The sequence below is a fragment of the Halomonas sp. 25-S5 genome (assembly GCF_029889845.1).
Taxonomy (GTDB): domain Bacteria; phylum Pseudomonadota; class Gammaproteobacteria; order Pseudomonadales; family Halomonadaceae; genus Halomonas.
In genome coordinates this window covers 1-56,174 of the sequence record NZ_JARANV010000012.1, presented here as the reverse complement: position 1 = coordinate 56,174, position 56,174 = coordinate 1, and the positions used below count along the sequence as shown (strand labels likewise).

The 56,174-nt window shown below is 66.7% G+C and carries 51 protein-coding genes and 5 pseudogenes (1 of these 56 running past the window's edge); 35 read left to right on the top strand and 21 right to left on the bottom strand.

What is annotated here, in order from left to right:
• From glcD to OP498_RS10230, 12 genes and pseudogenes are all read left to right on the top strand, one after another.
• Positions 1–591 carry the 3' end of a glycolate oxidase subunit GlcD gene (gene glcD, locus OP498_RS10285; RefSeq protein ID WP_280548024.1) on the top strand. It extends 909 nt beyond the left edge of the window, so the window shows 591 of its 1,500 coding nt (coding positions 910–1,500); its start codon lies beyond the left edge, outside the window; the stop codon is at positions 589–591.
• 9 nt (positions 592–600) lie between these two features.
• A complete protein-coding gene (gene glcE / locus OP498_RS10280; RefSeq protein ID WP_280548025.1) occupies positions 601–1,734 on the top strand; it encodes a glycolate oxidase subunit GlcE in 1,134 nt (377 codons plus the stop codon).
• A 1-nt stretch (position 1,735) separates the two neighbouring features.
• Positions 1,736–2,968 carry a glycolate oxidase subunit GlcF gene (gene glcF / locus OP498_RS10275; protein ID WP_280548026.1) on the top strand — a complete coding sequence of 411 codons (1,233 nt, stop codon included), beginning with the start codon at positions 1,736–1,738 and terminating at the stop codon, positions 2,966–2,968.
• A gap of 277 nt (positions 2,969–3,245) precedes the next feature.
• Complete coding sequence (locus tag OP498_RS10270) at positions 3,246–3,647, top strand: heme-binding protein (RefSeq protein WP_280548027.1); 402 nt, start codon at positions 3,246–3,248, stop codon at positions 3,645–3,647.
• Between the two features lie 70 nt (positions 3,648–3,717).
• Positions 3,718–3,810, top strand: a pseudogene (locus tag OP498_RS10265) (EamA family transporter); the annotation flags it as partial.
• A gap of 168 nt (positions 3,811–3,978) precedes the next feature.
• Positions 3,979–5,565 carry a bifunctional GNAT family N-acetyltransferase/carbon-nitrogen hydrolase family protein gene (locus OP498_RS10260; RefSeq protein WP_280548029.1) on the top strand — a complete coding sequence of 529 codons (1,587 nt, stop codon included), beginning with the start codon at positions 3,979–3,981 and terminating at the stop codon, positions 5,563–5,565.
• Between the two features lie 3 nt (positions 5,566–5,568).
• The gene (locus OP498_RS10255) at positions 5,569–6,375 is read left to right on the top strand and encodes a M90 family metallopeptidase (RefSeq protein ID WP_280548030.1); all 807 of its coding nucleotides are present in this window, start codon (positions 5,569–5,571) and stop codon (positions 6,373–6,375) included.
• A gap of 50 nt (positions 6,376–6,425) precedes the next feature.
• Complete coding sequence (locus OP498_RS10250; protein ID WP_280548031.1) at positions 6,426–8,459, top strand: bifunctional DedA family/phosphatase PAP2 family protein; 2,034 nt, start codon at positions 6,426–6,428, stop codon at positions 8,457–8,459.
• Between the two features lie 196 nt (positions 8,460–8,655).
• Positions 8,656–9,417, top strand: coding sequence for a glycosyltransferase family 2 protein (locus tag OP498_RS10245; RefSeq protein ID WP_280548032.1), 762 nt, complete (start codon positions 8,656–8,658; stop codon positions 9,415–9,417).
• Positions 9,414–9,695, top strand: coding sequence for a lipid-A-disaccharide synthase N-terminal domain-containing protein (locus OP498_RS10240; RefSeq protein WP_280548033.1), 282 nt, complete (start codon positions 9,414–9,416; stop codon positions 9,693–9,695). The genes OP498_RS10245 and OP498_RS10240 overlap by 4 nt, the downstream gene beginning before the upstream one ends.
• Positions 9,692–11,446, top strand: coding sequence for a glycosyltransferase family 39 protein (locus OP498_RS10235; RefSeq protein WP_280548035.1), 1,755 nt, complete (start codon positions 9,692–9,694; stop codon positions 11,444–11,446). The genes OP498_RS10240 and OP498_RS10235 overlap by 4 nt, the downstream gene beginning before the upstream one ends.
• An 8-nt stretch (positions 11,447–11,454) precedes the next feature.
• Entirely contained in the window at positions 11,455–13,047 is a 1,593-nt protein-coding gene (locus OP498_RS10230; RefSeq protein WP_280548036.1) for a glycosyltransferase family 39 protein, read from the top strand.
• A gap of 86 nt (positions 13,048–13,133) precedes the next feature.
• Here OP498_RS10230 and OP498_RS10225 read toward each other — a convergent pair whose 3' ends face one another.
• Entirely contained in the window at positions 13,134–14,009 is an 876-nt protein-coding gene (locus OP498_RS10225; protein WP_280548037.1) for a LysR substrate-binding domain-containing protein, read from the bottom strand.
• A 115-nt stretch (positions 14,010–14,124) separates the two neighbouring features.
• Here OP498_RS10225 and OP498_RS10220 point away from each other — a divergent pair, with 115 nt between their 5' ends.
• Together OP498_RS10220 and OP498_RS10215 are read left to right on the top strand one after the other, a co-directional pair.
• Positions 14,125–15,318: a TauD/TfdA family dioxygenase gene (locus OP498_RS10220; RefSeq protein WP_280548038.1), complete on the top strand. Its 1,194-nt coding sequence runs from the start codon at positions 14,125–14,127 to the stop codon at positions 15,316–15,318.
• Positions 15,319–15,401: 83 nt separating this feature from the next.
• Positions 15,402–16,082 carry a TVP38/TMEM64 family protein gene (locus OP498_RS10215; RefSeq protein WP_280548039.1) on the top strand — a complete coding sequence of 227 codons (681 nt, stop codon included), beginning with the start codon at positions 15,402–15,404 and terminating at the stop codon, positions 16,080–16,082.
• Between the two features lie 6 nt (positions 16,083–16,088).
• Here the strand turns inward: OP498_RS10215 and OP498_RS10210 are convergent, their stop codons facing one another.
• Positions 16,089–17,417: a glycosyltransferase gene (locus OP498_RS10210; protein ID WP_280548040.1), complete on the bottom strand. Its 1,329-nt coding sequence runs from the start codon at positions 17,415–17,417 to the stop codon at positions 16,089–16,091.
• The gene (locus OP498_RS10205) at positions 17,414–18,364 is read right to left on the bottom strand and encodes a LysR family transcriptional regulator (protein ID WP_280548041.1); all 951 of its coding nucleotides are present in this window, start codon (positions 18,362–18,364) and stop codon (positions 17,414–17,416) included. Before OP498_RS10205 ends, OP498_RS10210 begins: the two co-directional genes overlap by 4 nt.
• A 108-nt stretch (positions 18,365–18,472) precedes the next feature.
• Here OP498_RS10205 and OP498_RS10200 point away from each other — a divergent pair, with 108 nt between their 5' ends.
• Positions 18,473–19,546 carry a tartrate dehydrogenase gene (locus OP498_RS10200; RefSeq protein WP_280548042.1) on the top strand — a complete coding sequence of 358 codons (1,074 nt, stop codon included), beginning with the start codon at positions 18,473–18,475 and terminating at the stop codon, positions 19,544–19,546.
• 94 nt (positions 19,547–19,640) lie between these two features.
• Here the strand turns inward: OP498_RS10200 and wrbA are convergent, their stop codons facing one another.
• Both wrbA and OP498_RS10190 read right to left on the bottom strand, forming a co-directional pair.
• Positions 19,641–20,237, bottom strand: a complete 597-nt coding sequence (wrbA, locus tag OP498_RS10195) for an NAD(P)H:quinone oxidoreductase (RefSeq protein WP_280548043.1) — start codon at positions 20,235–20,237, stop codon at positions 19,641–19,643.
• Between the two features lie 109 nt (positions 20,238–20,346).
• Complete coding sequence (locus OP498_RS10190) at positions 20,347–20,595, bottom strand: hypothetical protein (protein ID WP_280548044.1); 249 nt, start codon at positions 20,593–20,595, stop codon at positions 20,347–20,349.
• Between OP498_RS10190 and OP498_RS10185 the strand changes: the two genes are divergently transcribed.
• The 6 genes from OP498_RS10185 to OP498_RS10160 all read left to right on the top strand — a co-directional run bounded on the left by OP498_RS10185 (position 20,582) and on the right by OP498_RS10160 (position 25,767).
• Complete coding sequence (locus OP498_RS10185; protein ID WP_280548045.1) at positions 20,582–21,409, top strand: DUF1338 domain-containing protein; 828 nt, start codon at positions 20,582–20,584, stop codon at positions 21,407–21,409. The genes OP498_RS10190 and OP498_RS10185 overlap by 14 nt on opposite strands.
• A complete protein-coding gene (locus tag OP498_RS10180) occupies positions 21,399–22,385 on the top strand; it encodes a succinylglutamate desuccinylase (protein WP_280548046.1) in 987 nt (328 codons plus the stop codon). Before OP498_RS10185 ends, OP498_RS10180 begins: the two co-directional genes overlap by 11 nt.
• Before the next feature lie 236 nt (positions 22,386–22,621).
• On the top strand, positions 22,622–23,392 hold the full coding sequence (locus OP498_RS10175) for an ATP-binding cassette domain-containing protein (RefSeq protein ID WP_280548047.1): 771 nt from the start codon (positions 22,622–22,624) through the stop codon (positions 23,390–23,392).
• Positions 23,393–23,416: 24 nt separating this feature from the next.
• Positions 23,417–24,121, top strand: coding sequence for an ABC transporter permease (locus OP498_RS10170; protein ID WP_280548048.1), 705 nt, complete (start codon positions 23,417–23,419; stop codon positions 24,119–24,121).
• Positions 24,121–24,852, top strand: coding sequence for an ABC transporter permease (locus OP498_RS10165; RefSeq protein WP_280548049.1), 732 nt, complete (start codon positions 24,121–24,123; stop codon positions 24,850–24,852). Before OP498_RS10170 ends, OP498_RS10165 begins: the two co-directional genes overlap by 1 nt.
• Positions 24,853–24,999: 147 nt before the next feature.
• Entirely contained in the window at positions 25,000–25,767 is a 768-nt protein-coding gene (locus OP498_RS10160) for a transporter substrate-binding domain-containing protein (protein ID WP_280548050.1), read from the top strand.
• Positions 25,768–25,861: 94 nt separating this feature from the next.
• On the opposite strand, the gene OP498_RS10155 is transcribed toward OP498_RS10160, so the two are convergent.
• From OP498_RS10155 to OP498_RS10145, 3 genes and pseudogenes are all read right to left on the bottom strand, one after another.
• Positions 25,862–26,602, bottom strand: a complete 741-nt coding sequence (locus OP498_RS10155; protein ID WP_280548051.1) for a gamma-glutamyl-gamma-aminobutyrate hydrolase family protein — start codon at positions 26,600–26,602, stop codon at positions 25,862–25,864.
• A gap of 88 nt (positions 26,603–26,690) precedes the next feature.
• The gene (locus OP498_RS10150) at positions 26,691–27,173 is read right to left on the bottom strand and encodes a cation:proton antiporter (protein WP_280548052.1); all 483 of its coding nucleotides are present in this window, start codon (positions 27,171–27,173) and stop codon (positions 26,691–26,693) included.
• Positions 27,174–27,207: 34 nt separating this feature from the next.
• Positions 27,208–27,495: pseudogene (locus tag OP498_RS10145) on the bottom strand (transposase); the annotation flags it as partial.
• Between the two features lie 23 nt (positions 27,496–27,518).
• Between OP498_RS10145 and OP498_RS10140 the strand changes: the two are divergent.
• Positions 27,519–27,644 carry a RimK/LysX family protein gene (locus OP498_RS10140; protein ID WP_348533112.1) on the top strand — a complete coding sequence of 42 codons (126 nt, stop codon included), beginning with the start codon at positions 27,519–27,521 and terminating at the stop codon, positions 27,642–27,644.
• 3 nt (positions 27,645–27,647) lie between these two features.
• On the opposite strand, the gene OP498_RS10135 is transcribed toward OP498_RS10140, so the two are convergent.
• The 4 genes and pseudogenes from OP498_RS10135 to OP498_RS10120 form a co-directional block, all read right to left on the bottom strand.
• On the bottom strand, positions 27,648–28,088 hold the full coding sequence (locus tag OP498_RS10135; protein WP_280548053.1) for a CBS domain-containing protein: 441 nt from the start codon (positions 28,086–28,088) through the stop codon (positions 27,648–27,650).
• Positions 28,089–28,209: 121 nt separating this feature from the next.
• Complete coding sequence (locus OP498_RS10130; RefSeq protein WP_280548054.1) at positions 28,210–29,415, bottom strand: cation:proton antiporter; 1,206 nt, start codon at positions 29,413–29,415, stop codon at positions 28,210–28,212.
• A gap of 52 nt (positions 29,416–29,467) precedes the next feature.
• Positions 29,468–30,311: pseudogene (locus OP498_RS10125) on the bottom strand (IS5 family transposase).
• A 7-nt stretch (positions 30,312–30,318) separates the two neighbouring features.
• Positions 30,319–30,750, bottom strand: coding sequence for a cation:proton antiporter (locus tag OP498_RS10120; RefSeq protein ID WP_280548055.1), 432 nt, complete (start codon positions 30,748–30,750; stop codon positions 30,319–30,321).
• A 245-nt stretch (positions 30,751–30,995) separates the two neighbouring features.
• On the opposite strand from OP498_RS10120, the gene OP498_RS10115 reads away from it, so the two are divergent.
• Complete coding sequence (locus tag OP498_RS10115) at positions 30,996–32,396, top strand: ethylbenzene dehydrogenase-related protein (protein ID WP_280548056.1); 1,401 nt, start codon at positions 30,996–30,998, stop codon at positions 32,394–32,396.
• Entirely contained in the window at positions 32,393–32,944 is a 552-nt protein-coding gene (locus OP498_RS10110; RefSeq protein ID WP_280548057.1) for a hypothetical protein, read from the top strand. The genes OP498_RS10115 and OP498_RS10110 overlap by 4 nt, the downstream gene beginning before the upstream one ends.
• Positions 32,945–33,042: 98 nt before the next feature.
• Here OP498_RS10110 and OP498_RS10105 read toward each other — a convergent pair whose 3' ends face one another.
• The 6 genes from OP498_RS10105 to lhgO all read right to left on the bottom strand — a co-directional run bounded on the left by OP498_RS10105 (position 33,043) and on the right by lhgO (position 39,699).
• Complete coding sequence (locus OP498_RS10105) at positions 33,043–34,170, bottom strand: 5-(carboxyamino)imidazole ribonucleotide synthase (protein ID WP_280548058.1); 1,128 nt, start codon at positions 34,168–34,170, stop codon at positions 33,043–33,045.
• A gap of 11 nt (positions 34,171–34,181) precedes the next feature.
• The gene (gene purE, locus OP498_RS10100; RefSeq protein WP_280548059.1) at positions 34,182–34,706 is read right to left on the bottom strand and encodes a 5-(carboxyamino)imidazole ribonucleotide mutase; all 525 of its coding nucleotides are present in this window, start codon (positions 34,704–34,706) and stop codon (positions 34,182–34,184) included.
• Positions 34,707–34,793: 87 nt separating this feature from the next.
• Positions 34,794–36,809, bottom strand: a complete 2,016-nt coding sequence (locus tag OP498_RS10095) for a TRAP transporter fused permease subunit (RefSeq protein WP_280548060.1) — start codon at positions 36,807–36,809, stop codon at positions 34,794–34,796.
• Positions 36,810–36,831: 22 nt separating this feature from the next.
• Positions 36,832–37,374, bottom strand: a complete 543-nt coding sequence (locus tag OP498_RS10090; protein WP_280548061.1) for a DUF1850 domain-containing protein — start codon at positions 37,372–37,374, stop codon at positions 36,832–36,834.
• Between the two features lie 6 nt (positions 37,375–37,380).
• On the bottom strand, positions 37,381–38,340 hold the full coding sequence (locus OP498_RS10085) for a TAXI family TRAP transporter solute-binding subunit (protein WP_280548062.1): 960 nt from the start codon (positions 38,338–38,340) through the stop codon (positions 37,381–37,383).
• 162 nt (positions 38,341–38,502) lie between these two features.
• The gene (gene lhgO, locus OP498_RS10080; RefSeq protein ID WP_280553422.1) at positions 38,503–39,699 is read right to left on the bottom strand and encodes an L-2-hydroxyglutarate oxidase; all 1,197 of its coding nucleotides are present in this window, start codon (positions 39,697–39,699) and stop codon (positions 38,503–38,505) included.
• 219 nt (positions 39,700–39,918) lie between these two features.
• Between lhgO and OP498_RS10075 the strand changes: the two genes are divergently transcribed.
• From OP498_RS10075 to OP498_RS10060, 4 genes are all read left to right on the top strand, one after another.
• The gene (locus OP498_RS10075; RefSeq protein WP_280548064.1) at positions 39,919–40,197 is read left to right on the top strand and encodes an XRE family transcriptional regulator; all 279 of its coding nucleotides are present in this window, start codon (positions 39,919–39,921) and stop codon (positions 40,195–40,197) included.
• A 262-nt stretch (positions 40,198–40,459) separates the two neighbouring features.
• Positions 40,460–41,236, top strand: coding sequence for a sulfate reduction electron transfer complex DsrMKJOP subunit DsrO (dsrO, locus tag OP498_RS10070; RefSeq protein WP_280548065.1), 777 nt, complete (start codon positions 40,460–40,462; stop codon positions 41,234–41,236).
• Positions 41,220–42,413 (top strand): NrfD/PsrC family molybdoenzyme membrane anchor subunit, encoded by a 1,194-nt coding sequence (nrfD, locus tag OP498_RS10065; protein WP_280548067.1) that lies wholly within the window; start codon positions 41,220–41,222, stop codon positions 42,411–42,413. The genes dsrO and nrfD overlap by 17 nt, the downstream gene beginning before the upstream one ends.
• A complete protein-coding gene (locus OP498_RS10060; protein ID WP_280548068.1) occupies positions 42,406–45,507 on the top strand; it encodes a molybdopterin dinucleotide binding domain-containing protein in 3,102 nt (1,033 codons plus the stop codon). The genes nrfD and OP498_RS10060 overlap by 8 nt, the downstream gene beginning before the upstream one ends.
• A gap of 30 nt (positions 45,508–45,537) precedes the next feature.
• Here the strand turns inward: OP498_RS10060 and egtD are convergent, their stop codons facing one another.
• On the bottom strand, positions 45,538–46,500 hold the full coding sequence (egtD, locus tag OP498_RS10055) for an L-histidine N(alpha)-methyltransferase (RefSeq protein ID WP_280548069.1): 963 nt from the start codon (positions 46,498–46,500) through the stop codon (positions 45,538–45,540).
• A gap of 309 nt (positions 46,501–46,809) precedes the next feature.
• Between egtD and selD the strand changes: the two genes are divergently transcribed.
• From selD to rhtB, 5 genes and pseudogenes are all read left to right on the top strand, one after another.
• Positions 46,810–49,128, top strand: a complete 2,319-nt coding sequence (gene selD, locus OP498_RS10050) for a selenide, water dikinase SelD (protein WP_280550178.1) — start codon at positions 46,810–46,812, stop codon at positions 49,126–49,128.
• A 261-nt stretch (positions 49,129–49,389) separates the two neighbouring features.
• A pseudogene (locus tag OP498_RS10045) lies at positions 49,390–50,226 on the top strand (transposase family protein); the annotation flags it as partial.
• Positions 50,222–50,451, top strand: a pseudogene (locus tag OP498_RS10040) (transposase); the annotation flags it as partial. The pseudogenes OP498_RS10045 and OP498_RS10040, both read left to right, overlap by 5 nt.
• A complete protein-coding gene (locus tag OP498_RS10035; protein ID WP_280550176.1) occupies positions 50,448–51,665 on the top strand; it encodes a TniQ family protein in 1,218 nt (405 codons plus the stop codon). The pseudogene OP498_RS10040 and the gene OP498_RS10035, both read left to right, overlap by 4 nt.
• A gap of 133 nt (positions 51,666–51,798) precedes the next feature.
• The gene (gene rhtB, locus OP498_RS10030) at positions 51,799–52,419 is read left to right on the top strand and encodes a homoserine/homoserine lactone efflux protein (protein ID WP_280550175.1); all 621 of its coding nucleotides are present in this window, start codon (positions 51,799–51,801) and stop codon (positions 52,417–52,419) included.
• 54 nt (positions 52,420–52,473) lie between these two features.
• On the opposite strand, the gene OP498_RS10025 is transcribed toward rhtB, so the two are convergent.
• Entirely contained in the window at positions 52,474–53,370 is an 897-nt protein-coding gene (locus OP498_RS10025) for a LysR family transcriptional regulator (protein WP_280550173.1), read from the bottom strand.
• Between the two features lie 144 nt (positions 53,371–53,514).
• Here OP498_RS10025 and OP498_RS10020 point away from each other — a divergent pair, with 144 nt between their 5' ends.
• The gene (locus OP498_RS10020) at positions 53,515–54,720 is read left to right on the top strand and encodes a YbfB/YjiJ family MFS transporter (RefSeq protein WP_280550171.1); all 1,206 of its coding nucleotides are present in this window, start codon (positions 53,515–53,517) and stop codon (positions 54,718–54,720) included.
• On the top strand, positions 54,720–55,322 hold the full coding sequence (locus tag OP498_RS10015) for a glutathione S-transferase N-terminal domain-containing protein (protein ID WP_280550169.1): 603 nt from the start codon (positions 54,720–54,722) through the stop codon (positions 55,320–55,322). The genes OP498_RS10020 and OP498_RS10015 overlap by 1 nt, the downstream gene beginning before the upstream one ends.
• An 83-nt stretch (positions 55,323–55,405) precedes the next feature.
• On the opposite strand, the gene OP498_RS10010 is transcribed toward OP498_RS10015, so the two are convergent.
• On the bottom strand, positions 55,406–56,174 hold a 769-nt coding region (locus OP498_RS10010), incomplete at its 5' end, for a PhzF family phenazine biosynthesis protein (protein ID WP_280553421.1).

The window sequence follows — 56,174 nt, the reverse complement described above, 5'->3', positions numbered from 1 at the left end:
GACGACTGCGCCACCGTACGCGCGGTGCTCGAGAAGGCTGGAGCCACTGGCATCCAGCAGGCCCGCGACGAGGCCGAGCGCGCCACCTTCTGGGCCGGTCGCAAGAACGCCTTCCCGGCGGTGGGCCGCATGTCGCCGGACTACTACTGCATGGACGGCACCATTCCGCGCCGCGAGCTGCCGCGGGTACTGAAGGGCATCGCCGACTTCTCCGAGGAATATGGCCTGCGGGTCGCCAACGTCTTCCACGCCGGCGACGGCAACATGCACCCGCTGATCCTCTTCGATGCCAACCGTCCCGGCGAGCTGGAGCAGGCCGAGGAACTCGGCGGCAAGATCCTCGAGCTGTGCGTGGAGGTCGGCGGCTCGATCACCGGCGAGCACGGCGTGGGCCGCGAGAAGATCAACCAGATGTGTGCCCAGTTCAACCCGGGCGAACTGACCACCTTCCATGCGGTCAAGGCGGCCTTCGACCCCGACCGTCTGCTCAACCCGGGCAAGAACATCCCCACCCTCGCCCGCTGCGCCGAGTTCGGTGCCATGCACGTGCACAACAACGAACTTCCGCACCCCGAGCTGCCCCGATTCTGAGGATTCCCCATGGCCCAGACGCGACCCCAACCGACCGACCAGAACATCAGCGAGGCGCTCACCGAACGCGTTCGGCGGGCCACTGCCGAGAGTAGACCGCTGCGCATCGTCGGCGGTGACACCAAGGCCTTCTATGGCCGAAAAGTTCAGGGTCGAGAAATTCAGGGCCGCCCCGAGGAGATCGAGACGCTCTCGACCCGCGAGCACCGCGGGATCACCTACTACGACCCGGTGGAGCTGATCGTCTCGGTGCGCAGCGGCACGCCGCTGGCCGAGCTCGAGGCCACCCTCGCCGACAATGGCCAGATGCTCGGCTGCGAGCCACCCCACTTCGGCACGGACGCCACCGTCGGCGGCATGGTTGCCACCGGCCTCTCCGGCCCCCGTCGGCCCTGGGCCGGCAGCGTACGCGACTTCGTGCTGGGCACCCGGGTGATCAGCCACGAGGGGCATCAGCAGCGCTTCGGCGGCGAGGTGATGAAGAACGTCGCCGGGTACGACCTGTCGCGGCTGATGGTCGGCGCCCAGGGCACCCTGGGGCCGATCACCGAGGTCTCGCTCAAGGTGCTGCCCCGGCCCGGCGCCAGCCACAGCCTGCGCCTCGAGATGCCGCTGGCCGACGCCCAGGCGAAGCTCGCCGAGTGGGGGCGGCAGCCACTGCCCATCACCGCCGCCGCCTGGCACGCCGGTGCCCTGCACCTGCGCCTGGAGGGCGGGCCCAGCTCGGTCGCCGCCACGCGTGAGCGCCTTGGGGGCGACGAGCTGGACGCCGACTTCTGGACGGCGCTTCGCGAGCAGACGCTGGACTTCTTCTCCCGGGACGACGCCCGCGCCCTGTGGCGCCTCTCGCTGCCCCACAACACGCCCTCGCTGGCGCTTGCCGGTGTCCAGAAAGCGGACCTGCTCCACGACTGGGCCGGTACCCAGCGCTGGCTGCGCAGCGACCTGCCCGCCGACATCATCCGCGAGGCCTGCGCCCGCGGCGGCGGCCACGCCACCTGCCTGGGGTCCCGCGAGGGGCCGGGCCAGCCCGACCCCTTCATGCCGCTGGAACCGGTGGTGGCGAAGTACCATCGAAACCTGAAGGCCCAGCTGGATCCGAAGGGCATCTTCAACCCGGGCCGACTCTACGCGGAGCTCTGAGATGCAGACGCACTTTACCGAGGAAGACCTCCAGAAACCCCATATCCGCGAGGCCGACCGCGTCCTGCGCAGCTGCGTGCACTGCGGCTTCTGCAATGCCACCTGCCCCACCTACCAGCTGCTGGGCGACGAGCGCGACGGCCCCCGCGGACGCATCTACCTGATGAAGGAGATGCTCGAGAGCCCGGAAGACGACACCCAGGTCACCGAGGAGACCCGGCTGCACCTCGACCGCTGCCTCACCTGCCTCAACTGCGAGACCACCTGTCCCTCCGGGGTGGAGTACCACAAGCTCCTCAATATCGGCCGCGCCGAGATCGAGCGGCGGGTGCCGCGCAAGCCCGCCGACCGTGCCCTGCGCTACGGGCTGCGCAAGGCACTCGTGGAGCCGAAGCGCTTCAAGGCGCTGCTCAAGCTGGGCCAGACCTTCCGCCCACTGGTGCCTGGCGCGCTGGCCAACAAGATGCCCCCGACGCCGGTAGATGCGGGCGCCCGCCCCAAGGGCAAGCGCCACGCGCGCCAGATGCTCATTCTCGAGGGCTGCGTGCAGCCCGGGCTCTCGCCCAACACCAACGCCGCCACCGCCCGGGTGCTGGACCGCCTGGGCATCGGCCTGACCCCGGCCCCCGAAGCCGGCTGCTGTGGCGCCGTCGACTTCCACCTCAACGCCCAGGAGGCCGGGCGGGCCCGCATGCGCGCCAACATCGACGCCTGGTGGCCCCACGTGGAGGCCGGCTGCGAAGCGATCGTGCAGACCGCCAGCGGCTGCGGCGCCTTCGTCAAGGAGTATGGCGAGATGCTTGCCGACGACCCTGATTATGCCCACAAGGCCGAGCGCATCAGTGCGCTTGCCAAGGACCTGGTGGAGGTGCTGCGCGACGATGACCTCAGCGCCCTGGAGGCGAAGGAACAGCGCCGGCTCGCCTTCCACTGCCCCTGCACCCTGCAGCATGCCCAACGGCTCGGTGGCGCCGTGGAGCAGGTGCTCGGCCGGCTCGGCTTCGCCCTCACCCCGGTGCAGGACGCCCATCTCTGCTGCGGCTCGGCCGGCACCTACTCCGTCACCCAGCCGGAACTTGCCACCCAGTTGCGCAACAACAAGCTCGACAACCTCGAGGCCGGCAACCCGGAGGTGATCGTCACGGCCAACATCGGCTGTCAGACCCACCTGGCCGGCGCCAACAGAACGCCAGTACGCCACTGGATCGAGATCGTCGACGAGGCACTGGCATGATGCTCACCTCGAACTGATAGCGAGGGGCGTCGGTGGCAAGCCGAAGGGGAGGTCCTACGCCATGGGTGAGAAGCACCGCTTCGAACGGGCTGGCCATGGATGGCCAGCACAGGTCCTGCAAGCGGAGCAGGACGCGAGAGCGAAGCAGGGCGTCGGTAGCGTACAAGGATGTATTCACAGCGCCTCCCCGATGGTCCGACACGTCGGGGCTTGCCGACGAGGCAGCCACGAGTCCTGCTATCCGTTATAGCTTCACTCAAATAAAGGAATCCTACTGATGAACACCAAGCCCGTCCTGACCCTGGATGACGTCAACGCCCTGCTGCACGCTGGCCAGAAGGAAGCCGAGGCCAACGGCTGGGCCGTGACCATCGCCGTGGCCGACGACGGCGGCCACCTCCTCGGCCTGCGCCGCCTCGACGGTGCCCCGCCCTTCAGCGCCGACGTCGCCACCGAGAAGGCGCGCAATGCCGCCATCGGACGCAAGGAGACCCAGGTCTTCGAGGACATGATCAACAACGGTCGTACCGCCTTCGTCACCGCGCCGATGGAGGCCCTGCTGGCCGGCGGCGTCCCGGTGATCGTCGAGGGCCAGGTGGCCGGCAGCGTCGGTATCTCCGGGGTCAAGCCGGACCAGGACGTGCAGGTGGCCAAGGCCGCGGTCGCCGCCATCACCTGATCCAGGCTGGTGACGTAAGCTGGGAGGCCCCTGCCAAGCGCAGGGGCTTTTCGTTGGTAACGAGGTTTCCATGCCATTGCTCTACTTCCTTCCCCCGCTGGGCGCCGTCCTGATCTGGTCGGGCAACATGACCATCAACCAGCTCACCGTGGGCAGCATCGCCTTCCACGTTCTGGGCGGCGCTCTGGTGCTGGCGGGGGTCATCATGACCCAGACCCTCACCCGGCCACTGGGACGGCCGCCGGCACGGACGACGCGCCTCGACCGGGGCCCGGGCTGAGCATGGTAGACTGCGGCGAGACTGCCCCCTGACCCGAAGGAAGGACGCGCCATGTCGCTCGACGACCTGCACCTCAACCTGCGCAACCTGACCCCGGACGATTATCCCCAGCTACAGGCGCTGATGGACCGGGTCTACGACGACATCGGCGGCGCCTGGCCAGAGACGACCATCAACAAGCTGATCAAGGAGTTCCCCGACGGGCAGATCGTCATCGAGGATGACGAGACCATCGTCGGCGTGGCGCTGACGGCGCTGGTCGACTACGACACCTTCTCCAACCCCCACCGCTACGACGACCTGATCGGCAAGCGCGAGACCATCCTCAACGAGCCCGATGGCGATGCCATGTACGGGCTCGACGTGCTGATCCATCCGGACTATCGCGGCTACCGGCTGGGCCGGCGCCTCTACGAGGCGCGCAAGGAATTGTGTCGCTCCATGAACCTCAGGGCGATCCTGGCCGGCGGGCGCATCCCCCAGTACCACGAGCATGCCCACGAGCTCTCCCCGGCCGAGTACCTTGACAAGGTGGCCCGCAAGGAGATTCACGATCCCATCCTCTCCTTCCAGCTGGCCAACGACTTCCAGGTCAAGCGCCTGCTGCACAAGTACCTGCCGGAGGACCAGAAGTCGCAGGGCTACGCCACCCTGCTGGAGTGGAACAACATCCTCTTCGAGCCGGCGGAGCGGGTACTGGAAAACCGCCCCACCCAGGTGCGCGTCGGCGCCGTGCAGTGGCAGATGCGCGAGATCGACTCGGTGGAGGCGGTGCTGCAGCAGGTGGAGTACTTCGTCGATGCGCTGGCCGACTACCAGAGCGACTTCGCGGTCTTCCCGGAGCTGTTCAACGCGCCGCTGATGGGCCTTCAGGACCGTGCCGCCCAGCAGGATCAGATGGCCGCCATCCGTTTCCTGGCCGGCTTCACCGAGCAGTTCAAGACCGAGCTGTCGCGCATGGCGGTCTCGTACAACATCAATATCATCGCCGGCTCGATGATCGAGGTGGGCGAGGACGAGCGCCTCTACAACATCGCCTATCTCTGCCATCGCGACGGCGAGATCGAGCGCCAGGCCAAGCTGCACATCACGCCCCAGGAGCGCCGCGACTGGGTGATCGAAGGCGGCGACGAACTGCTGGTGTTCCAGACCGATGCCGGCCGGGTGGGCATCCAGATCTGCTACGACGTGGAATTTCCCGAGCTTTCGCGGCTGCTCGCCGACCAGGACATGGACATCCTCTTCGTGCCCTTCTGGACCGATACCAAGAACGGCTACCTGCGGGTGCGCCACTGCGCTCAGGCCCGGGCCATCGAGAACGAATGCTACGTGGTGCTGTGCGGCAGCGTGGGCAACGTGCCCTCCATCGAGAACATGGAGATCCAGTACGCCCAGTCGTCGGTCTTCTCGCCCTCGGACTTCGCCTTCCCCCACGATGCCGTGCTCTCCGAGACCACGCCCAACACCGAGATGATCATGTTCTCGGACCTCGACCTGACCCGCCTGACGGTGGTGCGCGCCGAAGGCTCGGTGACCAACCTCAAGGATCGCCGCAAGGATCTCTTCGACCTGCGCTGGAGAGACTGGTCCTGGAAGTCCGGTAGCCGGCCAGCCGGGGCCAACCCGGAAGACGGCTGACCCATGTTCGGCAAGCTATGGCGCCTGGGGCTGCGTGGCTTCGAGCAACGCCACCCCTTTCCCGAGGAGAGCTGGCGCGAGGCCCGTGGCCGAGTGGCACTGCTCGCCGCCCTGCCCGACGACCAGGCCGAGCGGCTCGGCCATCGCGCCTGGCGGTTCGTGCATGCCAAGCGCCTGAGCCTGCATCCCGAACTCGCCGAAACCACCGAGTTCGATCCGCCCGCGCGGCTGGCCCTGGCGGCCCAGGTCTGCCTGCTGACGCTGGGCTGGGAGGAGGACGAGCACCGCGAGGCCTTCGCCAACGTCCACGAGATTCTGATCCTGCCCGAGGCCTTCCAGCGCCAGGTGGAGGAGATGGACGAGGCCGGTGTGGTCCATGCCTATGTCGACGAGCGCGCCGGCGAGACCTCCTACCAGGGGCCGGTGGTGGTCTCCTTTCCCGATCTCATGGCCAGCGGCGGGCTCGATGGCTTCAATGTGCTGATCCATGAGTTCGCCCACAAGCTCGACCTGGGCAATTCCCCGGACGCGGATGGCTTCCCGCCACTCCCCCGGGAGATCGATCCGCAGGAGTGGCACCGAGTCTTCAGCGAGGTCTGGGAGGACCTCCAGTCGCGCCTGGCACACCGCGAGCCGACGCCCATCGACGACTATGCGGCGAGCCACCCCGGCGAGTGCTTCGCGGTCTGCTGCGAGCACTTCTTCAGCGACCCCGGCCGGCTCCACCGCGCCTATCCGGCGCTCTACGGGCTGCTGTCACGCTATTTCCGCCAGGATCCGCTGGCCCGCCTGACCCATGGCATCGGCTAGCCTGATCACCGGCCCCCTGCCCCTTCTCCTCGCCGCACGGGAACATCGCCATGATCGACACCCTCGTCGCGGACCTCACCGCCGCCTCGGCCCAACACTGGTTACTGGCTTACCTGCTGGTCGGGCTTTTCGCCATGGCCGAGTCGATTCCGGTGGTCGGCATCATCGTGCCCGGCTCGGTGTTGATCGTGGGTATCGGTGCCTTGGTTCCCTCTGGTGCGCTCGGCGTGTGGCCACTGATCATCGCCGCCATCGCAGGCGCCGTGATCGGGGATGGTCTCTCGTTCTGGCTCGGCCGACGCTACGAGCAGCGGCTGATCGCGATGTGGCCGTTGCGCCGTTACCCCCGGCTCGTCACCCAGGCCGAGGGGTTCTTCACTCGCCATGGCGGCAAGGGGGTCTTCCTGGCTCGGTTCGTTCAGGGGCCGAGAGCCTTCGTCCCGCTGGTCGCCGGCATGTCCGGCATGTCACCGACTCGTTTTTACGCCTTCAACATCGTCTCGGCGCTGGTCTGGGCGACGAGCCATGTCATCGCCGGGGTAGCACTCGGGGCCTCGCTGCATCTCATCGCGCAGATAGCAGGACGATTGACGCTATTCCTGGTGCTGTTGGCCCTGCTCATCTGGATCGTGGTATGGCTGACCCGCCATATTCTTCTCGGCTCAGGTCTCCGCGGGTTGGTGCTGCTCCAAAACCGGGTGGTTCTCTGGAGTGCCGAGGGGGATACCCGGACAAAGCGCCTGGTACGGGGCCTCCTGCAGCCCGAGCGATCCGAGACCCGCGCGCTCCTGGTGGGTGCCGCGATCCTCGCCGGCTCCCTCTGGCTGTTCCTGGGGATTCTCGAGGATATCGTCACGGGTGACCCGCTCGTCCAGGCCAACCAGGCGGTGTTCCATTTCCTGCAGGGCCTTCGCACCACCTGGGGCGACCACCTGATGCTGGCCATCACCGAGCTGGGTGACAGTGTCATCGTCGTGATACTGACGGGGGTCATGCTGGGCTGGCTACTCTGGTGTCGCGCCTGGCAGGCGGCGGGCTACTGGATCGCCGCGATCGGTGGCGCCGCCCTCTTCACCCCGCTCATCAAGTGGGCCGTCCATTGGCCACGCCCCACGGCGTTGTACAGCGGCTGGGAGGCGTTTTCGTTCCCCAGTGGTCACGCCACCCTCAATGCCGTCCTCTACGGCTTCCTGGGCTTCCTCATCGCCCGTGAGCTGAGCCCGCGCCGGCGCGTGTGGGTGATCTCCAGCGTCAGTGTCCCGGTCATGCTGATTGCCTTCTCGCGGCTCTACCTGGGGGCACACTGGCTGGCCGACGTCATCGCCGGCATCGCCGTCGCCACGGCCTGGGTCACGCTGCTGGCCATCGGTTACACACGACACCGGCCCCGCTCGCTCGACCCGAGAGGCCTGGTGGGGGTTGCCCTGCTGACGCTGGCCATCGCCTGGCCCTGGCACGTCCTCGGTCGATTCGCCGACGACCAGGCGCGCTACCTGCCGTCACCGGAACAGCAGCAACTATCGCTGGGGGACTGGCGTGACCATGCCTACCGTCAATTGCCCGACCGGCGGATCGACCTGGGAGGGGAAAGCGAGGAGCCGATGACACTGCAGTGGGCCGGTGAGCTGGCGGCGCTCGAGCGGGAACTCGGCCGTCACGGCTGGCAGCCCCGTATCCCGTGGAACCTGAGCAGCACCGTGCAATGGCTCGGCGCCGGAACGACCACCGCGGGCCTGCCCGTTCTGCCTCGGCTGCATGACGGACGCGCCCCGGCGCTGCAATTGACCCATGCCATCGACGGCTCACCGTCGATGCGTATGGTCCTTCAGGTGTGGGCGACCAACGTCAAGCTGACCCGCGACGAGACCGCCACCGGGATGCCACTGTGGATCGGGTCGGTGGTGACCCGGCGCCGCTACCAGCTTCTCGGGCTGGTGCCCTTGGATCGGGCCCTGCCCACCACCAATGCCGCCAGGGATCGGTTAGCGGAGAGCCTGGGTGAACGGGTCATGATCGAACGACCCATGCATTCCCCGGGGGAGTGGGATGGTCGCCTCATCCTGGCCTGGGAGACGTCGGGATGACGCGGTAATGCCCTATCAGCCCCAAAGCGCTGAGGCGCCTCGCGGCCCCAGCCCTCCATGGGCTACTATAGCGCTATTTTCGGCAGGATCCGATGATCCGACAATAGCCGCTATTTTGCGCCCATAAGCCTATGGTAAGACTGGGGTGGCAGGATTCCATCCCGGCAAGCACCGTTTCAAAGGAGAAGTCCCCGCTGTGACCTCAAGCTCCCCACTGGTATCCGTGATCATTCCCGCCCGGGACGAAGCGGGCAACCTCCCTGGCCTGCTGGACGAGATCGCCGCTGCTCTGGCCGCCATCGAGCACGAGGTGCTGGTCGTGGACGACGCCTCCCGGGATGAGACCTGGGCGCAGCTCGTGGCGCGGGCCGCGCAGGACCCGCGGCTGCGCCCGCTGCGCCATGACCGGAGCGCCGGCCAGAGCACCTCGGTGTGGCAGGCGGCCCGTGCCGCCCGGGGGACCTGGCTGGCGACCCTCGACGGCGATGGCCAGAACGACCCCGCCGACCTGCCGAGCCTGATCGAGCGGGCCTGCCAGGGCGATGTCAGCCTGGTGGCCGGCCACCGCACCACCCGTCACGACGACTGGCTCAAGCGGGTCTCCTCGCGCATCGCCAATGGCGTGCGGGTCCGGCTGCTCCGTGACGAGACACCGGATACCGGCTGCGGGCTGAAGGTGATCGAGCGCAGCGCCTTCCTGTGCCTGCCCTACTTCGATCACATGCACCGCTTCCTGCCGGCGCTGATCCAGACCCAGGGCGGTCGCTGCGTCTCGTTGCCGGTCAACCACCGCCCCCGCGGCGCCGGCCGCTCGCACTACGGCCTCAACAACCGGCTCTGGGCCGGCATCATCGACATGGTCGGCGTGATATGGCTGCGCCGTCGCTCACGCCTGCCGGCCGTGCTCGAGGCACACACCCCGGACAGCCGGACGACCGGGACGGAGGGCACGTCATGACACCCGAGTGGCTCTGGCTGGGCATCGGCTTCCTGGGCCAGGCGCTGTTCTCCGCCCGCTTCCTGGTCCAGTGGCTGGCCAGCGAGCGAGCGCGGCGCAGCATCATGCCCCGCGCCTTCTGGTTCTTCAGCCTGGCCGGTGGAGCGACCCTGCTGGCCTATGCGATCTACCGTCGCGACCCGGTGTTCATCGCCGGCCAAGGCGCCGGGCTGTTCATCTATGCTCGCAACCTGATGCTGATCCGTCGTGAGGTCCGAGAGCAGCGGGACAAGACATGATCGCCTTGCGTCCACGCCGAACCGCCACCCTGCCGCGCCCCGCCTACCTGCACCGCCTGCCGTCGCTGCACTGGCTCTGGCTGCTGGCGCTGGCCGCGCTGTTTCTCGGCGTCGGGATCGGCCTGCGCGACCCCTGGCCAGCCGACGAGCCTCGCTTCGCCCTCAACGCCCTGGAAATGCTCAGGACGGGACAGTGGTGGATCCCCCACCGGGCCGGCGAACCCTACCCCGACAAACCGCCGATCTTCATGTGGGCCATGGCCGCCTCGATCCAGCTCACGGGATCGGTGCGGCTGGGCTTCCTGCTACCCTCGCTGGCGGGTGCGCTGGGCACCCTGGCGCTGGTCATGGACCTGACCCGTCGGCTGCACGGCCGCCGGGTGGCGCTGCTGGCCGGACTGACCCTGCTCTCGAGCTTCCAGTTCGGGCTGCAGGCGCGCACCGCCCAGATCGACATGCTGGTCACCTTCTTCATCATGCTGGGCGCCTACGGCATGCTGCGCCATGCCCTGCTGGGCCCCGCCCGTCGCTGGTGGTTCATCGGCTGCGCCGGCATGGGCCTGGGCATCCTCACCAAGGGGGTGGGCTTCCTGCCGCTGCTGATGCTGCCGATCTGGGCCCTGCTGGCCTGGCGGCGACAGGCGGTGCCCCTGGCGTGGCGCGACCTGGGTCTCGGCATTGCTGTGATCCTCGGCGTCGTCGCGCTCTGGGTGGTGCCCATGGCCCTCTACACCACCTTCTCCGACGACCCCGCCCTGCTGGCCTATCGCGACAACATCCTCTTCAAGCAGACCGGCGAGCGCTACGCCGACGCCTGGCACCATGTGAAGCCCTGGTACTACTATCCGCTCGAGGTGATTCCCTGGGCCTGGCTGCCGCTGGTGCTGGCCCTGCCCTGGCTGGTGCCCGCCTGGTGGCATCGCGCCCGCCGGCTCGATGCGCGGGTCCTGTTGCCGCTCGGCGGCCTGGTGCTGGTGATCGTCTTCTTCTCGCTGTCCCCTGGCAAGCGGGGCGTCTATCTGCTGCCGACGCTGCCGCTGCTGGTGCTGGCCTCGGCGCCGATGCTGGCGGGCCTGCTGAGCCGCCCGCGGCTGCAATGGCTGGGCGCCGGCGTGCTGGCGCTGTTCGGCGGCGTGTTCCTGGCCGCCGGCGTACTCGGCGCCCTGGGCCTTCCAGCCCTGGCCCGTCTGGCCGAACGCCACGCGGTCACGCCCTGGGCCTGGTGGAGCCTGCTGGGGCTCGTTGCCCTGGGACTGCTGGCCTGGGGGCGACCACGCCGCGGCCTGGTGGCCCTGGCCGGCTGGCTGGCGGTGTTCTGGCTGAGCTGGTCGACCTGGGGCTATCAGCTCATGGACCCGGCCCGCTCGCCCCGGGACCTGATGGCGGAGATCGTGGCCCACACCGGCCCCTCGGCCTGGCTGGCCATGCCGGCCTTCGACGAGGAATTCCTGCTGCAGGCCCGCCAGCCCATGGTGCATTTCGGCTACCACAGCCCGGACGAGGCCCAATTCCAGCGTGCCTTCGCCTGGTTGCACGAGGCCCCCGGCGAGCGCTGGATGCTGGTGCCCCAGCACCGTGACGACGACATCCCCTGCGCGGACCTGACACGTGCTCGGGATCTCGGCGTACAGAACAGCGAGGCCTGGTGGCTGATCCCGGGCAGCGCCTTCGACGCCTGCGCCGGGGATGCCACGGCGGCGCCGCTTTACACCGCCCCCACGACCCTCGTCGTCGGCAGACAAGGCCAGTAGGCAAGCGGATGGACAGGCAGCAGACACGAATACCGGGGATCACCAAGGTAGCCATTTCTGGCGCCACCCTGGCCACGTTCCTGGCGATGGCGATCATCCTCGCCCGGGTCGCGGCCCTGCCGCTGATGCCCATCGACGAGACCCGCTACCTGTCCGTGGCCTGGGAGATGTGGCAGCACCAGGCCTTCCTGGTGCCCCTCCTCAATGGCGAGGCCTACTCCCACAAGCCCCCGCTGCTGTTCTGGCTGATCCAGCTGGGCTGGTGGCTGTTCGGCACCTCCGACTGGGTGGCCCGGCTGGTCATCCCCGCCGTGGGGCTCGCCGGGTTCTGGCTCTCGGCAGACCTCGTGCGCCAGCTCGACCCCGGTGCCCGACGGGAGGCCTGGTGGGCGCCCCTGGTGCTGCTGGGTACCACCCTGTGGTTCCTCTACCTGCCCTTGAGCATGTTCGACATCCTGCTCAGCGTCTGCCTGCTGCTGGCGGTCGACGGCTGGCTGCACTATCTGCGCACCGGGCATCGCCGCATGGTCATCCTGGCCGGGCTGGGGCTCGGGCTGGGCGTGCTGGCCAAGGGGCCGGTGATCTTCATCTACTGGCTACCGCTGGCACTCGCCACTCGCTTCTGGTGGCCAGACAAGGCACTGCGACAGGCCAAGACCTGGACGGCGCTGCTGGCGGCGAGCCTGCTGGGTGGCCTGATCGGCCTAGCCTGGGCGATCCCCGCGGCCATCGCCGGCGGCACGGACTATGCCAATGCCATCCTCTGGCACCAGGCCGCCGGGCGGGTCACCCACGCCTTCGACCATGCCCGGCCCTGGTACTGGTACCTGCCGGCACTGCTGATCGCCCTGCTGCCCTGGTCGGTGAGCAGCCTGTGGCGCAGGCCCTGGGCGGCGACGCCACTACAACGCTTCGCCGTCTGGGGAAGCCTTCCGCCGTTGATCCTGCTCAGCCTGATCAGCGGCAAGCAGGCCCACTACCTGATGCCGACTCTGCCGTTCCTGGCCATCTGGCTCTCCCTCCAGCTAGTGGCACAGCCACCAGGCAGGCAATGGGGTGTCGCCCTCCTGCTGCTGGGGATGACCGGCCTGATGGCGTTGCTGCCCGACATTGTGGTGCGCATCTTTCCCCAGGCGCCGCTGTCGTCGTGGAGCCGCCTCGGTGCGCTGATCCCGCTAGCGTTGACGCTATGGCTGCTCAGCCGTCCCTGCCGAGCGGCGTTAGTGCTCGCCTGGCCGCTGACCCTGTTCACCCTTCTTCTGCTGCTCTCGCCGGCGATCCGGGGCTATTACGACCTGCGCCCCATGGCCGAGCGACTGGCGATGCTAGAGGCGCAGTCACCCCTGGCGTATGCCGGGGAGTATCACAACCAGTTCCGTTTCCTGGGACGTCTCGAGACGGACCTGACGGTGATCGACGACGACCGGGCGGTGGCGGACTGGGCCGCCCGCCACCCCGGAGGACGCATCATCGAGGTGCTCCGACGACCGACGTCCCGGCAAGGCGAGATCGCCAGCTATCACCAGCCCTACCGGGGACGGGTCTACCTGATCGTGCCGGCCGAGCGCTGGCAGGCCTTCATCGCCGCCGGGAGCGGCTGAGCCCGAGACAAGGCGGCCCCTTTGGACCTCAGGTGCCTCTCGCGGCGCCGAGATTTCCTTCAGCGAGTCGGCTCGGGCCACTCGTTTCAGGTGTCTTCTGACAACCCGTCGACGAGCCAGTCCCAGAGCAATGATGACTCCTCCCGCGACTGACGCCGGGCGGGGCGCACCAGCCAGAAACGCTCCGCACTGGGTACGCTCAGGGCGAACGGCGCCACCAGATCAGCGCGGCTCGCAAAGAGGCGCCGATGCGTCAGCGCGACACCGCCGCCCTGGCTGGCGAGCGCCAGCGTCATCACCTGGTTGTCGCAGGTCAGGGCAGGGCCGCGCTCGTCCAGGCCCGCCACACCCGCCAGTTCCAGCCAGGTCGGCCAGCCCACGGCGAAGCCCGCCGCGTGCAGGAGCGTATGGCCGGCGAGGTCGGCCGGCTCGCGAAGCGTCGAGGCCACAGCGGGGCTGCACACCGGCAGCAGGCTCTCGTCGCCCAGGCAGACCCCCTCGACGCCGGACCAGTTGCCCAGGCCATAGCGGAGCTCGATATCGGCGCCCTCGGGGCCGAAGTCGTCCGGCCAGATCGCGCTGACCAGGCGCATGGCCAGAGACGGGTGTGCGCGATGAAACGCCATCAGGCGCGGTGCCAGCCAGTTCTGCTGCATCACCGGGGTCGCGCGCAGTGTCACGGTGCGCTCCGCCGCGTTGCCGAAGACCTCCTGCGTGCCCTCCCCGATACGCGCGAAGCCGTCAAGGATGCTCGGCAGCCAGGCCTGCCCGGCCGGCGTCAAGGATAGGCTGCGCGGGTGGCGCACGAAGAGTTTCTGCCCCAGGCGATCCTCGAGCAGGCGAATACGCTGACTGATCGCCGCCTGGGTCACGCCGAGCTCGCGCCCCGCCGCGGTAAAGCTCAGGGTGCGCGCCGAGGCCTCGAAGGCCTGGAGCCATAGCAGGGGAGGTAACGGTGACATGAAAAAGCCTGTGATAAGCTTAGCTTGGGCATAGGGGTCAGATTAATCGTTTGTCACTGATCTGGCCAATCGCCATCCTGAAGACGCTTTACCGATCGCCTATCAGGAGTTGCGCATGAATCAGGACACCGTTTCCGATTTCGCCCCCGCGGATATCGCCCCGGCACCGCCGGTGGACATGCGTGAACTCTCCCCCTATGAGACGGCAACGCGGCTGCGTGAGGCCAGGATGGAGAGTCATCGGGTCGTGCTCGAATGGCAGGACGGCCAACAGGCCGAATTCCCGCCGATCTGGCTACGCGACCACTGCGCCTGCCCGGCCTGCCGCCATGCCCAGACCTTCGAGCGGCTGGTCTTCCCCATCGAAGGAATCGACACCGCACCCCAGGTGCAGGTCGAGGACGGCCACCTGGTAGTGAACTGGGCCGATGGCCACACGAGCCGCTTCGACGGCGGCTGGCTGCACCAGCGCCGTCCCGGCGAACCCGATCGGGACGTGATCCCCGAGCGCCTCCCCTGGCGCGACGGCTTCTTTCCCCAGCGCGTCGCCCATGGCGACTTCGTTGCCGGTGCCGATGGCGAGCGCGCCTGGCTGACGGCCTTGCTGCGGGATGGCCTGGTACTACTCGAGCACGGGCCGCTCGCCGACGAGGAGGTGAGCCGTCTGGCCAAGCGCATCGGCCCGCTGCGTTCGACCAACTTCGGCGCGCGCTTCGATGTGCGCTCCAAGCCCAACCCCAACAATGCCGCCTATACCGCCATCGGCCTGGCGCTGCATACCGACCTGCCCAACTGGCGCCAGCCACCCGATATCCAGCTGCTCTACTGCCTGGAGAATGGCGCCGAAGGCGGTGGGTCGCTGTTTGCCGATGGCTTCCAGGTCGCCGAGGTGCTGCGCCGCGAGGCCCCCGAGGCCTTCCGCCTGCTCAGCGAGACATCGATCGACTTCCGCTTCCAGGACGAGACGCAGGACATCGGCGTGCGCGCGCCCATCATCGAATGCGATGACGACGGCAAGGTGGTGGAGATTCGCTTCAACAACTGGATTCGCGACACCTTGCGCCTGCCGGCGCAGACCATCGAGGCCTGGTACCGCGCCTACTATCGCTTCTGGCAACTGCTCCATGAGCCGCGTCACCAGCTCGAGTTCGACCTGGCACCGGGGCAGATGATCGCCTTCGATAACCGTCGCGTGCTGCATGGCCGGGGCGCCTTCGACCCGAATACCGGCGCCCGCCATCTGCAGGGCACCTATCTCGACCGCGACATGCTCGAGTCGCGCCTGCGGGTGCTGGCTCGCCGCGCCTGACACGGCTCGCCGACGGCCGACCATTGGCCGGCATGCGCCGGGCCCGTATGCTGTAGCCTCTCCCTGCTGCCAAGGCCCCACACATGCCTCGTCCGCTCCTGCTTCCGCTGGTCGCCCTCGCCGTGCTCATCGGCCTGGCCGTCGGCTGGCAGTGGCTGGCCAGTGAGGACCTTCTCACCGTCGCCATGCTGCAGCGCCTGGTCCAGGGGTCCCTGGCCTGGCGCGACGCGCCCTGGGCAGTGCTGGTGGTGATGGCCGTCTACGCCGGGGCGTCGCTGGTGATGTTCCCGCTCAGCCTGCTGGTAGCGCTGACCGGGCTGCTGTTCGGCCCCTGGTGGGGCTTCGCCCATGCCCTGGCAGGCACCCTCGCGGCCTCGGTGCTGACCTGGTGGGTGGGTCGCCGGGTGGGCCGCGAGGCGCTGATGCGCCACGGTGGCCGGCGCCTGCGCGGCCTCTCGCGCTACCTCTCGGGGCGCGGCATCCGCACCATGACCCTGGTCAACCTGCTGCCGCTGGCGCCCTTCACGCTGACCAACATGATGGCCGGGGCCTTCCACCTGCGCTTTCGCGACTACATGATCGGCTCTCTGCTGGGCATCGCACCGGGGCTGGCCGGGGTCACCCTGCTGGGTAGCCAGCTGGGCGAGCTGGCCACCGCCGAGAGCCGCGGCGAGCTGCTCTGGGCCGCCGCTGGCCTGCTGGTGGGGATCGCCCTGCTGGCGGGCCTCAAGGCCTGGTCCGGTCGGCGCCGCCGCGCCCGCTGACGGGAGCTACTTGCGCGGCACCTCGCTCTCGTCCTCCGCCCGGTGGCCAGGCCACCAGGCGGGCCGCTCCTGCTGCCACTCCTCCTGCACCAGGTGGCGCAACAGGCGACCACGATAGCAGAGCATCTGCCACTCGGCCCCCAGCCGGTAGCGCACCCGCTCCCAGCCCCCCTCGTCGGCATGGGTGAAGGGGCCGCCCCGGGCGATAGCGCGGCGATATACCGCCAGGCAACGCTCGGCGCAACGTGCCTCGTCATAGCCGGCGGCAGTCTCGAGGGCGGCCACGGCCAGCGGCCGGCGGACGCGGGGGTCCGCCAGGGTGACCAGCGCCTCGGCCATGGCCTCGACGTCGTCCTCGGCGAGCAGCCGCCCGTTGTGGCCATCGACCACCACCTCGCGCACCCCGGCGGCATCGATGGCCACCACGGGCAGCCCTGCCGCCATGGCCTCGGCCACCACCATGCCCTGGGTCTCGCTGTGGGAGGCGAAGGCGAAGACGTCCATGGCGTGGTAGGCATCGATCAACGCCTGGCCCTGCAGGCGACCGGTGAAGTGGACGCGATCCTTGACGCCCTGGATGCCGAACACCTCCTGCATGACATGACCGGCCTCACCGTCTCCCACCACCAGGAAATGCGCCTCGGGCTCGCGCATCAGCGCCTCGGCCACCGCCCCAGCCAGGAATGCCAGGTTCTTCTCCAGCGCCAGGCGGCCCAGGTGGCCGATCACGTAGGCGGCCGTGGGAATGCCGAGTCGGTCGCGCCAGCGCCCCTCGTCGCCGCTGGCAAACCGCACGGTATCCACGCCGCTCGGCACCACGCTGATGTGGGGATTGGCCTCGCGCCGGCGCAGCAGGTCACGGATGCTCTCGCTGGGTGCGATCACCTCGTCGCACAGCCAGGTGTACTGGGTGGCGAGCGCCACCGCGAAGCGCTGCATGCGCGGCGAGTCGCCGGGCACGTAGTGGGTGTAGTGCTCATAGAGGGTGTGATGGGTGAAGATCAGCGGCAGGCCGTAGGTCTCCGCCGCCCGGGCGGCCGTATCGCCCAGCAGGAAAGGGTGGTGGGCATGCACGATATCGGGATCGAAGGCCTCGATCGCCTCGTGGAGCTGGCCGGGAATCGGCACCGGCAGCGAGAAGTCGCTACCGTTGAAGTGCTGCACCGCCACCACCCGCACCACGTCGCGCTCCCCCCGCGGCTGCCCCTCCAGGCGCGGCGCCACCACCAGTACCCGGTGGCCGGCGACCTGCAGCTGGCGCTTGAGCCGTTGCACCGACTCGCTGACCCCGCCGACGATGGGCAAGTAGGTATTGGTGAACATCAGCACATTCACGGGAACAAGGCTCCTCGACTGGCGGTGGCGACATTCTGCCGGGAAGGCACCCGGCTGGCCATCTCCTGTTCAAGATAGGCGACGAAGGCCCGGATGCGCGCCGGCACGTGTCGGTGCTGGCGGTAGACGGCATGGAAGTCGGCGCGCACGCCCTGCCAGTCGGGCAGCAGCTCGACCAGGCGACCGCGAGCCAAGTGCTCGTGCACATCCCACCAGGAGCGCAGCGCGATGCCGTGCCCCTCCAGTGCCAGTTGCATGATCACCTCGCCGTCGTTGCTGGCCAGCGGGCCGGCCACCTTCACCGCCTGTTCCACCGCGGGGTCGTCGCGGCGCTGGAAACGCCACACGGCGAAGTCGCTGTCGTTCTCACGCAGCAGCAGGCACGCCTGCCCCGAGAGGTCCGCCGGCGAGCGCAGCGTCGGCAGGGTCGCCACCCGGGCGGGGGCGGCACACAGCACACGACGGTTGGCGAGGATCCGGCGGGCCACCAGCCGCGAGTCCGGTGGCTCGCCCACGCGGATGCCGATGTCGAAGGCCTGGTCGCCCAGGCTCAGCGGGAAGCCGGAGAGCTCCAGGCTCACCTCGATGCCGGGGTGGTCCCGGCAGAAGGCCGAGAGCAGCGGGGCCACATGGCGACGGCCGAAGCCGAAGGTGGCGTTGACCCGCAGCGGGCCGGAGAGCTCGGCACGATGCTCGCCGAGGGACTCCTCGAGCTCGCTGAGCTCCTCGAGGATCATCCCGCCCCGCGCCAGGTAGCGCTCGCCCTCGGCGGTCAGCGCCAGGCGCCGCGTGGTGCGGCTGGCCAGTTCGACGCCCAGCCGGGCCTCGAGTTGCTTGAGGCGCTTGCTCACCGCCGACAGCGACAGGCCCAGTTCGCGGGCGGTGGCGGTGAGGCTGCCGGCATGGGCCAGGCGGCGGAAGAAGGCCAGGTCATCGAGGGGGGTCATGCCATTCTCCACTCTTTCTCAACAATGAGTTGAATGGTACCCCGATTATCTTTCCTGCGTGCAGGACTAGACTGGCAGGCACTACCCATGCTTCCCAGGAGGAATTCCATGTCCCATCGCATCGCCGTCATTCCCGGCGACGGCATCGGCAAGGAGGTGATGCCCGAGGGGCTGCGCGCCCTCGAGGCCGCCGCCGCGCGCTTCGGCATCGACCTGAGCCTCGAGCACTTCGACTTCGCCAGCTGCGACTACTACGCCGAGCACGGCCAGATGCTGCCCGACGACTGGTTCGAGCAGCTCAAGGACGCCGATGCCATCTTCTACGGGGCCGTGGGCTGGCCGGAGACCGTACCCGACCACATCTCCCTGTGGGGCTCGCTGCTGCAGTTCCGTCGCCGCTTCGACCAGTACGTCAACCTGCGTCCCTGCAAGCTGCTGCCCGGCGTGAAGAGCCCGCTGGCGGGCCGCGCGCCCGGCGACATCGATTTCTACGTGGTGCGCGAGAACACCGAGGGCGAGTATTCCAGCGTCGGCGGCAAGATGTTCGAGGGCACCGAGCGCGAGGTGGTGATCCAGGAGACCGTGATGACCCGCACCGGGGTCGACCGGGTGCTGAAGTACGCCTATGAGCTGGCCCAGTCGCGCCCCCGAAAGAAGCTCACCTCGGCCACCAAGTCCAACGGCATCGCCATCACCATGCCCTGGTGGGACGAGCGCGTGAAGGCGATGGGCGTGCACTACCCCGAGGTGTCGGTGGACCAGTTCCATATCGACATCCTCACCGCCAACTTCGTGATGCACCCCGACTGGTTCGATGTGGTGGTGGCCAGCAACCTGTTCGGCGACATCCTCTCCGACCTGGGGCCGGCCTGCACCGGCACCATCGGCGTGGCCCCCTCGGCCAACATCAACCCGGACGGCCTCTTCCCGAGCCTCTTCGAGCCGGTCCACGGCAGCGCCCCGGACATCGCCGGCAAGGGCATCGCCAACCCCATCGGCCAGGTCTGGTCCGCCGCCATGATGCTCGAGCACCTGGGCCACCCGGAAGCCGGCCAGGCCATCGTCGATGCCTTCGAGGCGGTGCTCGCCGCGGGTGACAAGGCGGTGCTGACGCCGGATGTCGGCGGCCAGGGCACCACCGAGGCCCTGGGCCGCGCCATCGCCGAACGCATCGCCGGCTGAACCGCCCGCCACCAACGACAAGGCCCCACCCGGCGCTCCTTCACGGAGCAACCGGGCGGGGCCTGATTCGTGGCAGGGCTTGGTGAGGCCGGCGTCAGCCAGCCAGCTTCGCGGCGATGCGTGCCACGTGTTCACCCTGGAAGCGGGCGATCTTGAGCTCTCGGTCGTCGGGCTGGCGGGACCCATCGCCACCGGCAATGGTGGAGGCACCATAGGGATTGCCGCCGCCAGCCTGGTCGAAGATGTACTGCTCGCCGATGCCATAGCCCAGCGGCACAATCAGCATGCCCTGATGGGCCAGGGTGTGCCAGAAGGAGGTGATGGTGGTCTCCTGGCCACCGCCAGTGCCAGTGGAGGTGAAGACGCTCGCCACCTTGCCACGTAGCTTGCCACCCGCCCAGAGGCCCCCGGTCTGGTCGAGGAAGGTGCGCATCTGGGCGGACATGTTGCCGAAGCGAGTCGGGGTCCCGAAGATCACGGCATCATATTCTGCTAGCTCCCCTGGGCTCGCTTCGGGCGTATCGAAGGACTGACCTCCGGCCTTGGCGAAGGCCTCGGCGTCCATGGTCTCGGGCACCCGCTTGAGGGTGACCTCGACGCCCTCGACGCCGCTTGCCCCTTCGGCCACGGTGCGGGCCAGGGTATCGATATGGCCGTACATGGAGTGATAGACCACCAGTATTCGAGTCATTCGCTCGCCTCCTCTTGCGGTTCCGTCGTGTGATGATTCCTAGTGTAGAATCGACGGAAACGAAAGGAAGCGAAGAAATTCGACGCTATCGATCGAAATTATCGAAACGTCAGGCCCTGCGCCACACCCCCTCGAAGATCCGCACCCGGTCCGCGGCCAGGTTGTCGCGCAGGTTTCGCCCCATCTCGGCGAAAGCTTCGCCGAAGATCAGCCCCGGCCCGGGCGGGCGCGGATTTTCACCCTGGGCCCTGTCACTTTCATCCGACCGACCCTCGCCCTTGAGTCCAACGGCGACGGACGGGATGGTGTCGCCAGCCACCACAACATCGACAACAGGTGCCCCCATGCCTTCCGACATGAGCCTCGAGCAGTTCTTCGCCCGCCTCTGGGACGACTACACCGCCATGACGCCCCAGGCGAGCCGCATCCATGACGCCCTGGTCGCCGATGGCGAGACCATCGTCAACGACCATGTGGCCTTTCGCACCTTCGACCGCGGCCCCCTTCGCCTGGCCGACCTGGAGCCCCACCTGCTGGCGCTGGGCTACACCCGGCTGGAGCCCTACGACTTCGAGGCCAAGAAGCTGCGTGCCTGGGGCTACCTGCCGCCGCGGGCGGACCAGCCCAGGGTCTTCCTCTCGGAGCTGAAGTGCCGCGAGCTCTCGGCGCCTGCCCAGGAGATCATCGACGAGCTGGTGGGCCAGATCGACCCTGCCCGGATCGCCTCGCCCGAGGTGCTCTGGGCCGGCCGTCTCTGGGAGACACCGACCTGGGGGGAATACCGGACCCTGGCGGAGGAGAGCGAGTACGCCGCCTGGCTGTCGATCATCGGGCTGCGGGCCAACCACTTCACGATCAGCGTCAACCACCTGCGCCGCCACGACAGCCTGGAGAAGCTGCTGGCGAGGGTCGAGTCGCTGGGGCTGTCTATCAACGCGTCCGGCGGACGCATCAAGGGCTCCCCCGAGGTACTGCTGGAGCAGGCCTCGACGCTCGCCGACCGCATGCCCTTCACTTTCTCCGGCGGCCGAGTCGAGGAGATCCCCACCTGCTACTACGAGTTCGCCCGGCGCTACCCGGATGCCGAGGGTCGGCTCTACCAGGGCTTCGTCGCCGCCAGCGCCGACCGGATCTTCGAGTCCACCGACGCCCGTCCCGATCATGCTGGCTGAGTGGCTCGACCAGGGCCTGGAAGGACGCACCCCCTCCCGCGCCGAGGGCCGAGTCTCCGGGGGGCGTTTCCGGCTGGCCGCCCCGGGGGTGCTAGAACTCGCGCCGGACGCCCCCGCAACAGGGGCGAGGGCCTGCGTGCTCTCGGTCGGCGTCCACGGCAACGAGACGGCCCCCATGGAGCTGCTGGGCGAGAGCCTCGCCCGCCTGGAGGCCGGGCTGCTGCGCCTGGGGGCGCCGCTGCTGGTGATCCTGGGCAACCCCGAGGCGATACGGCGCGGCGAGCGCTATGTCGCCACCAACCTCAACCGGTTGTTCCGCCGCGACCTCGACGAGACGGGTGACGAACCCGACCGGGCCCGAGCGCTGATGGCCGCGGTAGACGCCTTCTACGCCCGCCACCCCGACCGGCCCCGCCTGCACTACGACCTGCACACGGCGATCCGCGACAGCCGCTTCCCGCGCTTCGTGGTCGAGCCCTTCGCCGAGACGCCGACGCCCCCCGAGCAGTGGCGCTGGCTGGCCGCCGCCGGCATCCAGGCGGTGCTCCACCAGCACCGCCACAGCTGGACCTTCTCGCACTACGCCAAGCACTACCATGGTGCGGCGGCCTTCACCCTGGAACTGGGCCGTGCCCTGCCGTTCGGCCACAACGACCTGGCGCCGCTGGCCCCCATGGGCCGGCTGCTCGAGGCGCTGGTCGAGGGCCGCGCGCCCGCCGAGGGCGACCCCGGGGCCATGACCTTCTTCCGCGCCCAACACGAGCTGCTGCGCCACGGCGAGGCGTTCCGGCTCTGCTTCCCCGACGATACGCCCAACTTCAGCGAGTTCCCGCCGGGCACCCGGCTGGCGGAAGACGCCGTCGCCGGCGAGACCCGCGTCGGCGACACCCCCCTGTCGGTGGTCTTTCCCAATGCCGACGTCGAGATCGGCGCCCGGGCGGCGCTGCTGGTGGTACCGAGCCCGCCACCGGACTGACGCCGTCCCCCGGCACCCCACAACAACAACCGCCAGGAGAATCCCCATGACCCATGCCATCCCCACCCCGGACCGAGGTAATATATCCGGCTGGTCGCGGTGCCCTTCCGGAAATCCTCCGGCCTGTTAGAATCGCCCTCTTTTTTGACTCCCGGTTTTGATGCCCGGTTTTGATCCCCGGCCCGCACCGGCCGACCCCTGATGCGGCGGACCGCCCACGATCTGGAGCCCGTTCCATGGCCGATACCCCGATTCCGCTGGAAGTGCGCGACATCACCAAGCGCTTCGGCGACACCGAGGTCCTCAAGGGCCTCTCCCTGAAGGCCCACAAGGGCGATGTGATCACGCTGATCGGTGCCTCCGGCTCCGGCAAGAGCACCTTCCTGCGCTGCATGAATCTGCTCGAGCAACCCGACGAGGGCGACCTGATCGTCCACGGCGAGGAGATCCGCTTCAAGCAGACCCGACACGGCCGTGAACCGGCCGACTGGAAGCAGGTCGTGCGCATGCGCGCCAAGCTCTCCATGGTCTTCCAGAGCTTCAACCTCTGGGCCCACATGACGCTGCTCGAGAACGTCATCGAGGCCCCGGTCCATGTGCTCGGCAAGCCCAAGAAGGAGGCCATCGCCCATGCCCGGCAGCTGCTCGAGCGGGTCGGCCTCGGCGAGCACGCCGACTACTACCCGGCGCAGATGTCCGGCGGCCAGCAGCAGCGCGGGGCCATCGCCAGGGCACTGGCCATGGACCCGGAGGTGATGCTCTTCGACGAGCCCACCTCGGCGCTGGACCCGGAGCTGGTCGGCGACGTGCTGAAGGTGATGCGCGACCTCGCCCAGGAGGGCCGCACCATGATCGTGGTCACCCACGAGATGGCCTTCGCCCGCGACGTCTCCTCCCAGGTGATCTATCTCCACCAGGGGCGGGTCGAGGAAGCCGGCCCGCCGGAGGAAGTGCTGGGCAACCCGCGCTCCGAGCGGCTCAAGCAGTTCCTGGCGCCCAAGCACTGAGGCGACCCGGACGAGGAGACTCCCATGATCGACCTGCACGGCTACGGCCCGCGCCTCGCCGAAGGCGCCCTGATCACCATCGAGCTGGCGGTGCTTTCGCTGATCCTTGCCATCGTGCTGGGACTGCTCACCGCCAGTGCCAAGATGTCGCGCAACTGGGTGGCCCACCGCATCGGCACCCTCTACACCACCGTCATCCGCGGCGTTCCCGACCTGGTGCTGATGATGCTGATGTTCTTCGGCGGCCAGATCGGCATCAACATGGTCACCGACCAGCTCTACGAGCGCTTCGGGTGGGACCTCTTCATCAACGTCAACGAGTTCGTCGCCGGCGTGATCACCATCGGGCTGATCTTCGGCGCCTACATGGGCGAGACATTTCGCGGCGCCTTCCTGGCAGTGGACAGCGGCCAGATCGAGGCCGGGCGCGCCTACGGCATGAACCACTGGCTGGTGTTCCAGCGCATCCGCTTCCCGCAGATGATGCGCCATGCCATTCCGGGGCTCTCCAACAACTGGATGGTACTGCTCAAGACCACCGCCCTGGTCTCGGTGATCGGCCTCACTGACATGGTCCGCGTGGCCGCCGAGGCCTCCAAGGCCACCCGCGAGCCCTTCACCTTCATGATCATCGTCGCCGCCGTCTACCTGCTGATCGCCACGGTCTCGGAGTGGGGCTTCGCGCGGCTGCAGAAACGCTATGACGTCGGCTACCGGGAGGCGGACTGATGGAAGCCCTGATGACCTGGCTGGAGGCCCAGCTCGCCGACAACAGCATCTTCACCCTGCAGACCCTCGGCTACTACGGCGAGGGCCTGGTCACCACCGTGCAGCTGGTGGCCCTGTCGCTGATCATCGGCCTGGTGATGGCGGTACCGCTGGCCATCGGCCGCGGCTCGAAGCATCGCTGGATCAGCCTGCCGATCTTCCTCTACTGCTACGTGTTCCGCGGCACGCCGCTGCTGGTCCAGCTCTACCTGATCTACTACGGCGTGGTGTTCGTCGAGGGGATCCAGGAGACCTGGCTGTGGGTGATCCTCGAGAAGCCCTTCGTGCCGGCACTGATCGCCTTCACCCTCAATACCGCGGCCTACACCACCGAGATCTTCCGCGGCGCCATCAAGTCCACGGCCCGGGGCGAGATCGAGGCGGCACGCGCCTATGGCATGTCCCGGGGGCTGATGCTGCGGCGTATCGTGCTGCCCAGCGCCTTCCGGCGCGCCCTGCCGGCCTACGGCAACGAGGTGATCTTCATGCTCCACGCCAGCGCCATCGCCAGCGTGGTCACCATCATGGATCTGACCGGGGCGGCCCGCTTCGTCTATGCGCGCTACTACGCGCCCTTCGATGCCTTCCTGTTCGTGGCGGCCATCTACCTCTGCCTGACGTTCGCCATCCTCTACCTGTTCCGCTATCTGGAACGGCGCCTGCTGGCGCACCTCAAGCCGGCCAGCGGCTGACAGACGACGACGGGGAGCGTAAAACAAGCGTTGGGAACCGGCGTTTGAAAGCGACCGGCTCCCCCTTCCGACGGGCCCGGGCATCCGCTATCGTGGTCGCGTCGTCACCCACGAGGTGACACCACCAACAACACGGGAAAACACCCCATGAAGCTACACAAGATCCTGAGTCTCGGCGTGTTCGGCGCCGCCCTGGTCGCTGGCAGCGCCAGTGCCGAGGTCCGCGACATCCGCATCGGCGTCGACGTGCCCTACGAGCCCATGGAGTTCCGCACTCCCGAGGGCGAGCTGACCGGCTTCGACATCGACCTGGGCAACGCCCTGTGTGCCGAGATCGGCATCCAGTGCGAGTGGGTCGTGCAAGGCTGGGACGGCATCATCCCCGGCCTCCAGGCGCGCAAGTACGACGCCATCATGTCCTCGATGACCATCAACGAGCAGCGTCGTGAGCAGGTCCTGTTCTCCGATCCCTACATCACTCCCCCGTCGGCCTGGTTCGCGCCCGGCGACGTCGAGATCGGCACCCCGTCCGAAGAAACCCTCGACGGCCTGACCCTCGGCGTGCAGCGCGGTACCCTGCAGGACAACTACGTGACCGACCTATACGGCGACGTGGCCGACGTCAACCGTTACGCCACCGCCGACGACATGGTGCTGGACATGGACTCGGGCCGCCTCGATGCGGTGTTCCTCGACTTCCCGATCGGCAAGTCCACCCTGCTCGACAGCGAGGCGGGCGACTACAAGCTGGTCGGCAAGAAGATCACCGAGCCCAAGGAGTACTTCGGCGAAGGCTTCGGCATCGCCTTCCGCCACCGTGACCAGGAGCTGGCCGAGGCCTTCAACGCGGCCCTGGCAACGCTGAAGGACAATGGTACCTACGACGAGATCCACGAAAGGTACTTCGGTGAATAAGTACTCCGGCACGGACTGAACCGAGCGACAGCCAGCCGACACGACCGGGGCCCCCAGGGGCCCCGGTCCGCTGTCCGGGCCCCGGTCCCGACCTTCAGGGCGGGGCCTGAGGGGCGCTCTCGCGCATCTCGATGGCCCGGCGCATGAAGGCCAGGATCCAGCGCACCATCAGGGTGTCATCCACCGACGCCGAGAGCGACGCCTCCCCCTCGCGCACCCGATGGTGGCCGACCAGGTCGGCGCGCTGCGCCATCAGGTCCCGGGAATAGGCGCGGGTGAACTCGGGATGTCCCTGCACGCCGAGGAAGTGCTCACCGAGCTGCATCAGGTAGGCCGGGCAGAAGTCGCTGCCGCCCAGCACCCGGGTGCCCTCCGGCAGCCGCGCCACCTGGTCCTGGTGGCTCACCAGCAGGTCAAGTCCCGGCTGCCAGGGCGCCATCCAGTCGGCCCGCTCGGTGACCTGGTTGAACGACATGCCCACGCCCCAGCCCTTGCCGCTCTTCGCTACCTCGCCGCCCAGCGCCCTGGCCATCAGCTGGTGGCCAAAGCAGATACCCACCAGCGGCTTGCCCGCCACCCAGAGGGCGCGCACGAAGGCCTCGAGCGCGGCGATCCAGGGCAGGTCGTCATTGACCCCGAACTTCGATCCCGTGGTCAACCAGGCGTCCACCGCCTCGACATCGTCGGGAATCTCGCCGTCCAGGCAGCGCCAGACCCTGAACGTCAGGCTCGGGTCCACGCGATGGAACAGTGCTTCGAACATTTCAGGATAGTTGCCGTGGGTCCCACGCAGCTCCGGCGCCACGTCATCACACTGCAGCAGTCCGATCACCATGCTCTTTCCTCTCCGCGTCATCTCGCCTTACTCTTGATGCCCACCGTCATGTCATGCCCACCGCCACGTCAGAGCCTGGCAGGGTCTATCAGCGCAGTACCCGCTTGACCAGCAGCGGCCCGAGGATCTCGAAGACCACGGTCGAGGCCACCACCGCCGCGAGCAGCATCGGGCCGTGTTCGGGAAATCGTTCGGCCGCGAGCAGTGCCATGCCCATCGCGACACCGGCCTGGGGGGTCAGCGCCAGGCCGAGGTTCCCCGGCAGCTCGGCCTGGCGCTCCCGAGCGAGGCGGACGCCGAGCAAGCCGCCCAGGTAGCGCCCCGCCAGGCGCAGCAGAATGTAGGCCAGGGTCAGGCCGAGGGCATCGCCGAATCGGTAGAGATCCATGCTGGCGCCCGAGAGCACGAAGAAGAATACCAGGAAAGGCCACTCGATCAGCTCGATCTCATTGAACGAACGCGTGTGGTGGCGGGAGAGATTGGCCACCAGAGCACCGGTGATCATCGCCGCCAGCAGGGACGAGACCCCGAGCCAGGACGAGATACCGGCCAGCAACAGGATCAGGGCCAAGGCTTCCACCTGGGTCGGCTCGCCCGGCGCCAGGCGCGATGAAATCCTGCGGATCGAAGATAACGTGCGTGGTGCCGTCGCGGTAGGGGTTTTTCGGCGAGTAACCGATGTCGCCGCGTGGTGTCAGGAACAGCCGCTTTCCTAATACGGGCGGACGGCAGCAGATGTAGCGGCACAGACGTTCCAGCTTGTCGCGCTGACTAGCCTTGACTGCCACCCCGGCATGTAACGAAAAGCCGGCCACGTTGCCGGGATCGTCGGCCGCCCAATCCTCCTCCAAATCTGTGGTCGGCAAGGTCTGGAGCGTAAACACCTTGCGACCCCGGTAGCGGCGGGGAACAGACCATGGAGCTGACCCTGACCGGCCGTGACACCATGCGCTTTCGCATGCTGCTGGGGCGAAAGGCGTTGGAAGACCGGTTTCTGGTCGACCCGGCCGGTTCCTACTTGGCCGGAAGCCCGCGCGGCTGACACTCAATCAAAGCTCTGGTCAGATGGTTCGATCGCCGCACGGACCAGATCGACCAGCCGTATGATTCCCACCAGCCGACTGTCTCCGTCGAGCACCGGGATATCCTCGATCCGCCGCTCCATGTATTTATGAAGGACATCGTGGACGTACTCGTCAAGTCGGGCCGAGATAAAGCGTTGATCCATGAACTCACGGACCGGTCCGCGCGCCACACGCTCAAGCAACTGGCGGCGGCTTTGCGTCGGCCGGTGAGCAGAGAGCAAAACGCCCGCCAGCCGGCGGAAGCCGAGGTGACCGACGACTCGCCGCTCGGCATCGGTGACATAGATATCGCGACATTCAGGCTCGCCCAGCATTGCGCGCGCCGCTTCCTCAAGCGAAGCATCACGTTCGACGGTCACCCCGGTTACGGTGTGCCCCTCCAACCAATCGGCAATCTTCATTTAGCTTCTCCTTCGGCCTATGCAGGCGGAATCCCCGACTCGACGCGAGCCGTCGCGCACCGAGATCGTATCGACCACTTCAGTCAGCGACATCGTTATGGCGATCCGGTTGATGACGATGTCACTGGGCAGTCTTCCCCTTCGGCGTGTTCTGGCAAAATTCACCAGCCCGACGCAGACCGTATCGCACCGAGATCGCTCCGACGGACTCAGTCAGCAAGGTGGTAGTTGCAATCAGGTTGACAATAATTTCGCCGGCCTGCGAGAACGTCGGATAATTCAACAGGAGTAGTGCCAGACCGATGGCCACGCCGCCCTGAGGGAACAGGCCGAAACCGATGTTCGACCAGATAGCTCGCGGCGCCCCGGCTAGTCGTGCGCCGCTTCCGCCCCCGACGAACAGGCCCATGGCACGTGCAACGAAGTAGGTCAACATCAGTGGCCAGTAGTCGATCACGGCCGAGGGAGCAAAATGCAGACCAGCAAAGGTGAAGAACAACACGAAGACGGTTTCCTCGAGATCCTCGATCGGCTCGAACAATCGCTCGGCATGCGGGCCACAAAACCAGCGCACCGAAAAGCCCAGCACCATCGCCGCCAGCAGCGCCGAGAACTCGGCCCAAGCGGCCAGCCCCACTGTCAGTAGGATCCCGCCCAACAATAGTGGGAGCAACATGCTCTGTTCGTGAAAGCAGCGCGACAGGCGTTCGATCAGAAAGCCGCTGCCCCAACCCACCAGCAACGCGGCACCGATCTCCCAGAAGGCCGTGCCCAGCGCCCCACCTAGCGACCCGCTACCGACAATCGCCATCACCAGCGCAAAAATGAGGATGCCGAGGGCATCGTCGATGGCCACCATGCCGAGCAGCGTGTTGGTCAATGGCCCGCACGCTCGGTACTGATGTACCACCGCCACGATGGCGGCAGGAGCCGTGGCAGGGGCGAGCGCACCGAGGACGAGCGCGAACGACCACAACGGCAGGTCGACCACCGTCATACCCAACAGCAGGACCGCCCCCACCACCACCAGAAAGGCGCCAGAGACTTCGCCCAGAGTCGCCCCGACGATGCTCCAGCCGAGACGATGCAACTGGCTGGGGCTGATCGCCCCGCCGATCACATAGGCAATGACCCCGAGGGCCACCGACACCAGCGGCTGGGTCCACTGAGTGTCGTGCATGCCCAGTTGGCCACCCAGGAGGCCGGGGGCAAAGAGCATGCCCACCAAGATGTAACCCACCACACGCGGCACACCGAACAGATGGCTCCCAAGCGCCCCAAAGGCAAGCCCAGAGAGCAACAACACCCCAATCAGCAGTATTTCCACGCCTCCTCCTTTCTACGCACCCGATCGGGAACCCGGTCCCGGATCGACTATCCTAGGCTTTGTCAGAAAAGTCTGCTCGCAGGCAACGGTCTATGCACGCCAGGCATACCATGGCCCTGAAACTGCTGGCCAACTTATCGTACCGCGTGCAGATCCGGCGTAGTTCTTTGATCCACCCGAAACAGCGCTGGATGATTTTCCACCGAGGTTTGTCAAAGCCCCTCGGTGCACCAGGGCGTGTCTTGCGCTTCATTTTGCGTCTGGCAATGATGGGCTTCATCCGGTGTCAGTCGCAGTAGCGGCGAAGCGGATCGCTGTCATAGCCCTTGTCCGCCACGATGAAGCAACAGCGCTTGAGCGTCTGCTTCCGTGACCAGGCAGGAGGGCGTGCTCCATGATCGGGATGAGGAGCCGCTAATCCGATTCCTGACCCGGCGACAAGGTGAAGGTCAGCGGCCAACCATGTCGATCGCACACCATGTGAATCTTGGTCGTCAATCCAGCCCGGCTGTGTCCCAGGGCATGGTCTACGGGTTCTTGCTGCCCCTTTTTTTTGCCGCCTCCCGAGCGGCTCGCGTTGCCCGGATTGAGGTCGAGTCGATCATCCACGTATCAAGATCCATCAGACCATCCTCGCGGAGTCACAGTTGGAGCCGAGCCAGGATGGCTTCGAAAGTACCATCGTCGCGCCATTGCCGGAATCGGTCATAGACCGTCTTCCAAGGACCATAACGCTCAGGCAGATCGCGCCACTTGGCCCCTGAGCATAGGATCCAGAAGATCCCGTTCAACACCTGACGGTCATCACGACGGGGGCGCGCCGTAGTCTGCGGCGGTGACACGATATCCTCAATGAGGACCCAGCCGTTGTCAGAGATCTCGTAGCGTCCTGCCATAGGCCACCTATGCTGTTAAAGCATAGGTGGCCTTAGCAGATCCGACTTTTCGGACAAAACCTCGCATGGCCATGGCAAGCTCGAAGACCACGATACCCCAGCCGTCATCGATGGCGACGATCCCCAGCAGCAGGCGAGCCCGCAACCGGGTATCACCACTGGCCCGCACCGTCTCCTGCACGGCCGCAGGATCAGTCGCCACCGAGATGGCCGCCAGTGATACCGCCACCACTATCGGGAACCCCAATGCCAGCAGACCGGCACCCACCGCCACCCCGACACCCACCAGCACCAGCAGCGAGATACGCGGCAGGCGGGTTCGGCTGGCCACCACGTCGGCCAGGATGCTGATGGAGAGGATTACGCCCAGCAGCAACAGGCTGGCTGCGGTAACGCTGGGGTCGACTGGCAGCCAGGAGAGTGTCTCGGGGAGAGTCACCTTGTCGTTCCTCGTTGGTCATGAGGCAGTCAGGTAGCAAGCCGCCAGCCTAGCATGGAGATGCGAGCCAGTGACCCCGAATCATGGAGCCATCACGAACGCCTGGTCGACCGGCCACCTTACCCGGAAACCATCGGCCGTGGCGCCTTGTCGCACCCGACTTGATCCATGTCACACAAGGACTCCCTCCAGGGTCCATACTGAATATTCGTTACATCACCTTACTCTCTGATTCAGGAGTTTATATGGCACGTCAAGACAAGGGCGCCACCCCTTGGCTGGTCCTGGGGCTGCCCGTCGCACTGGGCCTCGCCTGGGTCACCCATGGCAGCGGGGTGATCGAGGACGACCCGGAGCGCAATATCGCGATTCCCGATGAGCTGACCATGCCGCTGCAGGTCCAGGCCGCCTATAACGACTCACACATCTTCTTCCGCTACCGATGGCCCGCAGAGCGTCCGCATATCCTCCACGACGTGCTGGTCTACGAGGATGGCGACTGGGTGAGAAAGGGCAGCGGAATGCCTGGCTCCAACCCCGATGGCCTCCACGAGGATCGCGTCGCAATGATGCTCGATGACGGCAGCGTACCGAACTTCGCGCGTTACGGTGGCTACATGACCATCGGGGCCGGGGCCGCCGGCCTCACCGACGAGGCCCCGGAAGAGGTCTCCAAATCGATGCCCGGTACGCGCATCGACCTGACCGACTGGGCCAGCCGCCAGGCGCCGGAGACCCTCGAGGCCCAGCGCGAGGCGGGCTACTTCCTTGATCTCTGGCACTGGCGCGGCCATCGCTCTAACCCCTTGAACCTTTCCGACGACCAGTGGGTCGGCGCGGAACGTTCCGGGGACGCGGGACGCAGCCCCTATACCACCAACTGGGACGGCGATGCGGGTCAACCGCAATGGATGTTTGACCCGGAAAAAACGGGCCAGACCGCCCTGCGCTGGGAGGACATCGAGGCCGGCCGGGTGGACTTCGACAGCCCCTACTTTCTGGCGGAGGCCACCGCGACCGACTTCGATCCCGACCACGACTGGCAGAACGGCGACGTCATCCCACGCCGTTTCCTCCGCCAGACGGAAGGCTCCCGGGGCGACATCACCGTCCAGGGTGAAGGGCGCTGGGCCGATGGCTACTGGGACGTGACCCTTTCCCGCCGTCTGGATACCGGTAATCCGCTGGACGACAAGATCCTGCGCGACCAAGGCCTCTACGCGGCGGCTTTTTCGGTACACCGCAATGCCACCGGGGGACGCTGGCACAACGTATCGCTGCCCGTCTCGCTGGGCCTGGGGCGGGATGCCGACCTCACGGCTACCCCCTTCCAGGGCAGGACGCCAGACTGGTCGGATGACTGGAAGGAAGTCACCCTCTTCTACCCCGGGCAGGTGAACTGGCCGCTGCTGGTCAGCCGGGCCCATGCCGGCGCGGAGCACATCGCCGAAGGCACCCCGGTAAAGGCCCGGCACAGCGAGCGACAGCTGGCGATCTACGGCGTGGAGATGGAGTTCAAAGACGCCATCATTCGCCAGTGGGGCCTGACCCTGCTCGCCGGCCTGATCGCCATGCTCGGCGTTACCATCGCGCTGTTCCCTGTCTTCCGCAACACCTCCACCGACCGCAAGGGAGAAGCATCATGAGCGGCATTCACCATATGCTCGTCCACTTCCCGTTGGGCTTCTGGACACTCGCTACCCTGATGATCCTGATCGGCGCCCTGCTGCCCGGCCGCATGGCTGAAATCAGCCGCGTCGCCCTGCTGCCGGTGCTCATACTGAGCCTGCTGGCCGCCCTGGTGGCCATCACCACCGGCCTCATGGTCTGGCCACTTGAAGCCAGCACCGCAAGCCCCCTGGTGCGCAATCATATCCTCACGGCGCTCTGGTCGCTGGGTGTCTTCACCATGCTGACCGTACTCGTCTGGCGGGCGGGCAGCTCGGCCTTCGATGGCGCCAGTCGCTGGGTACTGGTGATCCTCGCGCTGATCGGCATCTCCATCTTTGCCACGACCGGCACCATCGGCGGCCACCTGGTGGGGGCCACGACACAGTTCTCCGAACTGCTGAAGCTGTTCGGCTGGGACGTCTATCACACCTTCTTCGTCCCGACCTGGGTGATCGTCGTGATGGTGCTCATCGGTATCGCCTGTGCCGTGCTGGGGCTCATGGGGCGCCGCACGGCCAGCTGAGCCCGCCACCCCCGGCCTGCCCTCTTGTCCCATGCAGGCACCATGAAGAAGGCCCCGCATCGGCGGGGTCTTCTTCATGGGCGGCGGGCAAGCCCGGTCTACTCGAAGCTGAAGCGCGGCGCGGAGGCGTCCGGCAGCAGGGCCGCACAGGCGCGCACCCGTTCCAGCAGTGCCTCGTGGGTCGGCGCGAGCAGGTTGATGTGGGCCAGCTTGCGGCCGGCTCGCTCGCTCTTGTCGTAGCGATGCAGGTGGGCGTCCGGCAAGGCCAGGATCTCGGCCGGATCGCCCTCGCGGCCGATCACGTTGACCATGCAGGTCGGCATGCGCGCCGAGGTATCGCCCAGTGGCAGCCCCTGGATGGCACGCAGGTGGTTCTCGAACTGGCTGGTCACCGCACCGTCGATCGACCAGTGGCCGGAGTTGTGCACCCGGGGGGCCATCTCGTTGGCCAGCAGGCTGCCATCGGCGCACTGGAAGAGCTCCAGGGTCAGCACGCCCACGTAGTCGAGCGCGTCGAGCAGGGCACGGATGTAGCCGTCGGCGATCTGCTCGACCCCCGCGTCCAGGTCCGGCAGGGGCGCGATGGAGTAGCGCAGGATGCCCTCCACGTGCTGGTTCTCGGCCATGGGATAGAAGGCCACCTCGCCGTCACGACCGCGCACGGCGATGATCGATACCTCGCGCACGAAGTCGACGAAGGCCTCCACGACCAGCCGCGGGTGGTTGATCGCGCGCCAGGCGTCATGGGCCTCACCGGGGTCCTTGAGCACCGCCTGGCCCTTGCCGTCATAGCCCTCGGTGACCGACTTGGCCACCACCGGGCAGCCCAGCTCGCGGGCCGCGGCCTCGAGCTCATCGGCATGCTCCACCAGGCGATAGGCAGGGGTAGGAATGCCCAGGCGATCGAACAGCGCCTTCTCCTCGGCGCGGTTCTGACAGACGCGGATCGCTCGGCTTCCGGGATAGACCGGCCTGACCTCCTCGATCGCCTGGACCAGCGAGACCGGCAGGTGCTCGAACTCGTAGGTGACGAGATCGACCTTCTCGAGGAAGGCGTCGAGATGCTTGCGGTCCCCCTCTTCATTCAAATTCAGGATCATCACCTCGCCGATGCCCGCGCTGGGGTGGCCGGTGGTGTCGAGGAAGGTAAAGCGGTTGGCCAGCGGGTAGCCGGCGAGGGCCAGCATGCGGCCGAGCTGGCCGGCACCCAGGACGCCGATATTCATGGTGGGCTCCTTCATTCGCTATCGGGCCGGGGGTCGGGCCGGGGATCAGGATGGTCGAGCACCGTCTGGGTCTGCTCGGCGCGGAAGGCCTCCACGGCGGCGCGCACGGTTGCATCCTGCAGGCCGACGATCTGCGCGGCCAGCAGACCGGCGTTGGTGGCGCCGGCCTTGCCGATGGCGAGCGTGCCCACGGCGATACCGCCGGGCATCTGCACAATGGAGAGCAGCGAGTCCAGGCCCTTGAGCGCCTTGGACTCCACCGGCACGCCAAGCACCGGCAGCGCGGTCTGCGAGGCCACCATGCCCGGCAGGTGGGCCGCCCCGCCGGCGCCGGCGATGATCACCGACAGGCCCCGCTCGGCCGCGCCCTTGGCGTAGTCGAAGAGCAGGTCGGGGGTGCGGTGGGCGGAAACCACCCGGCTCTCGCAGGACACGCCCAGCCGCTCGAGCATCGCCACCGCATGCTCCATCACCGGCCAGTCGGACGTCGACCCCATGATCACGCCAACCCTCGGCGCCTGTGTATCGGACTGCATGGCCTGCTCCTCGGCAACTGCCTCAGTACGGTAGGTAAAGAGTGCGGAAAGGAAAGCCACACATTCTAAAGCTGCGGACCTGCACCGTCATCTTGACCGCTCGGACAGCCCCGCCTCACGGCGGCTGGCCAGCCAGTTTCCGGCCAGCGCCAGCACCATCACCATCACCCCGGCCACTTCCACCATCAGGCCGGGGTAGAAGGCTGCGACGATTGCCGGCAGCAGTACCAGGCGCACCGGCCAGGACATCCAGGTGAAGAGGAAGCCTTCCAGGGAAGTGGCGAAGGCCCCCAGGGCCAGGAAGCCGATGAAGGCAGTCCATACCAGCACCGGCACCGACCCCCCCATGATGATCTCCGGGTTGTAGACCATGAACAGCGGGATCAGGTAGAGGCCCTTGGCGAACTTCCAGGCCTGAAAGCCGGTCTCCATGGGCTTGGCACCGGCGATTGCCGCGCCGGCGAAACCGGCCAGCGCAATGGGCGGCGTGACGTTGGAGTCCTGGGAGTACCAGAACACCACCAGGTGGGCGATCAGCAGCGGCACGCCGAATTCGGTGGTCAGCGCCGGCCCCACCAGCACGATCAGCACGATGTAGCTGGCCGTGACCGGCAGGCCCATGCCCAGCACCAGACTGGCCAGCAGCACCATCACCAGCGCCAGCAGCAGGTTGCCGCCGGAGAAGGCCATCATCATCGAGGAGAACTTGAGCCCCAGACCCGTCAGACCCACCACGCCGACGATCACGCCGGCCACGGCGCAGGCCATGGAGACGGCCACAGCATTGCGCGCGCCCAGCTCCAGGCCGCCGACCAGCTTGACCAGCCCGGCCTTCAGCGCCTCGCGCAGGGTCTCCGCGGTCACCCTCTGGCCCTCGCGTGGCGCGATGAACAGGAACCACACCGCGAAGCGCGCCACCGCCACGGCCAGCATGGTGAGGATGGCGTAGTAGCCCACCCGCATGGGTGACATGTTCATCACCAGCAGCCACACCAGCACCAGCAGTGGCAGCAGGAAGTGCCAACCGGCCCCCATGACGTCGCGCATCTGGGGCAGCTCCGAGCGCGGTATGCCCTGCATGCCCTGCTTGAGGGCGATGATGTGGACGAAGAGATAGACGGTGGCGAAGTACATGATGGCCGGCAGGATGCTGACCTTGACCACCTCGAGGTAGGGCATCCGGGTGTACTCGGCGATCAGGAAGGCCCCGGCACCCATCAGCGGCGGCATGATCTGCCCGCCGGTGGAGGCCGCCGCTTCGATGCCGCCGGCCTGAGCCGGCTTGTAGCCCAGGCGCTTCATCAGCGGGATGGTGAACGCCCCGGTGGTCACCACGTTGGCCATGGCGCTGCCGGAGATCGAGCCCATGCCCGCCGAGGCGATGACCGCCGCCTTGGCCGGGCCGCCGCGCTGGCGACCGGTGGCGGCATAGGCCAGGTCGATGAAGAACTTGCCCGCGCCGGTGATCTCCAGGAAGGCGCCGAACAGCACGAAGATGAAGATGTAGGTGGCCGCCACGCCCAGCGGAAGGCCGAAGATGCCCTCCTGGCCCAGGTAGAGCTGGCCCACCAGGCGGTCCAGGTTGTAGCCGCGGTGCTCGAGGATGCCGGGCAGGAACTGGCCGAGCCACGGCAGCTCGCCGCGCGGGCCGGCGAAGGCGTAGAGGATGGCGACCATCCCGATGATGGTCATGCCCAGGCCCACCGCCCGGCGCGCTGCCTCGAGCACGGTGACGGTGGCGATGCAGCCGACCACGATATCGGCCTGGCTCCAGAAGCCGGCACGGTTGATGATCTCGTCGAGAAAGAGCACCAGGTAGCCGCCGGTGATCAGCGCCCCGCCGAGGAAGACTGCGTCGACCAGTCCGCTGATAGGCCCGCGACCATGCTTCGGCCCCAGCAACGGGAACATCAGGAAGGCCATCATCATGATCAGCATCAGGTGGATGCTGCGCTGATAGAAGAGGCCCAGCGGCTGGATGCCCGCGGAGTAGAGCTGGAACAGCGATAGCCCCACCGCCACCAGGGTGATCAGCCACAGCACCGGGCGGGAATGGTTCGCCTGGCTGCCGGGAATGATGGGGGAGGTGCCCGAATCGCTCATGTGATTATCCCAGGGTCGTGGTTCATTCAGGGGGTGTGAGGCGGACGGTTACCGGCTGGTTCTCGGCCAGGCGACTCAAGCTGATGCGCTCGCCGTCCACTACCAGGCGGTGATTCACGCGCATGGCGCCTACCCGCAATCGGTAGGCGTTGCCCGGCACCGGCTCGTCGATCGCCTCGATCCAGTAGCCGCCCTCGCCGTCGGAGACCTGGCGGCCGCGCCCGGGGATATGGTCCAGCCCCGCGGCGAAGTCGGGCAGGTGGCTGCGCGTCAGGACCATGCGACCCTGCCGATGGCGATAGCAGTCCAGCACCGCGAACCCCTCCACCGAGTGGTTCCACTCCAGGCACCAGCCCTCCCCCTCGGGCATCGGCAGGCTCACCAGGCGCTCGCCATCGGCGTCCAGCACCTCCAGCCGGGCCTGGTCGGCCGCGACCGCCGGGCTGCCGGCCGCCGGATCGCCGTCCGCCGGATCGCCGGCCGCCGGATCGCCGGCCGCAAGTCCCACACAAAGCAGCAGGGCGGGCAGCCAGGCCCGCCCCGCGATCAGGCGTGATGTGCGCATGGCGCGTCAGGGACGCTGATGATCGGCGATCTCGGCACCCACTTCCTCGTAGTAGCGCAGCGCACCCGGATGGAAGGCGATCGGAGTCGACTCCACGCTGAACTCCACGGTGGTGTCGTTGGCCGCCGGGTGGATGGCGATCAGCTCGTCGGTGTACTCGAAGAGCACCTTGGTAATCTGGTAGGCCAGCTCCTCGTCCATCTCGCTGCTCACCGCCAGCACGTTGGGGATGCCGATGCTCTGTACCGCCTCGTCCATGCCCTCGTAGAGGCCCGCCTTCAGCGTGTAGGCAGCGAACACGGGCTCGGCCTGCTTGGCCTTGGCGACCTCCTCGTCGGTCAGGCCGACCAGGCGGATGTCGCGGGTGGTGGCCAGGTTCATGATCGAGCTGGTGGGCGGGCCTACGCTCCAGAAGCCGGCGTCGATGTCGCCGTCGCGGATGGCATCGGCGGTCTCGTTGAAATTCAGGCGCCGCGGGTCGAAGTCGTCATAGGTGATGCCGTTGGCCTCGAGCAGGGTCTGGGCGTTGACCTCGGTACCACTGCCCGGGGCGCCCACGGAGACCGTCTTGCCCTCGAGGTCGGAGAGCGACTCGATGCCGGAATCGGCCAGGGTGACGATCTGCACGGCGTTGGGGTAGATGGAGGCCAGCGCACGGATGTTCTCCAGCTGGCGTCCCTCGAAGTCGCCGGTGCCGTTGTAGGCCTGATAGACGGTGTCGGCCAGTGCCAGGGCGAGGTCGGAATCCCCCCGCCACACCAGCCCCATGTTCTCCACCGAGGCGCCGGTCACCTCGGCCACGGCGTCGTAGCCCTCGATGTGCTTGCCGATCATCTCGGCCAGGCCACCCCCGTAGGGATAGTAGGTGCCGCCGGTACCGCCGGTGGCGACGGAGAGCTGCTGCGCGGCAGCCAGGGGGGCCGTGGCCATCAGCGTGGCGGCAGCGGCGTACTTCAGGAATCGCATGGCAATCCTCCAGTCCTGGAACAGGTTTGTTGTGAATTGTCTCGGCGCCGGCATCCATGGCGCCTCACCTCACGCTAGCACGGGCGCAGCGTGAGAACCCAATGCTACTATTTCTACGTTCCCCGAGATTTTCGGCAATTCACCCAAGGTCGAATCCTGGACTCACTCCTCGACCAGCGCCTTCACCTTGTCGACGATATGGACACCGATGGGAATAGCCGAGGTGGCCGCCGGCGACGGGGCATTGCCCACGTTGACGGTGCGCGGCGTGTTGACGAACAGGAAGTCATCCACCAGCTTGCCATCGCGGGACACCGCCTGGGCGCGCACGCCGGCCGGATAGGGGCCCAGGTCCTCCAGGTCCAGGCTCGGGCAGTACTTGCGCACCAGCTCGAGGTAGCCGCGCTTGTGCAGCGAGTTCTTCATCTCGGTGAGGCCCGGTTTCAGGTTGCGACCCAGCACCCGGAGGATGCCCGGGTCGCTGAACATCCGCGCCATGTCGCCGAGCGACACGTCACGCCGGCGGTAGCCCTCGCGCTTGAAGGCCAGCACCGCATTGGGGCCCACGGTGACCGAGCCGTCGATCATCCGCGTCAGGTGCACGCCCAGGAAGGGCATGGAGGGATCCGGAATCGGATAGATGAGGTGGTTGACGATGTCGTTGTGCTGCTCGGGCAGCCGATAGTACTCGCCGCGGAAGGGGCAGATGGTGAAGCCGGGATCCTGGCCCAGCATGCGCACCACCCGGTCGGCCATCAGCCCCGAGCAGGTCACGAGATAGCGCCCGGCGAACTCGCCGGCGCCGGTGGTCACTACCACCTCCTGGCGTCGCTCCTCCAGGGCGGTGACCTCCGCCCCGAAGCGGATCTCGCCGCCCATCCGCTCGAACTCGGCGGCCATGGCCCGGGTCACCGCGGCGTAGTCGACGATGCCGCTGGAGGGCACGAAGATGCCGCCGAGCCCGGTGATGTTGGGTTCTCGCTCGGCGAGCGCCTCGGGCCCCAGCCACTCGCGCTCCAGGCCATTGGCCTCGGTGCGCTCCCACAGCGCCTGCATGCGCTGCATCTCCAGGTCATTGGTGGCCACCAGCAGCTTGCCGCAGCTGTCATAGGGGATGGCGTGGGCCTCGCAGAAAGCCTTGGTGGCCCGGTTGCCCGCCAGGCAGAAGCGCGCTTTGAGGCTGCCCGGCGTGTAATAGACACCGGCGTGGATCACGCCGCTGTTGTGGCCAGTCTGGTGGCACGCCGCCTCGCCCTCCTTCTCCACCACCAGCATGCGGCGATCCGGATAGGCCTGCTTGAGCTGCATGGCGGTGGACATGCCCAGGATGCCGCCACCGATGATGATGAAATCGTACATGCCGTCCTCGCTCCTCCAATGAGACGGCCATGCCGTCGTCACGGCGTGGCCTCGTCAGTCTAACCCGTCGATCGAGTCACGACGCGTCAGACCTGGCGCGGGTTGCGCAGAGTCTTGGCATGAGGCCTCGAATAACACCAAAGAATCACCGAATCGATACTGGCAAAAACGCCGGATAGCCCCCATAGTGTGGCTGTCGAAACCGCCCACTGGAGCATCATGAGCACGGCACGTCACACCGCCCACGCGGAACTCACCGACCCCCCGCGAAGCTGCCCTGACCTCGATGTCAGGGACCTGGAAAAACGGTCACGCCTCATGCGCATCATCACGCGGCTGATCGCCGTGTCGGACCTGGGCAGCAAGGAAATCGCCCGCCGCGCCGGTCTGCCGATGCAGAAGATCAGCGACCTCCTCTCGGGGAAGCTGGAGCACCTCTCCATCGACGAGCTGCGCCTGGTCTACCGCACCATCGACCCGAGCAATTCACCGCCCTGATCACTCCCTCCCGCGGGAGGCCGGCACGATGACGAACAGCGAACGCTCCGCCCTGCAGGCGGGGCGTTTTTTCTTGCCCGCCAGGCATCCTTAAAACCTTTTAAACTCAATGACTTGCACTAACATTACGCCAGGATTAAGAGATTACTAACAATCCCTTGATCGACATCAAATGCCTAGACCTTGGTCGCAGGTAGCCTTCCGGTATCAACCTTGACCCGTCAGGCGGCAACCCCGCCCCACCCAGGCCACCGGAGGCGCCATGGACCCCATTCGCCGTTCCCTTCTCGGCCAGCTGGCCCGCCTCAGCGCGGGCGCCGCGATGGTGCCGCTCTCGAGCGTCGCCAGCGCCGGCATCAACCAGCAGCCACCCCGCCGTGAAGGCGATCCCAGCAAGCGCTACGGCATGCTCATCGACCTACGCCAGTGCATCGGCTGCCAGGCCTGCACCGTGTCGTGCCATATCGAGAACGCCGCCCCGCTGGGCAGCTTTCGCACCACCGTTGCCCAGTACGAGGTGGAGCACCAGGAGACCGGTGAGGTCGCCACCTTCATGCTGCCGAGGCTCTGCAACCACTGCGAGAACCCGCCCTGCGTGCCGGTCTGTCCGGTGGAGGCCACCTACCAGCGCCAGGACGGCATCGTGGTGGTCGACAGCGACCGCTGCGTGGGCTGCGCCTACTGCGTCAACGCCTGCCCCTACGATGCCCGCTTCATCAACGAGCGCACCCAGACCGCCGACAAGTGCACCTTCTGCGCCCACCGCCTGGAGGCGGGCCTACTGCCAGCCTGCGTGGAGAGCTGCGTGGGCGGCGCGCGGATCATCGGCGACATGCGCGACCCCGAGAGCCAGATCAGCCGCATGATCGCCGAGCACCGCAATAATCTGATGGTGCTGCAGCCCGAGAAGAACACCCGGCCCCAGGTCTTCTACCTCGGCATGGACGAGCGCTTCGTCACTCGCCCCGACGCCGCGCCGGTGGCCCTGGACGTCCTCGACCCCCACGGCAAGGAGATGGGCTATGAATTCCGCCATTGAGCTGCTCGCCCCGCGCTACGACATCGCCTGGTACCCCTGGGCAGTGCAGTACTTTTTCCTGATCGCCCTCTCCTACGCCACCCTGTGGCTGGCCGCCCCGGCGCTGGTGTTCGGCAAGAAGGCCTGGTTGCCTACCGCACGCCTGGCCCTGCTCGCCTGCCTGACCACCACCCTGGTGGCCCCGGTGGCGCTGCTCGCCGACCTGCACCAGCCGCTGCGCTTCTGGCACTTCTACGCCTACGCCAACAGCCACTCATGGATGTCCATCGGCAGCCTGATCCTGCCGCTATACGTGGTAGGCGTAATCGTGCTGGCCTGGCTGGCCTGGCGCCCGGCGCTGCAGGCCCATCGTCAGGCGCCCGGCATCGCCGGCTTCATTGCCCGCTGGCTGTCGCTGGGCAACTCCCCTACCCCGCGCGCCCTGCTGGTGCTGGTGGGCCTGGGCACCCTGGCCCTCTCCACCGGCATCATGCTCTACACCGGCGCCGAGGTGGCCATCGTCAAGGCCCGCCCACTGTGGCACACCCTGTGGCTACCGCCGATGTTCGTGGCCACCGGCTTTATCGCCGCCACCGGCCTGATCCTGGTGCTCAACCGCGTGGCCGGCGAGCGCAGCACTGCGATCAACAGGCAGATGCTCAAGGTGATGCTGGGCGCCTGCCTGGTGGCCGGCATCGCCGCCGGCAGCTGGTTCCTCGACGGCATCAACGCCAACGTCGGCTCGGTGGCCGCGGCCATGGAGTCGGTGCGCGACAGCGCCGAGTGGCGCAGCACCGCCTTGTGGGGTGGCCTCACCGGCGTGGCCCTGTTCGGCGCCGTGCTCTACCTGCTCACCCGCCCCGCCGCGCGTCGCCCGGCACTCTATACCTGGGCCTGGGTGCTGGGCCTGGTGGCCCTGCACGTGGGCTGGATGTTCCGCTGGGTGGTGTTGATGGACGTGCAGACCATCGCCCGCAACAGTGCCGGCTTCCACCACTACGGCATTCCCGCTGGCTCCTCCGGCATCCTGGGCATCGTCGGCACCTTCGGCCTGTGGCTCGCCGCCATCCTGCTGATCGATCTCTTCGTGCCGTGGCGCCAGGCCCGCCAGGGCGGCAGTGCCGCCGACATTCCCCCCGCACAACCCGACGCCCAGAGCGCTGCGGAAACCACTGAAGGAGCCCCCGGCCATGGCTAAGTTCCCTGTCGATACCTCACGCCGTCGCTTCATGAAAGGTGCCGTCGCCGCCGGCGGTGCCGCCACCTTCGCCGCCGGCTACGCCGACCCGCTGCTCAAGATGGGCAAGGGGGTCACCGGCAGCGCCGGCGAAAAACCCGAGCACCGCATCCACGGCAACTCACTGGCGCCGGAATACACCGTCGACCCGCAGAGCGGCGAGCTGACCCTCAACCCGGACCAGCGCCTCGCCTTCACCGTCTGCTACGGCTGCACCACCAAGTGCGGCGTGCGGGTGCGTATCGACAACGACACCGACCAGGTGCTGCGCGTCGCCGGCAACCCGTACAACCCGCTTTCCGCCGACGAGCACCTGCCCATGCGTACCCCGGTGGCCGATGCCCTGCGCGGGCTGAGCGCCTATGGCGACCAGGGTCAGCAGAACCGCTCCACCGCCTGCGCCCGGGGCAACGCCATGATGGCGCAGATCGATAGCCCCTTCCGCGTCACCCACTGCCTCAAGCGGGTCGGTGGGCGCGGCGGCCGTGAATGGCAGAAAGTGCCCTTCGAGCAGGTCATCGAGGAGATCTGTGAGGGCGGCGACCTGTTCGGCGAGGGCCAGGTGGACGGGCTGCGTGCCATCCACGATGTCGACACCCCCATCGACCCGGAGAACCCCGAGTACGGCCCCAAGGCCAACCAGCTGATGGTGATGGAGGCCACCGACTACGGCCGCTCGGCGCTGCTCAAGCGTTTCACCTTCAACGCCTTCGGCACCCGCAACTACGGCCACCACGGCTCCTACTGCGGACTGGCCTTCCGCATGGGCTCCGGCGCGGTGATGAACGACATGAAGAAGTTCGCCCACGTCAAGCCGGACATCCAGAACGCGCGCTTCATCATGTACATCGGCTGTGCACCCAGCCAGGCCGGCAACCCCTTCAAGCGCCAGGGGCGGCTGATCGCCCAGGCACGTGCCGCCGGCACCCTGGAGTACGTGGTGGTGGACCCGGGCCTCAACGCCTCGGTCTCCCACGCCACCGACCGCAACCGCTGGGTGCCGATCCGCCCGGGCACCGACAGCGCCTTCGCCATGGCCGTGATCCAGTGGCTGCTCGACAACGAGGGTTACGCGAAGGACTTCCTGGCGCTGCCCGGCCAGCCCGCCGCGGACGCCGCCGACGAGACCACCCACACCAATGCCACCCACCTGGTGATCGACAGCGAAGGCCACCCGCGCCGTGGCCGCTTCCTGCGCGCCAGCGACTTGGACCAGGCCGAAGCCGACAGCGAGAATGACCTGCCCATGGTGGTCGCCGACGGCGAGCTGGTGGCGAGCGACACGGTAATGGTCGCCGAGTTGTTCGTCGACCGCGAGGTGGAGCTTGCCGATGGCGACACGGTGCGCGTCAAAAGCAGCATGACACTGCTGCGCGAGGCGGCCCACGAGCACAGCCTGGCCGACTATGCCGAGCACTGCGGTATCCCCGAGAAGCCCATCGTCGAGCTGGCCCGGCGCTACGCCAGCCACGGCCGCCGCGCCGTGGTCAACTGCCACGGCGGCATGATGTCCGGCAACGGCTTCTACGCCGCCTTTGCGGTGCAGATGCTCAACGTGCTGGCCGGCAACCACAACCGCAAGGGCGGCAGCGCCCCCGGCGGCGGCCAGTTCAACGGCGTGGGCGAAGGCCCCCGCTACGACCTGGCGAACTTCCCCGGCAAGCGCGGCCCCCAGGGGATCTTCCTCTCCCGCTCGCGCTTCCCCTACGAGAAATCCTCCGAGTACCAGCGCAAGGTGGCCGCCGGCGAGAACCCCTACCCGGCGCGGGCACCGTGGCGCTCCCTGGCGCCGCCCACCCTCACCGAGCACCTGCCCTCGGCACTGGACGGCTACCCCTACCCGATCAAGGCGGTGATCGGCTGCATGGCCAACCCCATCTACGGCCAGGCTGGTCTGGAGGCGCTGATCGCCGACAAGCTCAAGGATCCCAAGCGCCTGGGGTTGTATGTGGCCATCGACGGCTTCCTCAACGAGACCAACCGCTACGCCGACTACATCGTACCGGACTCGGTGATGTACGAGGTGTGGGGCTTCACCAGCGCCTGGAAGGGCACCCTGGGCAAGATGACCACCGCCTGCTGGCCGGTGGTTGAGCCGCGCCAGCAGAAGACCGAGGAAGGCGAGCCGGTCTCCATGGAGAGCTTCTTCATCGCCACGGCCAAGCGCCTGGGGCTGCCCGGCTTCGGCGAGGGAGCGATCCCCGACGCCGAGGGCAAGCTGCACCCGCTGAACCGCGCCGAGGACTTCTTCCTGCGCGCCGCCGCCAACGTGGCCATGCAGGGCGAGCCGTTGCCCGACGTCGACGAGAGCGATATCGCCCACGCCGGCCTGGCGCCGCTGCTGCCAAAGCTTTCGCGCACCCTCAAGCCCGAAGAGCGCGGGCCGGTGGCCTACCTCTATGCCCGCGGCGGCCGATTCGAGGATTTCAAGGACCACTTCAAGGGCGATAAGCTGACCAGCGCCTGGAAGCGCACCCTGTGTATCTACAATGAGCAGGTGGGTACCAGCATCAACACCCAGAGCGGTCAGCACAACCGCGGCGTGCCCTGCCACGGCCTGCCGCCGCTGGCCGATGGCCGCGCCATGCGCGAGGTGTTCACCGAGGAGGAGTGGCCGCTGCTGGCGTTCTCGTTCAAGTCGAACCTGATGAACTCCTACGCCATCGGCCTCGAGCGGCTGCGCATGATCAAGCCCTACAACCCGGTGATGATGCATCGCCAGGACGCCGAGCGCTTCGGCATCCAGCACGGCGATACCATCCGCATCGAGAGCCCCGGCGGCAGCGTGGTCGCCCTGGCGCTGGTCGGCGAGGGGGTGATGCCGGGGGCCCTGGGCATCGAGCACGGCTACGGCCACCGTGACCTGGGGGCCACCCCCCACGTGATAGACGGCGAGTCCCAGCCGGACCTCGAATGGCTGCGCGCCGGGGTCCGCCTCAATGACCTGGGCTTCAGGGACCCGACCCGCCGGGTGGCCGGCACCTGGCTCGAGCCCATCAGCGGCGCCGCCGTGCGCCAGGGCCTGCCGATCCGCGTGACCCGGCTGGAGGCCTGACGGGTCGCGCTGTCCGGCCCCGTCGAGCGGCTAGTCGTTCGCCAGGTAGTGCACGCTGAACAGCGCCTGGTCATCGCACCAGACGGCGCCTGACCGGTAACCGGCACGCGCCGCCAGGGCCTGGAAGCCCGCCACGCTGTACTTGCAGGAATTCTCGGTATGCAGCGCCTCGCCTTCCTCGAAGACGAAGCGCTGCCCCTCGAGGATGATGGCCTGGCGCTGCCGGCTGACCAGGTGCATCTCGATGCGCGATGCCGGCGCATTGAAGAAGGCCCGGTGCTGGAAGGCATCCACTTCGACCGCGGCCCCCAGATCGCGGCGCATGCGCTCGAGCAGGTTGAGGTTGAAGGCCGCCGTGACGCCGGCAGCGTCGTTGTAGGCCGCCTCCAGTAGGCCTCGCTCCTTGACCAGGTCGACGCCGACCAGCACCCCGCTGCCCGGCGGCAGGGCCCGACGCAGCCGGGAGAGGAAGGCCTCGGCCTCGGCCGGCGTGAAGTTGCCGATGCTCGAGCCGGGGAAGAAGGCCACCATCCGTCGCCCCTCGACGCCCGACGGCAGCGCCAGGCGACGCGAGAAATCCCCCCAGGCGGCATGCACCTCCAGCCACGGATAGTCCGCCGCCAGGCGACGGGTGCTCTTCAGCAGGAAGTCGCGGGAGATGTCCATGCCCAGGTAGCGGCGGGGGCGCATCGCCTCCAGCAGCAGCCGGACCTTGCGGCTGGCGCCGCTGCCGAGCTCGACCATCAGCGCGCCCGGGCCCACCAGCGCCGCGATCTCCGCGGCGGCGCCGGCCAGGATGCCCTCCTCGGTGCGCGTCAGGTAGTACTCCGGCTGCTCGCAGATGGCCTCGAAGAGCCGCGAGCCCCGCTCGTCGTAGAAGTACTTGGGCGAGAGGGCCTTGGGCGTGGCGCCGAGCCCCTGGATCACGTCGTCGCGAAAGGTGCCCCCCGCGCCCTCGACATGCTGGTCATGGAAGTGTACGGCTGTGGACATCGAGGCCCCTCGCTGGCGAACGGTTCTGGCAGAAGCCGGCACCACGGCGACCGCCGGGATGGCGTCGCGTCACCGATTTGCCTCTAGGAGCCTGTCGGGTTTGACCGATCGTAGCGAGAGAGACGGATTTCGAGACAAGTTTATCGATCTGATGAGGCGAATAGCCCGCTATTTAACGAATCAGATCGAATGAAGTTGGCCGAAAGACCGGTTCTCGCAGTAGATCAGCGTTAAGTCCGACAGGCTCCTAGACTGTGGCGGCAACACCTCATCACTCTAATACCCCACCAATCTAGAGCGAGCCTGATCATGCAGCAACCGCAGCAGCCCCTGGGGTTACAAGCGTTACGGGATATCGTCCTCGTCGGCGGCGGGCACACCCACGTGGGGGTGCTGAAGCGCTTCGCCATGAAGCCCGAGCCGGGCGTCAGGCTCACTCTGATCTGCCGCGACACCCATACCCCCTACTCGGGCATGCTGCCGGGCTATGTCGCCGGGCACTACACCTACGACGAGGTGCATATCGACCTGCGCCGGCTGGCCGAATACGCCGGGGCCCGCTTCTTCAGCGACGAGACCATCGGCATCGACCACGACGAGCGCAAGGTGCTCTGCCGCTCGCGCCCCCCGGTGCCCTACGACTGGATGTCGATCAACATCGGCTCGACGCCTCGCGTGGAGGCGGTCAGCGGTGCCGCCGAGCATGCCGTCCCGGTCAAGCCGATCCACCAGTTCAACGACCGCTGGCAGACGCTGCTCCGGCGCATCGAGGAGCACCCGGGCCGGACCCGCGTCGCGGTGGTCGGCGGCGGCGCCGGCGGCGTCGAGCTGCTGCTGGCCATGCAGTACCGGCTGGGCCGCGAGCTGGCCGCCCGGGGGCGCGACCCGGCCGAGCTCTCCTTTGCGCTCTTCACCCGCGGCGAGCGGACCCTGCCGACCCACAACGCGCGGGTGCGCGCGCACTTCCAAGACACCCTGGCCCGCCGCGGCGTCGAGGTGCATACCGCCACCGAGGTGGTCGACGTCGAGGCGGGCCGCCTGCAGGCGGCCGATGGCACCTGGCACGGCGCCGACGAGATCATCTGGGTGACCAATGCCGGCGGCGCCGCCTGGCTCAAGGACACCCGGCTCGCGCTGGATGACGACGGCTTCATCCAGGTCGACGACACCCTGCGCTCGCTCTCGGACCCGCGGATCTTCGCCGCCGGCGACATCGCCCACCAGGTCAACCATCCCCGCGAGAAGGCCGGAGTCTTCGCCGTGCGCCAGGGCCGCCCGCTGGCCGACAACCTGCGCGCCGCGGTGACCGGCCGGCCGCTCTCGCCCTATCGCCCGCAGCGCGACTGGCTGGCGCTGATCAGCACCGGCGACCGCCACGCAGTGGCCTCCCGGGGCGGGCTGTGCCTGGCCGGTGACTGGGTATGGCGCTGGAAGGACGGCATCGACCGGCGCTTCATGGCCAAGTTCAACGAGCTGCCGCCGATGGAAGAAGGTGCCATGCCGGCGTCCCGGCCCAGCAAGGTAGTGCTGGACGAGGAGGAGAACGCCCAGGCGGTCTCGGCCATCGCCATGCGCTGCGGCGGCTGCGGGGCCAAGGTGGGGGCCACCACCCTCTCCCGGGCGCTCTCGACGCTTGAGCCGGTGGCGCGCGAGGAGGTGCGGGTCGGCCTGCATGCCCCGGACGACGCCGCCGTGGTGCGGGTGCCACCGGGCAAGGACATGGTGCATACCGTGGACTTCTTCCGCGCCTTCATCGACGACCCCTACGTGTTCGGCAAGGTCGCCGCCAACCACGCGCTCGGCGACATCTTCGCCATGGGCGCCGAGGCGCAGACCGCCACCGCCGTGGCCACAGTGCCCCAGGGGCTCGAGGCCAAGGTCGAGGACACCGTCTTCCAGATGATGAGCGGCGCGGTGGAGGTGCTCAACGCCGCCGGCTGCGCCCTGGTGGGCGGGCACACCGGCGAGGGCAGCGAGCTGGCCCTGGGCTTCGCCGTCAATGGCCTGATCGACAGCGGCAGCGCCGGGGACGATGGCCGCGCCGACACGGCCCTGATGACCAAGGGCGGGCTGCGCCCCGGCCAGGTGCTGATCCTCACCAAGCCCATCGGCACCGGCACGCTGTTCGCCGCCCACGCGAGGCTCGCCGCCCGGGGGCGCTGGATCGATGCGGCCCTGGCCAGCATGGTCCAGTCCAACCGCGCGGGGGCGGCCTGCCTGCATGAGCACGGGGCCAGTGCCTGCACGGACCTCACCGGCTTCGGCCTGCTCGGGCACCTGGTGGAGATGACGCGCCCCTCAGGGGTGGATGCCGAGCTCGACCTGGCGGCCCTGCCGCTGCTCGAGGGGGCGGAGGAGACCGTGGCCGCCGGCATCCTGAGCTCCCTGCAGCCCGCCAACGTGCGACTGCGCCGGGCCATCCGCGACCCGGCGGCCTGGGTCGAGCACCCGCGCTACCCGCTGCTCTTCGACCCCCAGACCGCCGGGGGGCTGCTGGCCAGCGTGCCCGCCGAGCGCGCCGAGGCCTGCCTGGAAGCCCTGCATGCCCTGGGCTATGCCCGGGCCAGCGTCATCGGCCGGGTCCTCGACCCCGGCGAGGCGCTGGAGCCTATCCGGCTCACGGGATGACGGTGAGGATGACCTGCCGAACGGCGGCATCAACAAGTTCACTCTGGACGTCCTGATCAACCTGACGGCGCCGGCTCATTTCCCCCTCGAGCGGGAGATTGAGGACGAGAAGGAAGTGTGTCATTTTCAGAAGACGACTGCACCAGGTGACGGGTCGCAACGCCCGATGTGAAGGCGGCTCCTGACAGCCGGGTATCCGCAGTCGCCTTCACCAACCTCGACTATGCTCAGTACTCCTATGCACCACAGGCGGGTCGGGGCATGGCGTCAGACACCTCACCGATTGCCGAGCAAGGCGTGGCCACCCTATCCGATGAAGCCTGGACACAGGCCCGGCAACGAACGGCCATCATCGGGCCCTTGGCGGCACTTGAGGTAGTCGGGCATGAGGCCGTCGACGCCGCCGCCCAAGCACTGGGTCTGTCCCGGCGGCAGGTGTATGTCCTGATCCGCCGCGCGCGACAAGGCAGTGGCCTTGTCACGGACCTGGCACCCGGCCGATCCGGCGGTGGCAAGGGCAGGGGGCGTCTGCCGGCGTCGGTCGAGCGCATCATCCGCGAGCTGCTGCACAAGCGCTTTCTGACCAAGCAGAAGCGCAACCTGGCAACGCTCCACCGGGAAGTCGCGCTGGCGTGCAAAGCGCAGAAACTGAGGGTGCCGGCGCGCAATACCGTGGCCCGGCGGGTCGCCGACCTTGATCCGCTCCAGACGACTCGCCGCCGGGAAGGCCATTAGGCGTCCCGCAACCTGCAAGGTGCGGGTGGCGTTCCTCCCGCCGTAACCTCGCCGCTGGAGCAGGTGCAGATCGACCACACGGTCATCGACCTGATCGTGGTGGATGAGCGCGACCGGCAACCGATTGGCAGGCCTTACCTGACCATCGCTATCGACGTATTCACCCGCTGCGTGCTCGGCATGGTAGTCACGCTGGAAGCACCGTCCGCCGTCTCGGTTGGCCGGTGCCTCGCGCACATCGCCTGCGACAAGCGCCCCTGGCTGGAAGGACTGGACGTAGAAATGGACTGGCCGATGAGCGGCAAGCCCAGGTTGCTCTACCTGGACAACGCGGCAGAGTTCAAGAGCGAGGCGCTGCGCCGCGTCGCTCCCGCTGCGGCGGCATTCACCGATTGCCACCCCGGACATGGCCCGCTACCTGCTCACCCGCAGCGAGGGCACGATTGGCGAGCTGACGCACCTGTTGATGGCGGCGGCCGTCGCCGCGGTGGAGAGTGGCGAGGAAGCCATCACCCCCGCACGCTCAGCATGGCCGATTACACCGGCCCCAGTGAGCGGCGACGCCAGTTCGAGCGGGAGTTGATGTGAAGCCGGTACCACGCTGGCCGCTGCATCCGGCCCCCGTGGAGGGAGAGGCCTTATCGTCATGGCTCCGCCGTGTCGCGGCGTGCTACCAGATGGACGCGCGCGACCTTCTGGAGAATGACCTCGGGCACGGCCAGGTCGATGACCTGGACATCGCACCGCCGCTGTCGCTGCTGACGGTGCTCTCCCAGCGCAGCGGCATTGAGTTGGACCGGCTGCGCTGCATGAGCATCGTCGGCTGGGTGCCGTGGCTGCTGGACAGCCTCGACGACCGGATTCCGGCTGCGCTGGACACTTATGCGTTCCAGCTCTCCGTGCTGCTGCCGAGGCGCACCCGCAAGACGAGAGCGATCAACCGCTGGCGAGCCTGGCTCCCCAGCCAACTGATCCGCCGGGCCTGCCCACTCTGCCTGGACGGTTCGGCGGAACAAGCCATATTGCTCGCCTGGAAGCTGCCCCTGATGCTGAGCTGTCCGCAGCATGGTTGTTGGCTGGAGGCCTATTGGGGCGTGCCGGCGCATTATCTTGGCTGGGAGAACGCCGACTCTGCACCTCGCGAAGCCAGCGAAGCGATGACGGCGATGGACCAGCGCAGCTGGCAGGCGCTGACGATGGGCTACGTGGAGCTGCCGCGCCGGCGCGTCCATGCCGGCCTCTGGTTCCGGTTGCTGCGCAGCGTGCTGGATGAGCTGAACACCCCGCTCTCTTACTGCGGGAAGGGGGCCGGCAGCATCTGCTATGTCTGGGAGCACTGTGGCCAGCCGCCACGCGCTGGACAAAACCAATGGCGTCCCTACGAAATACTGGATCCGGCGGTGCAGCTGCAAATGCTGGAGGCGGCAGCCACCGCCTTCGACCTGCTCGAATCGCAGGCCGTGATCCCGCGCGGGGAGCAGGCGGCGTTGTTCTTGCCAGCACTGCAGACTGGCGCCACCAGCCGCCTGCTTGCCAAGGAACGGCAGCAGGAGCCCATGCGCGACTGGAAGGGGATGGTCAGGGCGGTCAACGAAGCCTTCACCGAGGCGCGGTACAATCCCGAGACAGCCCGATCACTGTTCGCGCTGGCGGCCTATGGGAAGCGAGACCCCGAATCCTTGGAACGTCTGCGCGCCGAGTTTGCCCAGGAGGGCATTCCGCCGGCATTCCTGTCACATTATGAGCCCGATGGATCCTTTGCATGCCGTAAGATAAGTGACTCATTAAGCAGCAAATTTTGACGACCATCGTCGCCTGGCGAAGTCGGTCAATGACTATAATATCAGACCGGTAATCCAACTGAAAAAATAGTACAATAATATCCTGCTTTTACCTGCAAGGTATCGATCAAACTGTTTTTCAGAGGTGTAAGCTATGACATTTTCAATATGGATAACCTTTCTAGTAGCGGCATTCCTGATCAGTATTTCTCCCGGCGCCGGTGCAGTCAACTCCATGAATAGCGGGTTGCGTCACGGTGTGCGTAAATCTATGCCAACCATTCTTGGGCAACAGTTTGGTTACGGTATGCAAATCGTACTGGTCGGTGCTGGGCTGGGGGCTATTGTGGCCTCTTCAAATATCGCACTGTCAGTGATCAAGTGGATGGGGGTGGCCTATCTGGTTTGGTTGGGCATTCAGAAATGGCGAGAGTCACCAGTTGAAGCTACGGGAGAGAACCCGGGAGGTATCAGTAAGAAACAGCAGTTCTGGAACGGAGCTATGGTGAATCTGACTAACCCGAAAGCAACTATTTTTCTGATCGCCCTTTTTCCCCAGTTCCTTGTGGCAGGGACACCTCATGGCCCACAACTTGCCACCATGGGCACAACCCTGATTCTGGTGGACATCCTGGTCATGATTGGCTATGCCCTGCTTGCCAGTCAGCTGTTTCGATTCCTGACCACCCCCTGGCGTCAGCGACAAATGAACCGGATATTCGGAGGTCTGTTTGTAACAGCCGCCGTGGCTCTGGCGAGTTTTAAGCGCTCTTGATTTCATTGAAAATTCAAGAGAGAGCGAGTCATTATCTAGGCGATAATATGGAGCTTATAAGGGTGTGTGCAGGATAGAGTCTTTCATGACCACCGTCTGGTGCAAGTTATCCACGAACCGTGCCAAAGCCGGGGACCAAGTGTCCGGTTCGGGTGCGGCAAAGTAGGTGTCGACCTCCGCGATGGGCTTCGGCAATTCCAGGTAGTGGATACTGAAACGATGCAGGTGCGCCTCAACGGTCACTCGGGGGAGCACGGTATAGCCCATCCCGGCCGAGACACAGCCGAGCATGGCGTCCACTGTACCGAACTCGAAAATCCGAGCCGCAGTGACGCCGTAGGATGCCAGCAGCAATTCGATACGCTGGCGATAGCTGCACCCTTGGCGAAAAGCGAGAAACGCTGACGACAACAGTTCTTCTGAGGGGGGGATGGCGGTCATGGGCTCGGGACCGACCAGCACAAGCCTTTCGCTGAAAGCCTTGAGCAGGTGGTAGCGGCGATGCTCAAGACGGCCGGCCACGAATACGCAGTCGACCTGCCCTGCTATCAGCAACTCGACCAACTCGGCTGTTGGGCCAGTCTTGAGCTTGATGTCGACTTCAGGATGCGCAGCGTGGTACGCCGCCAGGATCGGGGGGAGGCGCAGCGCAGTCGTGGTCTCCATGGCTCCAATACGCAGTCGGCCACACAGCTTTTCGTTGTCCTTGAACAGGGATAGCGCTTCATCATGGGCATCCAGCATGCGCTCGGCGTACTCCAATAGAGCCAGCCCGGCACTCGTCAAGCGGGCCTGCCCCGTGCGATAGACGAGCTTGGCGCCAACTTCTTCTTCAAGCTTCTTGATATGGGCCGTCACATTGGATTGCACCGTGTGCTGCCGTTCGGCGGCTGCCACGAAACTGCCGGTCTCGGCCACAGTCGTGAACAGGCGTAACGATTTGAGTTGCATGGCAGTCTCCCAAGTGGCTCTAAATATCTCATAAAAAGATAGTGTATATCATAATAAATCGTTTCTAAGGAACTATTCGTCGTGGGTACGATGCCCCTGTACTTGGTGCGCGTCGATCACAGCGCCTCTAGACAGGACAACCGCATGGTCCAAAAGAGAGATCTTCCTGCCCTACTAACGGGCGTTATGGCCACGTTTGCCGGGATCGGCGTGGCCCGTTTTGCCTATACACCTCTGCTACCGGCGCTGGTCCAGGAGCAATGGTTCAGCGCCAGTCAGGCCGCCTACCTGGGGGCTGCCAACCTGCTGGGCTACCTGATCGGTGCCTTGGCCGGTCACCCCTTGACCGAGCGTTACCCGAGGCGTGCGGTTATCGGGGCAAGTTTCGCGGGTATCGTCCTGAGCTTCCTGCTCTGCGCTGAGCCGGGCAGCTTCGCTTGGTTTTTCATCTGGCGGCTGGTCTCGGGCATCGCCGGTGGCATCCTCATGGTTGTTGGTCCTTCGTTGGCACTATCTGCCACGACAGCTGACAGGCGTACCAACGTTGGCGCCTTGGTCTTTACCGGCATTGGCCTGGGCGCACTGCTTTCGGCATCGGTAGTGCCGGTGCTGCTTGAGACAAGCCTGATGGCGACCTGGGTCACGTTGGGCCTGCTGTGTCTCGTCGCCGGTATGCTCTGCGATCGGGGCGTCAGCCACCTGGCCTCACCACCTTTGCCATCCTCCGAGGGAGCGAATGGCCAAGGAGGACACGCCGGCATGGTGATGGCCGTGGTGCTGGTTATAGGTGCTTATGCCCTGGATGCGGTGGGCTTCGTGCCGCATACCGTGTTCTGGGTCGACTACCTGACAAGGGAAAACACCCTGGGCCACTATGCCGCTTCTCTGCAATGGGGCATCTTCGGCGTGGGCGCCGTCTGTGGTCCCTTGATCGCCGGCGCTATAGCGCGGCAGGTGGGCTGGCACCATGGCCTAGCCTTGGCATTTCTGGCCAAGGCCGCCGCTGTCATCCTACCGGTATTATCCCTAGCATTCCTCAGCCGGTCGGCTTCCTCGTTCATGGTCGGCGCCATGATCCCCGGCATTGTTGCCCTGACTTCCGGCCGCCTTGCCGAGCTGGTGGGCCCGAGCGAGCACAAGAGACTTTGGGGCCAGGCCACCGCAGCTTTCGCCGCCGCGCAGGCAATTGCTGGTTACGGCATGTCTTGGCTCTACGACCTATGGGGAACCTATACCCCGCTCTTCGCCATCGGCGGGTTCATGTTGGCAGGTGGCTTCGCCCTGATTCTTCTCAGCCATGGCGTGCAAATGCGCCAAGGTAATGAATCTGCTCATCCGTGGAGACAGTGATGGAGCTCTTTCTGAATGCGACATCCCCCTATGCTCGTATGGTTCGCATCGTCGTGCTGGAAATGGATCTGGCCGAGGCGGTCACGCTACGCTGGTGCGACCCTTGGGGTGACGAGTCCGCCTTGCTCGAGGCTAATCCTGCCGGACGCATTCCTGCGTTGGTCACCGAGGAGGGCACCACACTGAGTGAATCGCTCCTCATTGCCACCTACCTGAATGCTCTTGGCCAGAGCGAGACGGTCATCCCCTCGGGCCGGCTCAATGAGGTCCTGCATCTGGCTGGGCTTGGGCAGAGCCTGATGGACGCCGCCTTCACGACAGTGATCTCTAGAAAGCATCACGGCAAAGGGGTCGACGATAGCGTGTTAGGACGACGGCGTTGGCGGGCGATGCAGCGGATCCTTGAACGATTGGAAAGCGAGCTCAATGAAAGCCAGGTATCACCAGCAGTGACCCTGGGAGATATCTCTATAGCGGTTGCGCTGGACTATCTGGCGTTTCGTTTGCCCGAGTTGGACTGGGCAAGTAGCCATCCCCAGCTCCAAGCGTGGCATCGTCTTATCACCGGTGAAGAAAGCTTCCAGCAGACGGTATTTGAGTAGCTAAGAGCCCTGCACACCAGAGCGGCCCTTCGGCCGCTAAGACGTAGTGATCAGTGACTCAGGTTGCCATTTCATAAGACGACTCACGAAAGGCAGGCTATTCCAGTATAAAGTTTGCCGCTACCGACGATCACTGCTTGTCCAGCGATATGGATCAATGAAGCATTATCGTTTCGCTCTGTTTCGGCAAAGATGAGGCTGGGACGACCCATCTCTATACCTTGGTGAATTTTCCATCGATCCAGACCGTGACGTGACATAGCTTCTGCGAGATATCCTGCCAACGCTGCTGCGGCACTCCCGGTAGCAGGGTCTTCACGAACTCCGCCTTCTGTGGAGAACATACGACTGTGTATCGAATGTTCCTGGCCGGAAGCCTTGTCGATTACATAAAGGTAGATCTGTTCGTAGCCGCTCGGTGATACCCACTCCGACCAGGCTTTTGGCGAGGGACGGGCCCGGCTCAGGGCTTCCTGTGAATCGAGTTCGATCAGATGGTAAGGGAGCCCACAGGAAGCCAGAACTGGTTCGCTAATCACCTCCCCTGCATTAAGGCCGAGCAGTTCCTCTGTGGCTGACTGGTTCAGTGTGCTGGCTTGGATATTTAGCGGCGCTGCTGCGGTGAAACGGGCCAGGTCATTGTTGTAGTTCACCACCAAGGATCCGACACCAGCTTCCAGCGTAAGTGGGCGGTCGCGCTTGGCCATTTCCAACTCCGCCAGTAAGTGAGCGGTGCCCACTACTGGATGACCGGCGAAGGGCAGTTCCATGGTCGGCGTAAAGATGCGGATAGGGTAACACGCTGGAGCAATCGCCTCGCCAACGAAGACAGTCTCGGATAGGTTCAATTCG

What these genes read in the sequence shown, in the direction of transcription:
- glcE (WP_280548025.1), top strand. Translation starts at nt 601, where the DNA reads ATGGCCCAGACGCGACCCCAACCGACCGACCAGAACATCAGCGAGGCG.
- glcF (WP_280548026.1), top strand. Translation starts at nt 1,736, where the DNA reads ATGCAGACGCACTTTACCGAGGAAGACCTCCAGAAACCCCATATCCGC.
- OP498_RS10270 (WP_280548027.1), top strand. Translation starts at nt 3,246, where the DNA reads ATGAACACCAAGCCCGTCCTGACCCTGGATGACGTCAACGCCCTGCTG.
- OP498_RS10260 (WP_280548029.1), top strand. Translation starts at nt 3,979, where the DNA reads ATGTCGCTCGACGACCTGCACCTCAACCTGCGCAACCTGACCCCGGAC.
- OP498_RS10255 (WP_280548030.1), top strand. Translation starts at nt 5,569, where the DNA reads ATGTTCGGCAAGCTATGGCGCCTGGGGCTGCGTGGCTTCGAGCAACGC.
- OP498_RS10250 (WP_280548031.1), top strand. Translation starts at nt 6,426, where the DNA reads ATGATCGACACCCTCGTCGCGGACCTCACCGCCGCCTCGGCCCAACAC.
- OP498_RS10240 (WP_280548033.1), top strand. Translation starts at nt 9,414, where the DNA reads ATGACACCCGAGTGGCTCTGGCTGGGCATCGGCTTCCTGGGCCAGGCG.
- OP498_RS10235 (WP_280548035.1), top strand. Translation starts at nt 9,692, where the DNA reads ATGATCGCCTTGCGTCCACGCCGAACCGCCACCCTGCCGCGCCCCGCC.
- OP498_RS10230 (WP_280548036.1), top strand. Translation starts at nt 11,455, where the DNA reads ATGGACAGGCAGCAGACACGAATACCGGGGATCACCAAGGTAGCCATT.
- OP498_RS10225 (WP_280548037.1), bottom strand. Translation starts at nt 14,009, where the DNA reads ATGTCACCGTTACCTCCCCTGCTATGGCTCCAGGCCTTCGAGGCCTCG.
- OP498_RS10220 (WP_280548038.1), top strand. Translation starts at nt 14,125, where the DNA reads ATGAATCAGGACACCGTTTCCGATTTCGCCCCCGCGGATATCGCCCCG.
- OP498_RS10215 (WP_280548039.1), top strand. Translation starts at nt 15,402, where the DNA reads ATGCCTCGTCCGCTCCTGCTTCCGCTGGTCGCCCTCGCCGTGCTCATC.
- OP498_RS10205 (WP_280548041.1), bottom strand. Translation starts at nt 18,364, where the DNA reads ATGACCCCCCTCGATGACCTGGCCTTCTTCCGCCGCCTGGCCCATGCC.
- OP498_RS10200 (WP_280548042.1), top strand. Translation starts at nt 18,473, where the DNA reads ATGTCCCATCGCATCGCCGTCATTCCCGGCGACGGCATCGGCAAGGAG.
- wrbA (WP_280548043.1), bottom strand. Translation starts at nt 20,237, where the DNA reads ATGACTCGAATACTGGTGGTCTATCACTCCATGTACGGCCATATCGAT.
- OP498_RS10185 (WP_280548045.1), top strand. Translation starts at nt 20,582, where the DNA reads ATGCCTTCCGACATGAGCCTCGAGCAGTTCTTCGCCCGCCTCTGGGAC.
- OP498_RS10190 (WP_280548044.1), bottom strand. Translation starts at nt 20,595, where the DNA reads ATGTCGGAAGGCATGGGGGCACCTGTTGTCGATGTTGTGGTGGCTGGC.
- OP498_RS10180 (WP_280548046.1), top strand. Translation starts at nt 21,399, where the DNA reads ATGCTGGCTGAGTGGCTCGACCAGGGCCTGGAAGGACGCACCCCCTCC.
- OP498_RS10175 (WP_280548047.1), top strand. Translation starts at nt 22,622, where the DNA reads ATGGCCGATACCCCGATTCCGCTGGAAGTGCGCGACATCACCAAGCGC.
- OP498_RS10170 (WP_280548048.1), top strand. Translation starts at nt 23,417, where the DNA reads ATGATCGACCTGCACGGCTACGGCCCGCGCCTCGCCGAAGGCGCCCTG.
- OP498_RS10165 (WP_280548049.1), top strand. Translation starts at nt 24,121, where the DNA reads ATGGAAGCCCTGATGACCTGGCTGGAGGCCCAGCTCGCCGACAACAGC.
- OP498_RS10160 (WP_280548050.1), top strand. Translation starts at nt 25,000, where the DNA reads ATGAAGCTACACAAGATCCTGAGTCTCGGCGTGTTCGGCGCCGCCCTG.
- OP498_RS10155 (WP_280548051.1), bottom strand. Translation starts at nt 26,602, where the DNA reads ATGGTGATCGGACTGCTGCAGTGTGATGACGTGGCGCCGGAGCTGCGT.
- OP498_RS10140 (WP_348533112.1), top strand. Translation starts at nt 27,519, where the DNA reads ATGGAGCTGACCCTGACCGGCCGTGACACCATGCGCTTTCGCATGCTG.
- OP498_RS10135 (WP_280548053.1), bottom strand. Translation starts at nt 28,088, where the DNA reads ATGAAGATTGCCGATTGGTTGGAGGGGCACACCGTAACCGGGGTGACC.
- OP498_RS10115 (WP_280548056.1), top strand. Translation starts at nt 30,996, where the DNA reads ATGGCACGTCAAGACAAGGGCGCCACCCCTTGGCTGGTCCTGGGGCTG.
- OP498_RS10110 (WP_280548057.1), top strand. Translation starts at nt 32,393, where the DNA reads ATGAGCGGCATTCACCATATGCTCGTCCACTTCCCGTTGGGCTTCTGG.
- OP498_RS10105 (WP_280548058.1), bottom strand. Translation starts at nt 34,170, where the DNA reads ATGAATATCGGCGTCCTGGGTGCCGGCCAGCTCGGCCGCATGCTGGCC.
- purE (WP_280548059.1), bottom strand. Translation starts at nt 34,706, where the DNA reads ATGCAGTCCGATACACAGGCGCCGAGGGTTGGCGTGATCATGGGGTCG.
- OP498_RS10095 (WP_280548060.1), bottom strand. Translation starts at nt 36,809, where the DNA reads ATGAGCGATTCGGGCACCTCCCCCATCATTCCCGGCAGCCAGGCGAAC.
- OP498_RS10090 (WP_280548061.1), bottom strand. Translation starts at nt 37,374, where the DNA reads ATGCGCACATCACGCCTGATCGCGGGGCGGGCCTGGCTGCCCGCCCTG.
- OP498_RS10085 (WP_280548062.1), bottom strand. Translation starts at nt 38,340, where the DNA reads ATGCGATTCCTGAAGTACGCCGCTGCCGCCACGCTGATGGCCACGGCC.
- lhgO (WP_280553422.1), bottom strand. Translation starts at nt 39,699, where the DNA reads ATGTACGATTTCATCATCATCGGTGGCGGCATCCTGGGCATGTCCACC.
- OP498_RS10075 (WP_280548064.1), top strand. Translation starts at nt 39,919, where the DNA reads ATGAGCACGGCACGTCACACCGCCCACGCGGAACTCACCGACCCCCCG.
- dsrO (WP_280548065.1), top strand. Translation starts at nt 40,460, where the DNA reads ATGGACCCCATTCGCCGTTCCCTTCTCGGCCAGCTGGCCCGCCTCAGC.
- nrfD (WP_280548067.1), top strand. Translation starts at nt 41,220, where the DNA reads ATGAATTCCGCCATTGAGCTGCTCGCCCCGCGCTACGACATCGCCTGG.
- OP498_RS10060 (WP_280548068.1), top strand. Translation starts at nt 42,406, where the DNA reads ATGGCTAAGTTCCCTGTCGATACCTCACGCCGTCGCTTCATGAAAGGT.
- egtD (WP_280548069.1), bottom strand. Translation starts at nt 46,500, where the DNA reads ATGTCCACAGCCGTACACTTCCATGACCAGCATGTCGAGGGCGCGGGG.
- selD (WP_280550178.1), top strand. Translation starts at nt 46,810, where the DNA reads ATGCAGCAACCGCAGCAGCCCCTGGGGTTACAAGCGTTACGGGATATC.
- rhtB (WP_280550175.1), top strand. Translation starts at nt 51,799, where the DNA reads ATGACATTTTCAATATGGATAACCTTTCTAGTAGCGGCATTCCTGATC.
- OP498_RS10025 (WP_280550173.1), bottom strand. Translation starts at nt 53,370, where the DNA reads ATGCAACTCAAATCGTTACGCCTGTTCACGACTGTGGCCGAGACCGGC.
- OP498_RS10020 (WP_280550171.1), top strand. Translation starts at nt 53,515, where the DNA reads ATGGTCCAAAAGAGAGATCTTCCTGCCCTACTAACGGGCGTTATGGCC.
- OP498_RS10015 (WP_280550169.1), top strand. Translation starts at nt 54,720, where the DNA reads ATGGAGCTCTTTCTGAATGCGACATCCCCCTATGCTCGTATGGTTCGC.